Origin of the sequence: Arsukibacterium sp. (genome assembly GCF_033721375.1) — a bacterium.
Lineage (GTDB): Bacteria > Pseudomonadota > Gammaproteobacteria > Enterobacterales > Alteromonadaceae > Alishewanella.
This window is the reverse complement of sequence record NZ_JAWWAP010000005.1, coordinates 230,686-288,356: the sequence shown is the minus strand read 5'-3', so window position 1 is coordinate 288,356 and position 57,671 is coordinate 230,686. Positions and strand designations below refer to the sequence as shown.

The 57,671-nt window shown below is 48.1% G+C and carries 58 protein-coding genes (2 of these 58 only partly in view); 29 read left to right on the top strand and 29 right to left on the bottom strand.

Annotated features, from left to right (window positions below; genetic code table 11):
- The 6 genes from R3187_RS09875 to R3187_RS09850 all read left to right on the top strand — a co-directional run.
- Positions 1-3,172: the 3' portion of an RHS repeat-associated core domain-containing protein gene (locus R3187_RS09875; protein WP_318966702.1), read on the top strand. It extends 971 nt beyond the left edge of the window; only the last 3,172 of its 4,143 coding nucleotides appear in the window; its start codon lies off the left edge, out of view; it ends in the stop codon at positions 3,170-3,172.
- A complete protein-coding gene (locus R3187_RS09870) occupies positions 3,172-3,801 on the top strand; it encodes a hypothetical protein (protein WP_318966700.1) in 630 nt (209 codons plus the stop codon). The genes R3187_RS09875 and R3187_RS09870 overlap by 1 nt, the downstream gene beginning before the upstream one ends.
- 124 nt (positions 3,802-3,925) lie before the next feature.
- On the top strand, positions 3,926-4,246 hold the full coding sequence (locus R3187_RS09865; protein ID WP_318966698.1) for a hypothetical protein: 321 nt from the start codon (positions 3,926-3,928) through the stop codon (positions 4,244-4,246).
- Between the two features lie 101 nt (positions 4,247-4,347).
- Positions 4,348-4,731, top strand: a complete 384-nt coding sequence (locus R3187_RS09860) for a hypothetical protein (RefSeq protein WP_318966697.1) — start codon at positions 4,348-4,350, stop codon at positions 4,729-4,731.
- A gap of 10 nt (positions 4,732-4,741) precedes the next feature.
- Positions 4,742-5,347 carry a hypothetical protein gene (locus R3187_RS09855; protein WP_318966695.1) on the top strand — a complete coding sequence of 202 codons (606 nt, stop codon included), beginning with the start codon at positions 4,742-4,744 and terminating at the stop codon, positions 5,345-5,347.
- Positions 5,348-5,442: 95 nt separating this feature from the next.
- Positions 5,443-5,667, top strand: coding sequence for a hypothetical protein (locus R3187_RS09850; protein ID WP_318966694.1), 225 nt, complete (start codon positions 5,443-5,445; stop codon positions 5,665-5,667).
- A gap of 223 nt (positions 5,668-5,890) precedes the next feature.
- On the opposite strand, the gene R3187_RS09845 is transcribed toward R3187_RS09850, so the two are convergent.
- On the bottom strand, positions 5,891-6,856 hold the full coding sequence (locus R3187_RS09845; protein WP_318966692.1) for a transposase: 966 nt from the start codon (positions 6,854-6,856) through the stop codon (positions 5,891-5,893).
- 187 nt (positions 6,857-7,043) lie between these two features.
- On the opposite strand from R3187_RS09845, the gene R3187_RS09840 reads away from it, so the two are divergent.
- Complete coding sequence (locus R3187_RS09840) at positions 7,044-7,376, top strand: rhodanese-like domain-containing protein (protein ID WP_318966690.1); 333 nt, start codon at positions 7,044-7,046, stop codon at positions 7,374-7,376.
- 136 nt (positions 7,377-7,512) lie between these two features.
- On the opposite strand, the gene R3187_RS09835 is transcribed toward R3187_RS09840, so the two are convergent.
- Entirely contained in the window at positions 7,513-7,905 is a 393-nt protein-coding gene (locus R3187_RS09835) for an MAPEG family protein (protein WP_318966688.1), read from the bottom strand.
- 192 nt (positions 7,906-8,097) lie between these two features.
- Here R3187_RS09835 and R3187_RS09830 point away from each other — a divergent pair, with 192 nt between their 5' ends.
- Positions 8,098-9,432: a cyanophycinase gene (locus R3187_RS09830; RefSeq protein ID WP_318966686.1), complete on the top strand. Its 1,335-nt coding sequence runs from the start codon at positions 8,098-8,100 to the stop codon at positions 9,430-9,432.
- 10 nt (positions 9,433-9,442) lie between these two features.
- Here the strand turns inward: R3187_RS09830 and R3187_RS09825 are convergent, their stop codons facing one another.
- Positions 9,443-10,480 (bottom strand): patatin-like phospholipase family protein, encoded by a 1,038-nt coding sequence (locus R3187_RS09825; protein WP_318966684.1) that lies wholly within the window; start codon positions 10,478-10,480, stop codon positions 9,443-9,445.
- Positions 10,481-10,526: 46 nt separating this feature from the next.
- A complete protein-coding gene (locus R3187_RS09820) occupies positions 10,527-11,777 on the bottom strand; it encodes an anti-phage deoxyguanosine triphosphatase (RefSeq protein WP_318966682.1) in 1,251 nt (416 codons plus the stop codon).
- 135 nt (positions 11,778-11,912) lie between these two features.
- Between R3187_RS09820 and R3187_RS09815 the strand changes: the two genes are divergently transcribed.
- On the top strand, positions 11,913-12,260 hold the full coding sequence (locus tag R3187_RS09815) for a YebG family protein (protein WP_318966680.1): 348 nt from the start codon (positions 11,913-11,915) through the stop codon (positions 12,258-12,260).
- Positions 12,261-12,319: 59 nt separating this feature from the next.
- On the opposite strand, the gene R3187_RS09810 is transcribed toward R3187_RS09815, so the two are convergent.
- A complete protein-coding gene (locus R3187_RS09810) occupies positions 12,320-13,723 on the bottom strand; it encodes an alanine/glycine:cation symporter family protein (protein WP_318966679.1) in 1,404 nt (467 codons plus the stop codon).
- A gap of 181 nt (positions 13,724-13,904) precedes the next feature.
- Positions 13,905-15,119 (bottom strand): pyridoxal phosphate-dependent aminotransferase, encoded by a 1,215-nt coding sequence (locus R3187_RS09805; RefSeq protein WP_318966677.1) that lies wholly within the window; start codon positions 15,117-15,119, stop codon positions 13,905-13,907.
- A gap of 258 nt (positions 15,120-15,377) precedes the next feature.
- On the opposite strand from R3187_RS09805, the gene R3187_RS09800 reads away from it, so the two are divergent.
- Positions 15,378-16,238: a glucosaminidase domain-containing protein gene (locus tag R3187_RS09800; RefSeq protein WP_318966675.1), complete on the top strand. Its 861-nt coding sequence runs from the start codon at positions 15,378-15,380 to the stop codon at positions 16,236-16,238.
- 82 nt (positions 16,239-16,320) lie between these two features.
- Here R3187_RS09800 and ttcA read toward each other — a convergent pair whose 3' ends face one another.
- The 11 genes from ttcA to ccoN all read right to left on the bottom strand — a co-directional run bounded on the left by ttcA (position 16,321) and on the right by ccoN (position 26,296).
- A complete protein-coding gene (gene ttcA, locus R3187_RS09795) occupies positions 16,321-17,274 on the bottom strand; it encodes a tRNA 2-thiocytidine(32) synthetase TtcA (protein WP_318966673.1) in 954 nt (317 codons plus the stop codon).
- A gap of 70 nt (positions 17,275-17,344) precedes the next feature.
- Positions 17,345-18,277, bottom strand: a complete 933-nt coding sequence (uspE, locus tag R3187_RS09790; protein WP_318966671.1) for a universal stress protein UspE — start codon at positions 18,275-18,277, stop codon at positions 17,345-17,347.
- A 133-nt stretch (positions 18,278-18,410) separates the two neighbouring features.
- Positions 18,411-19,115: a fumarate/nitrate reduction transcriptional regulator Fnr gene (gene fnr, locus R3187_RS09785; RefSeq protein ID WP_318966669.1), complete on the bottom strand. Its 705-nt coding sequence runs from the start codon at positions 19,113-19,115 to the stop codon at positions 18,411-18,413.
- A gap of 40 nt (positions 19,116-19,155) precedes the next feature.
- On the bottom strand, positions 19,156-19,830 hold the full coding sequence (locus R3187_RS09780) for a sulfite exporter TauE/SafE family protein (protein ID WP_318966667.1): 675 nt from the start codon (positions 19,828-19,830) through the stop codon (positions 19,156-19,158).
- Positions 19,827-20,069, bottom strand: coding sequence for a cbb3-type cytochrome oxidase assembly protein CcoS (gene ccoS / locus R3187_RS09775; protein WP_318966665.1), 243 nt, complete (start codon positions 20,067-20,069; stop codon positions 19,827-19,829). Before ccoS ends, R3187_RS09780 begins: the two co-directional genes overlap by 4 nt.
- Positions 20,070-20,097: 28 nt before the next feature.
- Entirely contained in the window at positions 20,098-22,506 is a 2,409-nt protein-coding gene (locus R3187_RS09770; protein ID WP_318966663.1) for a heavy metal translocating P-type ATPase, read from the bottom strand.
- A 22-nt stretch (positions 22,507-22,528) separates the two neighbouring features.
- Complete coding sequence (locus R3187_RS09765) at positions 22,529-23,014, bottom strand: FixH family protein (RefSeq protein WP_318966661.1); 486 nt, start codon at positions 23,012-23,014, stop codon at positions 22,529-22,531.
- An 80-nt stretch (positions 23,015-23,094) separates the two neighbouring features.
- Positions 23,095-24,069: a cytochrome-c oxidase, cbb3-type subunit III gene (gene ccoP / locus R3187_RS09760; RefSeq protein WP_318966659.1), complete on the bottom strand. Its 975-nt coding sequence runs from the start codon at positions 24,067-24,069 to the stop codon at positions 23,095-23,097.
- A complete protein-coding gene (locus R3187_RS09755; RefSeq protein WP_318966657.1) occupies positions 24,062-24,244 on the bottom strand; it encodes a cbb3-type cytochrome c oxidase subunit 3 in 183 nt (60 codons plus the stop codon). The genes ccoP and R3187_RS09755 overlap by 8 nt, the downstream gene beginning before the upstream one ends.
- Positions 24,245-24,249: 5 nt before the next feature.
- Entirely contained in the window at positions 24,250-24,858 is a 609-nt protein-coding gene (gene ccoO, locus R3187_RS09750) for a cytochrome-c oxidase, cbb3-type subunit II (RefSeq protein ID WP_318966655.1), read from the bottom strand.
- A gap of 10 nt (positions 24,859-24,868) precedes the next feature.
- Positions 24,869-26,296 (bottom strand): cytochrome-c oxidase, cbb3-type subunit I, encoded by a 1,428-nt coding sequence (gene ccoN, locus R3187_RS09745; protein ID WP_318966654.1) that lies wholly within the window; start codon positions 26,294-26,296, stop codon positions 24,869-24,871.
- Positions 26,297-26,574: 278 nt separating this feature from the next.
- Here ccoN and R3187_RS09740 point away from each other — a divergent pair, with 278 nt between their 5' ends.
- Together R3187_RS09740 and R3187_RS09735 are read left to right on the top strand one after the other, a co-directional pair.
- The gene (locus R3187_RS09740) at positions 26,575-26,982 is read left to right on the top strand and encodes a hypothetical protein (RefSeq protein ID WP_318966652.1); all 408 of its coding nucleotides are present in this window, start codon (positions 26,575-26,577) and stop codon (positions 26,980-26,982) included.
- Positions 26,983-27,075: 93 nt separating this feature from the next.
- Positions 27,076-27,267 carry a hypothetical protein gene (locus tag R3187_RS09735; protein WP_318966651.1) on the top strand — a complete coding sequence of 64 codons (192 nt, stop codon included), beginning with the start codon at positions 27,076-27,078 and terminating at the stop codon, positions 27,265-27,267.
- Here the strand turns inward: R3187_RS09735 and R3187_RS09730 are convergent.
- Positions 27,264-28,133, bottom strand: coding sequence for a D-hexose-6-phosphate mutarotase (locus R3187_RS09730; protein WP_318966649.1), 870 nt, complete (start codon positions 28,131-28,133; stop codon positions 27,264-27,266). The genes R3187_RS09735 and R3187_RS09730 overlap by 4 nt on opposite strands.
- A 196-nt stretch (positions 28,134-28,329) precedes the next feature.
- Positions 28,330-29,334, bottom strand: a complete 1,005-nt coding sequence (gap, locus tag R3187_RS09725; RefSeq protein ID WP_318966648.1) for a type I glyceraldehyde-3-phosphate dehydrogenase — start codon at positions 29,332-29,334, stop codon at positions 28,330-28,332.
- 209 nt (positions 29,335-29,543) lie between these two features.
- Between gap and malQ the strand changes: the two genes are divergently transcribed.
- The 5 genes from malQ (at position 29,544) to purT (ending at position 38,889) form a co-directional block, all read left to right on the top strand.
- Positions 29,544-31,733, top strand: coding sequence for a 4-alpha-glucanotransferase (malQ, locus tag R3187_RS09720; protein ID WP_318966647.1), 2,190 nt, complete (start codon positions 29,544-29,546; stop codon positions 31,731-31,733).
- A gap of 58 nt (positions 31,734-31,791) precedes the next feature.
- Positions 31,792-33,981, top strand: coding sequence for a 1,4-alpha-glucan branching protein GlgB (gene glgB, locus R3187_RS09715; protein WP_318966646.1), 2,190 nt, complete (start codon positions 31,792-31,794; stop codon positions 33,979-33,981).
- A 2-nt stretch (positions 33,982-33,983) separates the two neighbouring features.
- Positions 33,984-36,065 carry a glycogen debranching protein GlgX gene (gene glgX / locus R3187_RS09710; protein WP_318966645.1) on the top strand — a complete coding sequence of 694 codons (2,082 nt, stop codon included), beginning with the start codon at positions 33,984-33,986 and terminating at the stop codon, positions 36,063-36,065.
- A gap of 83 nt (positions 36,066-36,148) precedes the next feature.
- A complete protein-coding gene (gene gndA / locus R3187_RS09705; RefSeq protein ID WP_318966644.1) occupies positions 36,149-37,678 on the top strand; it encodes an NADP-dependent phosphogluconate dehydrogenase in 1,530 nt (509 codons plus the stop codon).
- Entirely contained in the window at positions 37,675-38,889 is a 1,215-nt protein-coding gene (gene purT / locus R3187_RS09700; RefSeq protein ID WP_318966642.1) for a formate-dependent phosphoribosylglycinamide formyltransferase, read from the top strand. Before gndA ends, purT begins: the two co-directional genes overlap by 4 nt.
- A 106-nt stretch (positions 38,890-38,995) precedes the next feature.
- Here purT and R3187_RS09695 read toward each other — a convergent pair whose 3' ends face one another.
- Positions 38,996-39,793, bottom strand: coding sequence for a glycerophosphodiester phosphodiesterase (locus R3187_RS09695; RefSeq protein WP_318966641.1), 798 nt, complete (start codon positions 39,791-39,793; stop codon positions 38,996-38,998).
- Positions 39,794-39,989: 196 nt separating this feature from the next.
- On the opposite strand from R3187_RS09695, the gene R3187_RS09690 reads away from it, so the two are divergent.
- The 3 genes from R3187_RS09690 to R3187_RS09680 all read left to right on the top strand — a co-directional run bounded on the left by R3187_RS09690 (position 39,990) and on the right by R3187_RS09680 (position 41,900).
- Positions 39,990-40,301, top strand: a complete 312-nt coding sequence (locus tag R3187_RS09690; RefSeq protein WP_318966640.1) for a hypothetical protein — start codon at positions 39,990-39,992, stop codon at positions 40,299-40,301.
- Between the two features lie 299 nt (positions 40,302-40,600).
- Complete coding sequence (locus R3187_RS09685) at positions 40,601-41,269, top strand: LiaF domain-containing protein (RefSeq protein WP_318966638.1); 669 nt, start codon at positions 40,601-40,603, stop codon at positions 41,267-41,269.
- Between the two features lie 46 nt (positions 41,270-41,315).
- Positions 41,316-41,900 carry a DUF1287 domain-containing protein gene (locus R3187_RS09680; RefSeq protein ID WP_318966636.1) on the top strand — a complete coding sequence of 195 codons (585 nt, stop codon included), beginning with the start codon at positions 41,316-41,318 and terminating at the stop codon, positions 41,898-41,900.
- A 27-nt stretch (positions 41,901-41,927) separates the two neighbouring features.
- Here R3187_RS09680 and R3187_RS09675 read toward each other — a convergent pair whose 3' ends face one another.
- Entirely contained in the window at positions 41,928-42,347 is a 420-nt protein-coding gene (locus R3187_RS09675) for a hypothetical protein (protein WP_318966634.1), read from the bottom strand.
- A gap of 236 nt (positions 42,348-42,583) precedes the next feature.
- Between R3187_RS09675 and R3187_RS09670 the strand changes: the two genes are divergently transcribed.
- From R3187_RS09670 to R3187_RS09660, 3 genes are all read left to right on the top strand, one after another.
- Positions 42,584-42,886 (top strand): hypothetical protein, encoded by a 303-nt coding sequence (locus tag R3187_RS09670; protein WP_318966632.1) that lies wholly within the window; start codon positions 42,584-42,586, stop codon positions 42,884-42,886.
- Between the two features lie 109 nt (positions 42,887-42,995).
- A complete protein-coding gene (locus R3187_RS09665; RefSeq protein ID WP_318966630.1) occupies positions 42,996-43,517 on the top strand; it encodes a hypothetical protein in 522 nt (173 codons plus the stop codon).
- A gap of 111 nt (positions 43,518-43,628) precedes the next feature.
- The gene (locus tag R3187_RS09660) at positions 43,629-44,306 is read left to right on the top strand and encodes a hypothetical protein (protein WP_318966628.1); all 678 of its coding nucleotides are present in this window, start codon (positions 43,629-43,631) and stop codon (positions 44,304-44,306) included.
- An 8-nt stretch (positions 44,307-44,314) separates the two neighbouring features.
- Here R3187_RS09660 and R3187_RS09655 read toward each other — a convergent pair whose 3' ends face one another.
- From R3187_RS09655 to R3187_RS09635, 5 genes are all read right to left on the bottom strand, one after another.
- Positions 44,315-44,866 carry a YaeQ family protein gene (locus tag R3187_RS09655; RefSeq protein WP_318966626.1) on the bottom strand — a complete coding sequence of 184 codons (552 nt, stop codon included), beginning with the start codon at positions 44,864-44,866 and terminating at the stop codon, positions 44,315-44,317.
- A gap of 163 nt (positions 44,867-45,029) precedes the next feature.
- Positions 45,030-45,728 carry a LytTR family DNA-binding domain-containing protein gene (locus tag R3187_RS09650; RefSeq protein WP_318966624.1) on the bottom strand — a complete coding sequence of 233 codons (699 nt, stop codon included), beginning with the start codon at positions 45,726-45,728 and terminating at the stop codon, positions 45,030-45,032.
- Position 45,729: 1 nt separating this feature from the next.
- Positions 45,730-46,788 carry a sensor histidine kinase gene (locus R3187_RS09645; protein WP_318966622.1) on the bottom strand — a complete coding sequence of 353 codons (1,059 nt, stop codon included), beginning with the start codon at positions 46,786-46,788 and terminating at the stop codon, positions 45,730-45,732.
- Positions 46,785-47,807, bottom strand: coding sequence for a serine hydrolase domain-containing protein (locus R3187_RS09640; protein WP_318966620.1), 1,023 nt, complete (start codon positions 47,805-47,807; stop codon positions 46,785-46,787). Before R3187_RS09640 ends, R3187_RS09645 begins: the two co-directional genes overlap by 4 nt.
- Positions 47,808-47,815: 8 nt before the next feature.
- Positions 47,816-48,481 carry a hypothetical protein gene (locus tag R3187_RS09635; protein WP_318966617.1) on the bottom strand — a complete coding sequence of 222 codons (666 nt, stop codon included), beginning with the start codon at positions 48,479-48,481 and terminating at the stop codon, positions 47,816-47,818.
- Positions 48,482-48,663: 182 nt separating this feature from the next.
- Between R3187_RS09635 and msrB the strand changes: the two genes are divergently transcribed.
- Entirely contained in the window at positions 48,664-49,053 is a 390-nt protein-coding gene (gene msrB, locus R3187_RS09630) for a peptide-methionine (R)-S-oxide reductase MsrB (RefSeq protein WP_318966615.1), read from the top strand.
- A 134-nt stretch (positions 49,054-49,187) separates the two neighbouring features.
- The gene (locus tag R3187_RS09625; protein WP_318966613.1) at positions 49,188-50,642 is read left to right on the top strand and encodes a glyceraldehyde-3-phosphate dehydrogenase; all 1,455 of its coding nucleotides are present in this window, start codon (positions 49,188-49,190) and stop codon (positions 50,640-50,642) included.
- 170 nt (positions 50,643-50,812) lie between these two features.
- Here the strand turns inward: R3187_RS09625 and R3187_RS09620 are convergent, their stop codons facing one another.
- The 3 genes from R3187_RS09620 to ald form a co-directional block, all read right to left on the bottom strand.
- A complete protein-coding gene (locus tag R3187_RS09620; protein ID WP_213994945.1) occupies positions 50,813-51,022 on the bottom strand; it encodes a cold-shock protein in 210 nt (69 codons plus the stop codon).
- Between the two features lie 286 nt (positions 51,023-51,308).
- Positions 51,309-51,518 carry a cold-shock protein gene (locus tag R3187_RS09615; RefSeq protein WP_019674401.1) on the bottom strand — a complete coding sequence of 70 codons (210 nt, stop codon included), beginning with the start codon at positions 51,516-51,518 and terminating at the stop codon, positions 51,309-51,311.
- A 304-nt stretch (positions 51,519-51,822) separates the two neighbouring features.
- Positions 51,823-52,944 carry an alanine dehydrogenase gene (ald, locus tag R3187_RS09610; protein WP_318966609.1) on the bottom strand — a complete coding sequence of 374 codons (1,122 nt, stop codon included), beginning with the start codon at positions 52,942-52,944 and terminating at the stop codon, positions 51,823-51,825.
- A gap of 135 nt (positions 52,945-53,079) precedes the next feature.
- On the opposite strand from ald, the gene lrp reads away from it, so the two are divergent.
- The 4 genes from lrp to R3187_RS09590 all read left to right on the top strand — a co-directional run.
- Positions 53,080-53,568, top strand: coding sequence for a leucine-responsive transcriptional regulator Lrp (lrp, locus tag R3187_RS09605; protein ID WP_318966607.1), 489 nt, complete (start codon positions 53,080-53,082; stop codon positions 53,566-53,568).
- Positions 53,569-53,776: 208 nt separating this feature from the next.
- Entirely contained in the window at positions 53,777-56,248 is a 2,472-nt protein-coding gene (locus R3187_RS09600; protein ID WP_318966606.1) for a DNA translocase FtsK, read from the top strand.
- Entirely contained in the window at positions 56,249-56,920 is a 672-nt protein-coding gene (gene lolA, locus R3187_RS09595) for an outer membrane lipoprotein chaperone LolA (protein WP_318966605.1), read from the top strand.
- Positions 56,921-56,925: 5 nt separating this feature from the next.
- Positions 56,926-57,671, top strand: the 5' portion of a protein-coding gene (locus tag R3187_RS09590) for a replication-associated recombination protein A (protein WP_318966603.1). 637 nt of this gene lie beyond the right edge of the window; 746 of the gene's 1,383 nt are visible here — the first part of the coding sequence; it begins with the start codon at positions 56,926-56,928; its stop codon lies beyond the right edge, outside the window.

The window sequence follows — 57,671 nt, the reverse complement described above, 5'->3', positions numbered from 1 at the left end:
TTACACCGCTAAAAAAGGCATAGAGCTGCATTACGACAGTGCCGGTTTGTTATGCCGGATTGAAACAGTAAGCCTCAGTAACCCAACTGATAAGCGCGACAAGGCAGCGCAAATAACGCCAGTGGTGCTGGCGCAATATCGCTACAACATTGATCAGGAACTGATCAGTGCTACCAACAGTGGCGGTCAGACCGAGCAATATCAGTACAGCCAGCATTTATTGACAGTACGTCAGCGGGCCAGTGGTTTTTGTCATTATTTCAGCTGGCAGGGTAACGGCCCGGCCGCCCGTTGTATCCGCAACTGGGGCGACGATGGTATTTATGACTATCGTTTCAGTTACGATGACAAAACCCGCAGTGCCAGCAGTATCGACGGTAATGGCCATTGCTGGCAGTATTTTCACAATAAACGTAATTTGTTGCTGAAAAAAGTGGCACCCGATGGCGCAACCTGGCAGTACAGCTGGAATCAGCAGGGCAAAAAAATAGCGGAGACCAGGCCTGATGGCAGTACCAGCCGCTTTTACTACAATGAAAACGGCCAGCTGGTTACGCTGGAGCAAGCCGATGGCGCCATTACCCATTTCCAGTACAATGAGCTGGGCCAGCGTAATGTCATTATTGACGCTGAAGGCCGCCAATGGCGGCGGGAGTACAGCGCAGCCGGCTTACTGCTATCTGAACTAAGCCCTGACAGTGCAGTTACGCGTTATCAATATAATGGTAATAATCAGCTTGAGAGAGTATACCTGCCTGACGGCGGTATCCAGCGACTACGCTGGAGTGACGAAAATCAGTTACTGGCGGTAAAACACAACGACGCGCTGACCCGCTACAGTTATGACAGCCTGGGCCGGTTAAACGGCATGGTCGACGCCAGCGGTCTGGTAACAGAATACCACTACAACCCGGCGGGCAAACTGCTGAAACAACTGCAGTACCCGGCCGATAGCGAAAACCAGCCTGACGCGCCGCGGTTGGAGCAGCATTTCAGCTACGATGAAAGTGGCCGCCTGCTGAGTACCACTAACGCCAATGGCGACAAAAGTACGCGCCAGTACGGCGGCTTAAGTCAACCAACCCGCCTGCTGCAGGCCGATGGCAGTGCTTTTAACTACGAGTATGATAACGAGCGGAACCTGACGGCGATTATGCGCAGCGACGGTGCCCGTTACCAGCTGGACTATGATTCGCAGGAACGGCCAGTTCGACTGCAGGGCTTTGATGGCCGCCAGCAACATTTTCAGTATGATCTTAACGGTAAAGTCGCCAGCGTACGCGATGGCAGCAAGCGGCAGTTGAAAGTAAAACGTGACAAGTGTGGCCGTATTGTCGAGCAAACCGCATTGCACGGCCAGAACCTGGCCAGTAACCATTTTCATTACGATAAAATTGGCCGGGTATTGCGGGCCAGTAACGGCCAGCGCAAGCTTCGTTTCAGTTATCATTTAAATGGTCAGCCAACCGAAATATGGCAGGACAACAGTTGTGTTGCGCATCAGTACAATCCACAGGGCAAGTGCAGCAGCACGACTTTGCCAGATGGTACCCTTATCGATTATCGCTATAACGAGGAAGGGCAACTGACGCAGCTGGCCGTTAATCAGCAACCACTGCTTTGGCGCACCTTTGACAGTGCCGGGCGCGAAACAGCGCGCGAGTATCAAAGCGGCTTGATGCTGCAGCAGCAGTATGATGTTTATAACCGCTTAACAGCACAGCAGTGGCAGCGGGGCAGCCAGAGCCAGCGACGGCAGTACCGCTATACGGCGTTACATCAGCTGCAAAAAGTAACGGATAACCAGCTTGGCGATATCGAGTACCAGTACAATAAGCTGGATCAGTTAATCAGTAAGCAGCATAGCGCAGACTCCAGCCAGAACGAGAGCCATCAATGGGACAGTTTTGGCAATCCGCACGGCGACGGTATTGAGGTTAAACAGGACCGGTTACTGCGCTATCATGATAAACAGTATCAGTATGATGACAGCGGCAATCAGATACATGCTGCCTCTGGCCCCGCCAGCCAGCAGCGCGAGTTTAATGGCTTAAACCAGCTAACCAGCGTCAGCTGCAACGGCGCTATCAGCCGTTACGAGTACGACGCTTTTGGCCGGCGCAGTGCTAAAATCAGTGACGGTGAGCGCACCGAGTACTTCTGGGATGGCGATAAGCTTATCGGCGAAAGCCGGGCCGGTGAATACAGCTGGTACATTTACGAGCCAGGCAGCAACAAACCACTGCTGTTACTGAAAAATGGTGCAGTGTATTACTATCAGCTGGACCAGCTCGGCACCCCGCTATCCTTAACCGACAGTAATAACGACATAGTCTGGCAAGCCAGCTACTCAGTTTTCGGCAAAGCATTAGTAACGCGTAACGAAATTGATAACCCGTTACGCTTTCAGGGCCAGTATTTTGACAGCGAAAGCGGGCTGCACTATAACCATTTTCGCTACTACGACCCCGAAACCGGCCGCTTTATCAGCCAGGACCCAATCGGCCTGCTCGGCGGCATTAACCACTACCAATATGCGCCTAATCATGTGAACTGGGTTGATCCTTTAGGGTTGAGTTGTAAGGAAGCTAAGCCGCTTTACAAAACAAAGGATCTCTTGCCTGGGTATACAGGTGAAGATGATCCAAATAATTGCACGCGTTGGAATAAACCAGAAGTAGTTGAATACCTAAGTGGACAAAAAAAAGCCGAATTAGAACTTGATGTCGTTGGTGGATTTTTAGTCAAAAAAAGTACCGGTGAGTTATTTGATACTGGCGATACAAATACGTTTTGGGGTCAGGCTATATTCGCGATGGATGGCGGTGGTCGAATATTTGCTTCACTATATCAGGAGGCGGGTATTTTCCACCATTCATCTCTTGTTGGAGGGGAAGCTGTAGCAGCAGCTGGAACATTTGAAGTGAGTCATGGAGTATTGTTAGAGGTAAGTAATCAAACAGGCCATTATGAAACCTCTCAAGAACTCAATAATCAGTTTTTTGATGAGTTAGAGCAACGCGGTTTACCGCGTGATACTTTGGATAATGTGAAAAGGAAAGGTTATAACGAAGATGGCTTCCCGATGAAGGAGAAAAACCATTCGGATTTTAGAACAGCTCGAGAATGGAAACCAGGGCAAGAAATACCCGATGACTGGATGGATTTTTAATGAAAACTGAAGAGATACCTAATATTGTAAAACTGTTCCTTTATCCAATGCATGGAATAATTGAAAACAAAAACATCAGCTTTTTGACACCCAAAAGAGTTTCAGAAAGCAAAAAAAACTTATCGTTTCTTAAATCTCAATGTGAAGCAATAGTCTGGGTGTTGGAACATAAAAGCTTTGATTATAGTAGTTGGACAGCAAAATATTGTACGACTCAACAGGTAGTTGATTTTGCTGAAAGTAACGCCATTATTTTTTTGCATGAGGGTTTATTTAAACTTTGCGGAGTAAAATTTGACGAGAACTTATTATCTTCCGATTTATGCAGAGAAGATGTGCTGCGATTCTATGTCGATTATCCTTCAAGCATGCAAATTATTAAGCATCTATACAAAGACTACTTGAAGAAACCAGAAAGCAAGTACACTTTAAATGGATTAATCCCGCAATTAGCAGTTGTTGTGGAGGAAAATGTATTTGAGATACTAGCTGCTATACACTCAATTTCGCATTTCGAGGCGCGTGATTATGCGATTGCGCTGCAAGACTATGATAATCCTGAACGTGCAGAGGCATTTTTTATGGCTCTAAAACAAACCCTTAATGACATTGCATTGGGAAAAGAGTAGTAAACTTTATTGCTCCATATAGCAATAGGGGCAAGGTAAGGCAAACACTGGTTACTTTGGTACACTGTAGCGGTGAATTTAAAATCTTTGACCCAGAAACATGTAAGGTCTTCACTTTAAGCGAATGATGATTATATTGTTTTTTACAGTTTCAATGGTTTTGGAAAGCGCAACTGTGTCAGACATGAATGCCCCTACAGAAGTATTAGTGATTAAATCACCAAAGGCTGAAGTACTCGAGAAAGCATATGCGAGTTTTAAAGATAACGGCTTTGATATTGCAGGTTACGACGTGATCTTGTTGGAGAATGAACAGGTTTGGATAGTCGTCTATCAACCGTCCGATTATCCGGTCGGCCAAAGAGGTAGTGTGGATAAAAAAGGTTTTACTGTAGAGGTCGATAAAACTAATAACAATGTCATTAAATCTTATTACTCCCGATAGGCAGTGTCTGTGTCAATTGAATTGAGAGCAGCGTGTCAACACGTTTCAGGTTAATACACTTACGACGGTTGACCAGTTGTTGATGGCAGATGGTTAAAAGCATGATGTTTAGTGATGCACGTGGAGGAATCTATATTCATGGGAACAATGAAATTAATGTTCCTGATTACGACCCTAACCAGATTTTTTCTGCAGAAGAATCCGAAATTAAAACTAAACTGATCGATGCACTAGTTAACTGTTATCGTACTGGGGTACTGGTTAATATTCGTAGGCATATTGCTGTTTCTAAAGTATCAGATTACTCAGAGAAATGTATATTTGAATGGAATAATGAACAGGTCTCACTGGCGGAGGCTGAGATAATTGTTAAAACGACTAGTGCGGTGTACTTTTTTAAAACTTCCCTGATTTATAACGTTTTTAGACATAACTACAAGCCAGATAGCTGTCTGGTTACTATTCTCATAGATCAATTTGGATGATGGTAATTTCATGCATATGATTGCTAATGTGCCGCAGCCCGTGTTTGCATTTTTGTATTTAATGTGGGGGGGAGTAAAGCATAAATATATGACTTTTCTCACCCCTAAATATGCGGCTGAAGCGAAACAGGATCTTGCGGGGCTAAAGCGTGATTGTGAAGCCATAATTTGGATACTTAAAAACAAGGATGCCGACTATAGTGAAGCTGTTGCTCGTGCCTACACCAATCAGCACGTAATCAATTTTGCGGCAACTAAAGCTACCATTTTTTTGCATGAAGATATGTTTCAGTTAGCTGGGGTAACATTTGATGAACGGCTGATTCCTGAACATATAATAAAGGAGGAGGCTTTAAGGTTTTATGTTGATTACCCACCTCGAATGAGTCTTATCAGGTATTTTTACCGTGATTATGACGACATTGAGTCATTGCAACAAAAGGTTTGTAGTAGGTTTAAAAATGAGGTGTCCAATTTGCTGAATGTTGTTAATGCCATCTCACATTTTGATTCTGTTGATTACGCCATTGCTTTGCAAGATTACGGCAATCCGGAACAGGCAGAAAAGTTTTTCAGGATGTTAAAGCAAGCTTTAGTAAATATTGTTAAAAGCTAAGGCGATATTATATGAAAAGCGGTCTTATTAGGGCTCAGAAAATAACAGAAATAAGTGCATTGTCTTTATTGCTGTATCCCTTCCAGTTCGAAAGAGTGAGTGAAGATTTCTTGTGGACGGAAGATCATCACCAGAAGTTGTCGAAGTTATACGATATTAACAAGTTAAAAATTATTTTAGAGCAACTAGATCATTACTTTATGGTTAAGGACATCGATCTGTCGAATGTGCTGCCCTCAATGAATGCGAACGATAGCCAGAAAGAAATTCTGCTAAAACATATTCAAAAGGGCTTAAAGGAAATTACTGATTACGATTAAGGGTAAATTTAGGACAGGCACTACTTAGAAAATTATGCCAGTCGCCCTGCAAATTGATGTTGTTTTAAAGTTACAGTGCTAATTTGCTTAAGAAGACTGATGGAAAGCATTGAATGAGTAGAGTTCGAGCCAAATGAGACCGGTATGGTTTTTTTCAGGCATGACGGTTTCTGAATGCAAATTTATAGCCAGCAAGAATTAATAGTGAGAATTTATAAGATGGTCAGGCAGTGTCGCGGTGGGCTCGTCGGCTAAAGAAAGTGAAGTAGCGAGCTTCGAATTGAGTAGCGCGTTTAAGCCAGTCATGCTGGTTGAGACTAAGCCTCTGCAGGATGGGTGGCAGTAGTTCGGTGTGGACCACCGGTTTGCGGCGGCGGATAGTGCGAGCAGTAAAGTCCACCAATTCCAGATAATCAGATAAGTTAAACAATATACCGTGCTGCGCTTGCTCTACCAGCGCTCCTTCGAAAGACAGCAGCGGCTTGAGAGGATGCCTGAAGTGTTGCAGATTACCTAGCATGGTTTGTTCAGCAATAGCCGCTGTCAAATCGAATGTCGGCATCAGCCGCTCTTTGATACTGGTAAATTCTGAGCTTTCAGGTGTTTCGGTTATCTGTGCGCGTACCGGATTTAAGTCGACATAAGCCATGCAGGACAGCAGGGCCTCATTAGTTAGCAGTGCCTGAGATTTAAATCTTGCTTCCCAGAAATGCCCGGTGCAGCCGTCTTCCTTGTTGGCCTGGCGGGCAATGGGCTCGTTAAGACATTTCATAAACCAACTCAGGCTGGTCAGGCGCTGGCGGTAGATTTCAGCAGTACTATTTACGGAAGCCTGTTCAGCGGCACTAAGAGCGTTGCTTGATAAATAGCGCTGCACCAGCAGCGTCCCTTTGTGAATACTTGTCCAGCGCAACAGCACTTCTTGCACGCTCCAACCTGTTGCCTGCTTTGGTTGGAGTTTTACTACTATGTGTAAGTGGTTGGCCATAATTGCGTAAGCACAGATGTCGATAGCAAACAACGAGGCCAGCAGGCGAATGCGCTGTTCAATCCAGGCCCGGCGGTGTTCGTAATTTTCACCGGTATCGCTGTCAACACCACACAAAAAAGACCTGCGCACACAGCGAGACACTACATGGTAGTAAGGTGTGTCGTCGACGGCGATGAGGGCTTTACGGGGTCTGGGCATAACGCACCTTTATGACTGTTTAAATATACAGTATTTATGTTAGTTATCGATTGTTGAACTGTCAATATTATGATTGGGAAGCGCACATAGTTTTGTATAGGTGTGCCTGTCCACATTTGTTATGCGTTCTTAATTTGCCGAAACAAGCGGAACACTTACTTAACCTGCTGAAAACAGGAGGATGACGATGAAAACCCTTACTAAAGCTGATATTAAACGGCTGAATGAAATAGAAGAGGAAGATTTTGTGCTGATTAATGTGCTGTCCAAAGATGCCTTTAATAACAAGCATATCTGCGCCTCAATTAATATCCCTTTTCCAGAGAATGACAATTTTGTTGACGATGTGGCCGAGGTGGTTGGCGAGAATAAAGACCACAAGATCATTGTCTACTGCGCTAATAAAGAATGTGATGCTTCGCCTAATGCCGCAAAAGCGCTTGAAAAGGCCGGTTTTAACCATGTTTACGATTACGAAGGCGGTATGGAAGACTGGGAAAGCAAAAAACAAGCTGGTTAATCTGCCGTTATGTCGTCTGATAATTTTAAGCGATATAATTTAACGCAATAATACTGCTTGATAAGATAATCCGGTGACAGTTAAGCCAGGCTGGCACGCCTGGCTTTTTTCTGCCTGAATACTATTTCAAATAAACCTATCCTATAAGCGCCCGTCCGGCGATGCCAAACGCTGCTATTATTCCAATGGCCCATACGGTTGAGCGGGGCGTGGCATAGTCGAACCAGTAACAGATGTAATAAAGGATGCGGCTGGCGATAAATACCCAGCCCAGAATAACGGTGGTGCTGTCTACTGCATTTAGTGCTACCGCACTTAACACCGCACAGCCATAAATAATCAGTGCTTCAAAACTATTGTAGTGGGCGGCGTTGGCGCGCTGGCCAAAGCCTTTTAGCGCGGCTTGCTGCTCTCTTGGGTTGTTGTTGTCGTAGCCGCCGGCCTTTTGCATGGCAAAAGCCAGTGGTGCTTTGGCTAAAAACGGCAGCAGCATGGCAATAAACAGGGTAAATAACAGCGAACTTAGCATTGAAAAACCTCCGGGCAGTACTTTGCAGATTATCTGGCAAAAAATGTAAGTGTAGTCCCAGCTTACTGGTTAGTGAGTGACCTTACCAGTTTTAATCTGGTACTCTGTGCGATGGGCGACAATAATAATAACGGCCCGCGTAAACTGCAAAAAGCAAAAATACTAAAAAAGCACAAAGACGGAGTACATCCTGTGAAGCACCCATTTAAGAATATAGGTTTATCAATTTCAGTTTTAAGCTTAAGCCTGGTGCTTGGCTGTACTGAGGCGGTAATACCTGAGCCAGAGAAACTGGCAGATAAAGGCGCGCTGGTATTGGTTGGCGGTGCCCTGGCAGGTTCTAATGCAGCTGTTTATCAGCGCTTTATTGAACTGGCCGGGGGGGAGCTGCAGGCCAGGATAGCGGTAATTCCCGCCGCCAGTGGCCAGCCGGTAAAATACTTTAAGCAATTTCAGCAAGATATGCAGCGCTATGGTCTGGATGAAGATCAGATGACCTTGTTCCAGGTCGCCGTTAGCGATGATAAAAACACCAAAGATATCGATGAAAGTCAATGGCGACGTGGTGCGACCGATATTAAGCTGGCTGAACAGCTTAGCCAGTTTACTGCCGTCTGGTTTTTAGGAGGTGATCAGCTGAACATAACTGCTACCCTGGCACCGGATGGGCAGCACTCTGTATTGCTGGACGCGATATGGGCGTTGTATCAACGTGGCGGCGTAGTAGGGGGTACCAGTGCGGGTGCGGCGATGATGAGCGACGTAATGATTGCTGCCGGAGATTCCTGGGGCGCGCTGACTGCCGGTACCACTGACAGCTACAACGGCATGCAGGATCAGGAAAACGGGCCATTAATGCTGGCGAAGGGGCTGGGGTTTTTCCCGCACGCTATTATTGACCAGCATTTTGACCGCAAAGCGCGTTTTGGTCGGTTAATTGTCGCAGCCGAGCTGAATAAAGCTACCTTTCCAATGGGCTTTGGTATTGATGAAAACACTGCGCTGGTATACACCGCCCATAACAACAGTGCCCAGGTTATTGGTGCCGGTGCTGTGACGGCGATAGATGTCAGCAATGCCAGACGGCTTGAAAACCCTCATGGCTATCATATTGAAAATGTTCGGGTTAGCGTAATGCAGGGCGGTGATTACTACCATTTTGACACCGAACAGTTTGTTGCCAACCCGCTGAAATCGGCCACTGTTGGCCATGAGTATCTTAATCTGGCAAAACCGGTGGTGTCAGGTGTGTTCAGCCGCAACAGCAGACTAAAAGATCTACTGACCTTTGACCTGTTGGATAACAAAGGCGCGACTGAAGTCGTCAGTTACCTGCATCAGGGGCAAGGCAATGGCTTTACGTTGCGCTTTAGCCAGGATGAATACACTACCGGTTACTGGCAATATCTGGATGGTTTGCTCGATAGCGGCAGTGCTTTTGGCGTTAAACTGGATATTATTCCGACGGAGTTCAGTATAACGCCATTGCCCGCAGCGACAGCGACTGCGGCCGTTACAACAGAATAAGCTTGCTGCTCTATAACGGCTCCAGTTGATACTGGCCACTGGCAAACGCCACGGCCAGTTCGTGTGAGCGTTCCAGCACGACCTGCCAGTTAGCCAGACGCTCTGCATCAGGTAGTTTAAAATCATTTCTGTCCGGAATTTTTCCTTTAGGTAAGCTGGCAACCCAGCTGTCACTTGGGCACAGCAAAACCACATTATGTAAATGCGCTGACTGGGGCCTACGCCACTTCAATGCTTTATCAAACCAGCCCGGAGTAAGCCGGGGGTAAAAATGTGGGTACAGCACCAGGCCGTGATTACTGAATGGCAGGTCAAAATGATAGTCGGTAATACCGCCATCGAAATACAGGCCCGGGCCGGCTCCGGCAATGTCGGTTACCGGTGACAATACTAACGGTATAGAGCCACTTGCCATTACTGCCTGGCGCAAATTAGCCTGGCTTAATGGCACATGCTGGGTTGGCAGACCGGTATAGCGATGAAAAGGCGCAGGGCTGTGCTGTGGGAAAAACTGCACCCGTTGATAAAAGTGCTGCAAATTACGCCGGCTCAGTAGATTGGCGCCGGCGGCCAGCGTTAGTCCGGCTGCCTGCCATACTTTACGCTTGCTGCGGCTAAGCCCTTTGGCTTTGGCAACAATCAGGTTCAGTTTCATTACCGGATTGTTCAGCACCTCGGTTACCTGCTGTTCGCTTTGAAATACTTCGTCAATAATCGCCGCTGATATACGGGTCACTTCGGCAATATCCGCACCCGCCGGGTAGCATATGGTTGAATAAGCTTTGGCAAAGCGCTTTGACGCAGCAACCGGATCGGCCTGGGCGTAGCAGGCAAAACGCCAGGCTCCGGCTGAACTGCCAAGTAAATGCAGTGGCTTAGTGCGATTGGCAAAAAAATCGGCCAGCAGATACTGGTCCAGGCCAAACAGGCTGAACCATTTCGGGCCACCACTGGCGCCGACCACGACACTGATATCGTCAGCGCGCAGGCCATGTTGATTAATATGGGCCATGGCATCGGGGCCGGCCAGAACACGAAGGTTATTCAAAACTGCAGGGTTCTCCCATTGCTGCTGTTAACGGGTATAAGCTGTTTTATAAAGGGCCAAACAGGGTTTTATGCATTCGTTCGGCGTAGTCATCGGTCATGCCGGAAATATAATCACAAATTACCCGCATACCCTGGCCGTGTTCATTGGCATTGTGCCAGCGTTGCTGGGTATTAAGGGGTAACAGACGGCTCGGATCAGAGGCGAAAGCATCAAACAGCTGCAATAACATATTCTGGCAGCGAAACCGCGACTGCTGAATTAACGGCTGGCGAATAACACAGTTAAACACCAGTTGTTTCAGGCTGTGCAACAGGGCGGTTTCAGCGCCTGGCAGCCGGGCATTGTAACGAATTAACGGCTCTGTCGCCTCAGGCAACGCCTGATACAACTCTATTGAGGTGATCAGCCGGTTAACCAGCGCGCCAATCGCATCTTTTCGGATATGATGCTCACTGCTGAATAATTTGGCGCCCAGCTGTTGCATGTCATCACCGGTATAGTGCTGCCACTGGCTGAAGCTGACATTACCCAGCACGATGGCATCTTCCAGATCGTGGACACCGTAGGCAATATCGTCAGCCAGTTCCATGATGGAGGCATCCAGTGACTTGTAGCGCGATTTAATAAAAGGCGAGTGTGCCAGCGTGTCCACCTGCTGAAAGGCATCGCGGTCGGCGGTGCTTAAAGGCTGTAATATCCAGTCGAGAATATCAGCATCTGCCTGAAAGATAGCTTTGGCGGGTTTCCAGCGGTTTAAATTCAGGGGGTTATCGCTATTGCTTGCCGGGGATAACGCTGGCTGCAATACCGGGTATTTTAATAAACCCAGTAAGGTCCGTCTGGCTAAGTCCATGCCATGCCGCTGAGTGTAGGGCTCAAGTTTGGCCACAATCCGCAAGGTCTGGCCATTACCTTCAAAACCGCCATCGGCCAGCATTTTATAATTAAGGGCTGTTTCACCTCCGTGACCAAAAGGAGGGTGACCGATATCATGTGCCAGACACAATGCTTCCATCAGGCTGGCATCGGGTAGTATTGGTTTGATATCCCCGGCTGATTTTTTGATCAGCTGACTGACCAGGCCGGTGCCAATCTGGGCAGCTTCTAATGAATGGGTCAGCCGGGTACGGTAAAAATCATTCTGGCCAATTCCCAGGATCTGGGTTTTGGATTGAAGCCGGCGAAACGCCGCAGAGTGCAGAATGCGGGCCCGGTCGCGCTGCCAGGGTGAGCGTTGATCATTTGGCCGGTCATGGCTGTCTTCAGAGTGTCGCGCTGACCAAATTGCTAACATAACCTTCCTTAATCATGGTAAAACAGCTTAGCAAGAGCAGCTATAGTACGCGACTATTGATTTGAATTCGAGCACTCGACACCGGCTAAATTATACTGTATAAATGAACAGTTAAAATTAATCAGGGGCAGCAACATGGCAGTGGTAATTAAATATATTGTAGAGCGCAATGGAGTAGAGAAAATGACTTTTACCTCAAAAGCGGAGGCTGATGCCTATGACAAAATGCTGGATACCGCTGATGAGTTAGCCAGTTTTTTAACTGCCAGCAGCGTACTGGCAGACGAGGCACAAACTGAAACTCTGGCGTTATATCTGGCTCAGAATAAAGACGCGTTACTGGTGGCGTTAGGCGCAAAAAAGCCGGCTAAAGCGCCAGCAAAACCAGCTGCTAAAGCTGAAATGGCGAAAGCAGAGTCCAAACAAGAGCCTAAAGCAGAGCCTAAATCAGAACAAAAAGCTGACACTACTAAGGCCGCCTGACTGCGCAGAACATAGCAGCTTTAGCGGCAGCATAGTCATCATTATATAGCGCCAGCCAATCAGGGCTGGCGTTGGGGTGTCAGTTTCTGCCAGTAGGCTTTTAAGTCGGCTTTGACTTCCGGTAACAGCAGATACAGCGCCAGAATATTGGGCACGGCCATTAAAAAAATCATCGAGTCAATAAAGTCGAATACCGCCATGACGTTTGGTACAGCCCCGATTGAGACGATCAGACAAAACAGCACTTTATACAGCTGGCTTAGCCGTTTGTCGTGGCCGACCAGATAACGCCAGCCGGTTAAACCATAGTATGACCAGCTGATCACCGTTGAAAACCCAAACAGCAGCAGCGCCACCATTAATACCCATGGAAACCAGCTGACAACGGAGGCAAAAGCGCCTGACGTGATTTGAACGCCGTCCAGCCCCGGGGTCTGGTAAGCGCCGGTTAAAATGATCACCAGGGCAGTGATGGTGCAGATCACCACGGTATCAATAAAAGGTTCCAGTAAGCCGACAAAGCCCTGACTGACCGGATCTTTGGTCTTCGCCGCAGCATGGGCAATCGGGGATGAGCCAATACCGGCTTCATTTGAATAGGCAGCGCGTCTGAACCCCTGAATAAGCACCCCGATAAAACCACCGTAGCCGGCTTCAGGTGTAAATGCGCCCTGGACAATTAACCACAGCGCTGAGGGGATAGCGCTGAAGTGAGTAAACATAACCAGCAGTGATGCGGCCAGATAGATACCACACATTAACGGCACCAGCTTACTGGTTACCCGGGCTATACTTTTCAGCCCGCCGATAATCACAGCGCCCACCAGTAGCGCATAGATAGCACCAAACAACCAGGCATTATCGAAGCCTGTAACACTTTGTACCTGGACAAAGCCCTGATTAACATGAACAAAGCCTGCCGAACCGAAAATAACAAACACTGAAAACGCCATCGCCAGCACGGTACCGGTCAGCGGCAGATTAAACTTATCCAATGCGGCTTTAATATAATACATTGGGCCACCGGAGACGCTGCCATCAGGGTTAATCTGCCGGTATTTAACGGCCAGGGTGCATTCGACAAACTTGGTCGACATACCGAGTAAACCTGCGACGATCATCCAGAAAGTTGCCCCCGGGCCGCCTAAACTGATAGCAATCGCTACCCCGGCAATATTACCGGTACCCACGGTGCCTGATAACGCTGTACTCAGTGCCTGAAACGGACTGATCTCGCCACTGGCACCGCTGCTTCTGTTATTTTTAAGCAGACCAATAGCATGGCCAAAGCCGCGGACATTGATAAAGCCAAGATAACAGGTAAAGACCAAAGCACCACTTATTAGCCAGATTAATACCATAGGAATGGCAACGTCATTAATCTCAAAGGCGTAAAACACTACTGAGGCCAGTTGTGAGGTCAGGCTTTCAAATGCCTGTTGAAACGAAAAGTCGGTTGTCATTATTATATTCAGCAGTATGGATGGCTGTTTGATTATGCAAGCCTACTGTTAAATGCAAGCAGAAACAAGAAATTAAACACCGGCTTGCGGTGATTGACCAGCAGAATACGGTGTTTACTAAGCTGGCAGAATACAGCCAGGCGCGGTAGTTGAGAGCCACAACGCCTGTTGTCACTGAAGATTACTGACTATAGCCCGGCAAAAAACGACCAAGTTTACCCAGTGCAGCTGCCAGCTGCTCTTTGTGTGGCAGAAACACAATCCGGAAATGATCGGGCTCCGGCCAGTTAAAGGCCCGGCCATGCACCAGCAATACCTTGTGCTGGCGCAGAAAATCCAGCACAAATAACTGATCGTCTTTAATCCGGATTTTTTTGCGATCTATTTTCGGAAATAAATACATGGCGCCTTTAGGCCGCATACAACTTAAGCCATCTATATCACTGACTAACTTGTGAGCTAAATCCATTTGCTCATACAAGCGGCCGCCGGGTACCACCAGTTCGTTAATACTCTGATAGCCGCCCAGTGCCGTTTGTACTGCATGCTGACATGGCACATTGGCACATAACCGCATCGAGGCCAGCACATTTAAACCTTCAATATAATGGCGGGCCAGGTTTTTGGCACCGGAAATAAACAACCAGCCCACCCGGAAACCCGCTATCCGGTAATTTTTTGATAAGCCGCCAAATGTCAGCATAATAAGATCGTCAGCCAGCGATGCGGTACTGATATGCTCGGTGCCGTCATACAGTACTTTGTCATATATTTCATCGCTTAAAACCACCAGCCGGTGTTCGCGGGCTATTTTCAACAGCTCCAGTAAAAAAGCCTGATCATAGACTGCACCGGTGGGGTTATTTGGATTAATCAGCACGATAGCTTTGGTTTTAGTACTGATTTTTTGTTTAATATCGGCAAGATCCGGATACCAGTCCTGTTGCTCATCACAGCGATAATGTACCGCTCTGCCGCCGGCCAGGTTTACCGCTGCGGTCCACAACGGGTAGTCAGGTGATGGGATAAGCACTTCATCGTCATTGTTCAGCAGCGCCTGCAGCGACATTAAGATAAGCTCTGAGACCCCGTTACCAATATAGACATCATCGGCATCGGCGCCTCTGATCCCACGTTGCTGGTAGTATTGCGCTACGGCAACTCTCGCCGGGTAAATACCTTGTGAATCAGAGTAGCCCTGGGCCGTTGGCAGATTATGAATAACATGTTTAAGTATTTCATCCGGTGCTTCAAAGCCAAACGGTGCCGGATTACCGATATTCAGCTTAAGTATCAGATGGCCTTCTTCCTCCATTCTTCTGGCTTCCTGTGCCACAGGACCACGAATGTCATAACAGACTCCATCAAGCTTGGTCGAACGTTCAATTGGTTTCATAGCCAGAACCGGTTTGCCCCCTAAAATAATATCCATCCAGATAGCTAAAACATCAGAGTGTAGTTGTCACATAACCGCGGCTGATTTGCAATGCAGTGACCACAATTGTTGACAAAATTTCGGAAAAAAATAAGACAAAATATTTTTTAGTTCATTCTGAGCCAAGCAAAGGCTAAAATACCAAATGATTTCATGAGACAGTAACTGACTTGGCTGACTGAAGCTGGTTGCGATACTGCAGAATATAGTGGTGAATTTTTGATTAAAAGAAGTGTGATAATTGCAAGCTGGTGTGTCGTAACGTTTGCTGCATTAAGTCCTTTTGTCGGTTTGCAGCCGGTACCACAGCCCGATTCACTCGATGAATGGCAACGCCCGGGCAGAATAGCCGCCCTGAGCCAGGCCGATCAACAAAAAGTACTTGAGCGACTGGCCTATACCGAGCCAGCAGTGCCGTTTAAGCCTTTGCCTGACTTTAATGCTATTACTGAAACCAATGCTAAAAAGCGGGCCTTTTTTAATTATTTACGCCCGCACGTGCAGCGCGAAAACAGCAGATTGCGTAATTTGCGCCAGCAATTACTGGTGCTGGCTGAAAAAAAACAAAAGAACCAACGGCTCAATATCAACGAATACGCTTTTTTATACAGTTTATATGATGAATTCCGGATGGACGTTGCTGAGTCAGATCCGCAAATGTTGCAGGAGCTACTGAAAAGGGTTGATATTTTGCCAGTCAGTCTGGTGTTAATGCAGGCGGCGAATGAATCTGCCTGGGGTACCAGCCGATTTGCCGTTGAAGGCTTTAATTTCTTTGGCCAGTGGTGTTTTCGTGAGGGCTGTGGTCTGGTGCCACTGAGTCGGGGGGAAGATCAAAGCCATGAAGTGGCAAAGTTTGACAGCCCGGCGCAAAGTATCCGCAGTTATTTTTATAATCTGAATACGTTTCATACCTACGAGTCGCTGCGGGAAATCCGGGCGAAGTTGCGCTCAGAGCGCAAGCCGGTCCGTGGTGAGGCTCTGGCTGCAGGGTTAGGCCGCTATTCAGAGCGCGGTGATGAGTATATTGCTGAAATCAGCAACATGATCCGGTTTAACCGCCGTTTTCTGGAGGATTAGGCTGGCCAGGGCAGCCAGCCGTTTAAGCTGCTGCCCGCCCATATATTGAAGCCGGCATATTATTAACGCTAGTACGATGCAGTTAGCTTAACTGCACTATGTTAAGACCGCTTTGCAGACTCAGTGGCCCGGATTCAGAAGTTATGTCGTCAGAGTCTTCCGCGCTGGCAAGGCCAACCGGAATAGCTGGTACTGGCAAATGATCAAAGGCGGTATCGCCTTCAACTCCAACAGCACTGTCTTTAGCAATGCCGGCAAAATCAAATAAACTGTTATCTGCTAAATGGGATGGCACGACATTTTGCATCGCCTGAAACATGGTTTCAATTCTGCCGGGAAAGCGTTTATCCCAGTCCTGCAGCATCTCTTTTATCACCTGACGTTGCAGGCCATCCTGAGAGCCACATAAATTACAGGGAATGATCGGAAACTGGCGGGCCTGTGCATATTTTTCAATATCTTTCTCTTTGCAATAGGCCAGTGGCCGGATCACGATATGCTCGCCGTTATCGCTAATCAGCTTGGGTGGCATCGATTTCATTTTGCCACCGTAAAACATATTTAAAAACAGCGTTTCCAGCATATCATCGCGGTGATGACCCAGCGCAATTTTAGTGGCTCCCAGCTCTTTTGCTGTCCGGTATAAAATGCCCCGGCGCAGCCGCGAGCATAATGAACAGGTTGTTTTACCTTCAGGGATTTTTTCCTTGACGATGGCATAGGTATCTTCGGTAACGATCTGATAATCGACGCCAATGCCGTCAAGGTAATTTGGTAACACCTCAGCCGGAAAACCTGGCTGTTTCTGATCCAGGTTAACCGCCACAATACTGAAGCTGATAGGCGCAGACTGCTGCAGATTTAGCAGAATATCCAGCATGGTATAGGAGTCTTTACCACCTGATAAGCAGACCATAATTTTATCGCCTTCGCTTATCATGCCAAAGTCGCTGATAGCCTGACCCACGCCGCGGCGTAGCCGCTTGTGCAGTTTGTTTAAATTGTATTGAGCTTTTGCTTGTGCGGCGTGCGACATAACTTCAGTAACCCTGCAGAAAAATGGCGCACATTATAACCAAGTGTGCGCCAATACCATAGGGCGGATTTTAGTGTTTTGCTAACGGACTGACAAAGTTGGCCGGTTTTAATGCTAAAACGTCACAATCAAGCTGATCAATCAAGTGTTCTGCGGTATTACCAATAATTGCTGCAGAAAATCCGGTACGGCCAATGGTGCCGATGACCACCATTTCTGCATCCAGCTCTGTTGCCAGTGCCGGTATGATATCTTCCGGCATCCCTTCCAGCACATGAGTCTCCTGTTCGGCCATATCAAACTGACGCGCCAGCTCGGCCACGGCATTTTCATGGTGCCGGCGCATTGCTGTGTTATATTGCTGCGGATTAAATTCCGGGATTTCGATAGCAATATTCACCGGCGTGCCGGGAAACGCATTAACCAGATGAACTTTACCTTGCAGCACTTTTGCCATGGCTTTGGCGTTACTGATCACCCGCTGATTCAGCGACTGATGATGATCCTGCTCACTACCGGCATTAACCGCGGCAATAATATTGCCATTGTCTGGCCACGCGTGCTCTTTAACCAGCAGCACGGCACAGGGGCATTTGCGTAAGATATGCCAGTCAGTCGGGGTGAAAATCATCGATTTCAATACGTCATGATTGTGGGTACCTTTAATCACCAGATCGAAGTTTTGTTCTATCACTTCGTGCACGATTGCTTCAAATGGCCGGTTGTGCCATACCACTTTTAAATTGATATCAATGCCCTGGTTTCTGGCATCGTTAATCAGTTCTCCTACCCACAGTTCGCGGTCATGAATAACGGCCTGACGCATTGACTCCCGCTCGTCACCTGACAACATCGTGGTCATTTCATAGGAAAAGTCATACACCGATAAAAACGCGGTAAGTTTACAAGGCTGTTTACGGGCCAGTTCTAACCCCCGGTTCAGGGCTTTTTGCTGGTTATCGGTTGGGTCAAGCACAACTAACACATTACTGAAAACGGTCATTACACGCTCCTTGTTTAGATAAGGACTGGCCATGCTCAAGTTGAGAGGCTGGCAGTAGCTGTTTGTCGCTACTGAAAAGTGTAGTCAATAAAACCGCACTGCGGGTAACTTCATATTGTGCTAAATCAAAAAGCTAACAATTACCGGCCAACTGCTGCATCGCCGCTGGATTGTTGATGGTAATCAGTTTGCCATCAACGCTGATTAACTGTTCTTTATGTAATTTACTCAGCAGACGACTGATGGTTTCGACAGTTAACCCCAGATAGTTGCCAATATCGCTGCGGGTCATCGATAAACGAAAGGCTTTGGCAGAAAAGCCCCGGTTGCCAAAACGTTGGGCCAGATGGTTTAAAAAGGTTGCTAACTTTTGTTCGGCCGTTTTCCGGTTTAACAACAACAGCATTTGCTGATCGGCCTGGATATCCTGGCTCATCAGACGCATCAGTTGCTGTCGCAACTTTGGTAATTGATCCAGCAGGATTTCAAGATTGGGGTAGGGTATTTCACATACCATGCCGGTTTCCAGCGCCTCTGCATAGCTGTTATGCATTTCGGTACCAATAGCATCAAAGCCAATAACATCACCGGGTAAGTGAAAGCCAGTGATTTGCTGTTCACCTTGTTCGGTCAGCGTAAAGGTTTTGAATGAGCCTGAACGAATTGCAAACAGCGCCTTGAGTGGTTTATTACTTTCAAACAGCATGTCGCCTTTGTGCAGCGGTCTTTTGCGCTGAATAATATCATCTAACCGGCTAAGTTCCTGTTCACTCAAAGAAAAGGGCAAACATAACTGGCTGAAACCACAATCCTGACAATTAATTGCTGAACGTTGCATAATCTGGTTTCCTGATTGTCCCCGAAATAACTGCTACAGCTTAAAAAACTAGTCTTTTTAAAGCAAGATATATTGTATAAATACCATAGATAGCTAATATTCCGGCCGCGCTATAACGCACACCCGGCCGGTTTTTAAATTTACTCAGACTACTGGCCAGGCTGCCAAATGTCAGCAGGGCGGGCAGGGTGCCTAAACCAAAAAACAACATGATTAACGCGCCCTGACTGGCACTGCCGCTGGCCAGGCTCCAACCCAGCGTAGAGTATACCAGACCACAGGGCAGCCAGCCCCAGCACAGGCCGTACAGATAAGCTTTAGGCAAACTGTCAAGCGGCATTAGCTGCTGACTCACCGGCCGGATCAGTGCCCATAAATACTGACCCGCGCGCTCAAGGACGGTAAGAGCGAACCATAATCTTGCAATATACAACGCCATCAGCAGTAACAATAGCCCGGCTAGTAACCTGAGCCAAATCAATGATACGCCAGCCAGTGCCATTGCCTGCATGCCAAAATACCCGACCAGTGCGCCCAGCAAGGCATAGGTGGTTAAGCGGCCAAGGCTTAACAGCAACTGCATTGCCAGTTTCCAGCCAATACTGCGCTGTGGCATTGCCAGTTGCAGTGCTGCGACAATGCCGCCACACATGACAATACAATGGCTACTGCCCAAAAAACCAATTAATAGCGCGGCCAGTATATCGCTGGTCATTGGCCGGACTTATCCTGCCGATGCTCAGCTTGCTCAGCTTGCTCAGCTTGCTCAGCAGGTTCCTGTTTTGCGGTTTCAGCGCTTGTTTTCGCCTGCGCCTGTTGCTCGTCAAACAAAATACTGAAACCTTCTTTGTCCAGATCTTCAAACTGTTTACTGCGTACCGCCCAGAAAAAAATAGCCAGTCCCAGCATAACGAACAAAATGGCTATAGGGATCAGAACGTAAATGATGCTCATGTGATAACAGACTCATATTTTAAAAGATTCATTTTTTCAGTAATCTGAGTGAATTAGAAACTACCAGCAGTGAGCTGAAAGACATCCCCAGCACGGCAATATAGGGTGATACCAGGCCTGCTACCGCCAGCGGAATGATGAACAGATTATAACCCACTGCCCAGCCCAGATTTTGCCGGATCACCCGGGCAGCCTGCTTACCGGCAGTCAGTAAGCTTGCCAGCAAACTGATATCAGGTTGTAACAGTACCACATCAGCCTGATTTTTGGACAAATCAGTGCCTGAGTCAACCGCGATAGAAATATGGGCGGCGTTAAAGCCCGGGCTGTCATTAATGCCATCGCCCACCATTAACACCTTGTGACCGGCATTAACCAGCGAGTTAATGGCTGTTACTTTATCCGCCGGGCTGCAGCCCTGCTGCATAAAATCTAATTTAAGTTCAGTCGCCAGTTGCGCCGCCTGGCCTGAATTATCTCCACTTAGCATGCCAACCTGATACCCCTGCTGCTGCAAATCAGCTACCAGTTTTGCGGCGCCGGGGCGCAAGTTATCGGCCAGCGTGATGGCTGCCAGTAATTGCTGATCCAGGGTGACAAAAACATTTGCCTTCGTTGTTACACGCGCGTCGTGCTCATTAATCTGACAAAAAGCCGCACTGCCGACTTTAAGCTGCCGGCCTTGCCAGCTACCACTAATTCCCTGGCCGACGCTAATCGTAATTTTGTTTATGGGCAGGCTTTGCTGCAAACAGGCTTTAAAGGCACCGGCAATCGGATGCTCTGAATGCTGTTCCAGGTTGGCAACAAGATTCAGTAAAGCCGTGTCGTTCAGATCATTGCCTGGCACTGCCTGATAGCGTTGTATATTAACAATACTGAAGCGACCTTCAGTCAGAGTGCCGGTTTTATCAAAAATGATATGACTGAGTACTGGCAGCGTTTCCAGCGCCTGCGCGTTTTTAACCAGAATACCCAGCCGGTTTAACCGGGACAGGGCGCAGGTTATCGCAGTCGGTGTGGCCAGGCTTAACGCGCAGGGACATGTCGCCACTAATACTGACAAGGTAATCCAGAATGCCCGGTCAGCATCCAGCCAGAAATACCATAGCGCAAAAGTGCCGGCGGCAATCAGCAACAGTCGCTCGACAAAATACCGGGCCAGCTGATCGGTTTTTTCTACCAGCCGCGGTTTGCTGTGTAAGGTTTGTTGCTGCAGTTGAATAATCTGGCCTAAGCGCGAGTGCGCCAGAGCACTGCTGACATTTATCGTCAGCAGGCCATCGTGGTTAATACTACCGGCCAGCACAGTATCGCCCTGCTGGCGACTGATGGCTGTGTACTCGCCGGTTAGCATCGACTCGTCAACCGTACTGCTACCTGCCAGCACCACACCATCTGCAGGCAGCGTTTCACCCGGTTTAACCAGAATAATATCACCGGCATTCAGACGCCGGGCCGAGACAGCCAGTTGCTGATCTCCTTGCAATAAAGTCGCCGACACCGGCATGATTTTCAGCAAGTTACTGGTAGCATCCCGCGCCTGGGCCCGGGCCCGGTATTCAAAAAACTTGCCCAGTTGCAGCAAGAAGGTGAACATACAGACCGATTCAAAATACACTTCGCCGGTTTGCATAATAGTGGCATAGGCTGAGGCGAAAAACGTGTAGTAAATTGCCAGACTGACCGGCACGTCCATGTTCAGTTGCCGGGCTTTAATGCTGCGCCAGGCACTGCTGACAAAAGGCAGCGCTGCATAGAGCACGACCGGCAACGTCAGCAGCATGCTGATCCAGCGAAGATAGCCATGATGTGCTTGTTCAATGCCGCTGTATTCGCCAAAATACAAGGCAAAAGCCAGCATCATTACCTGCATCGTCATAATACCCGACACCGCCAGACGTTTTAAAAAGCGGTTTAGTTCAGCTTTAAACTGCGTTTCCTGCTGATCGGCCACAAAGGGACTGGCCTGATAACCCAGCTGATTAATCAGCAGCAAAATTTCACTAAGGGGAAGTTGCTCAGGCTGCCAGTTAAGTAAGGCCCGCTGAGTGGAAGAGTTAATATTGATCTTATTAACTGCGGCTTGCTTATTCAGGTGTTTTTCGATCAGCCAGGCGCAGGCAGCACAACTCATGCCACTGATGGCCAGCTCAAGTTCAACGCCATCTTGTTGCGGCTGACTTATCTCGGCCAGTACCTCGGCACTGTCATATTGTTGTAAACTGGCACGCAGTTCGCCCGGGACTAATTCTGCTTTGGCAGCGGCTTCGGTGCGGAATTTATAGTAGTCATCTAACCCGCTGTCGATAATAGTCTGTGCCACAGCCTGGCAGCCGGCACAGCAAAACAGCGCCGGTTCGCCATTGATAGTTAACTGAAAACGCTGACCGGTAGCAACCGGTTCAAGACAATGAAAACAGCTTAATGTTGTCAACCAGGCCTCTGCTTCTCTTCAATTAATAACCGAGCTTAATTTCCTGGGTAACAGGCAGCTCGAAGGTGGCTCTTAGTTTCCACTCATTGCTGTTGTCACTGACATTCAGCCGCCATTTGCCGGTTGGGGTCAGGGGCAGGGTAGCGACATAGAGTAATTCACCGCTGCGCTGTGCATCGACTGCAAAATCCTGAGCGGCCAGCGTCGGGTGATAAAAATCCAGATGGATACTGTCGTCCAGCACCGCATTTTCTGTAAAACGCACTACAGCCCGATTGCCGGCAATCAGCACTGTCGCATTTAAATTACGTAGCGCCGCTTCCCGGTACTTCGCCAACTGCAAATTGATACTTTTTCCGGCTTTATAGTAATCATCTATAACCAGATCAGGCTGTTGCTGATTCATCAATACCACGGCATATATTGCCCGTAATGCGGTCAGCACCGGGATGGCAATCAGGATCCACGGCCAGACTTGCTTATACCAGGGTTTTGAATCCAGCTGCATTACTACCTCTCGTTTGATAAGACTAAGCCCCATTACGGGGCTTTGTCGGTATTAGCCTGATTATTCCGGTAAGCTGCTGCTTAACGCTGATCTTCCGGGTTAGATAACCGGTAAATGTAGGCCGTCAGAATATGCACCTTGTCTTCACCCAGGGTATCTTTAAACGCTGGCATTACGCCATAGCGGCCTTTTACCAGAGTTTCTTCGATAGCCGCGGCCGAGCCGCCATACAACCAGATGTTGTCTGTCAGATTAGGAGCACCAAACGGCAGGTTATGAGCAACACTGCCTTTACCATCAGGGCCGTGACACGCTGCGCACAGTGCAAATTTTGCTTTACCGGCAGTCGCTTCCCGTTCGTTAACAGCGCGGCCGGATAAACTCAGCACGTATGCGGTCATTTCCTTGATACCTTGCTCACCTAACGCTTCCTGCCAGCCCGGCATTGCAGCTCTGCGACCATATAACAAGGTTTCTTTGATCTTGTCTGGGCTACCACCATATAACCAGTCATTGTCGGTCAGGTTAGGGTAGCCACGCTGGCCACGGGCATCTGAACCATGACATAACGCGCAGTTTTGTAAAAACAGGCGCTGACCAATTTTCAGTGCATCCGGATCATAAGCCAGATCCAACACGTCACGCTTGGCAAATTGCTGAAATACCGGGCCATAGGTTTCAAGGGCCGATTCAATTTCAACATCCAGCTGGACATAACGGCCGTCGGCTTTAGCCTGCGCCACCGCGGCACGCGACTCTTCCAGACTTTTTATACCCTGATTTGAGCTGGTCCAGTTTAAAAAACCTGGCCAGTTACCCAATCCAGGATAAGCGGCAAGATAAAATACTGACCAGATCAGCGTGCCATAAAACATATAAGTCCACCACTTTGGCAGTGGGTTGTTGACTTCTTTCAGACCATCTACTTCGTGATCAGTAGTTTCGTCTTCCGGCACACCAACATAGTTAGTTAAATTCCAGCGCAGTAAAATAAAGCAGCCAATCAGCACCGGTAAAGTTAAAACGATGATCCAAGCACTCCAGAAGCTACTCATGATCTGACTCCCGTTTGGTTTTTTGTTCTTTAGATTCAGGTTCGTCGTCAAATACCAGATTGGCAGCTTCGTCAAAATCTTTCTTACGTTTTTTACCGTAAGCCCAGATAACTAACGCAACAAAGCCAACGAACAGAATGACGGTTAATACACTATGAACTGTTGCAAATCCCATAATCATTACTTCAACGCTGTGCCCAATGATTGCAGATAGGCAATCAGGGCTTCCATTTCAGTTTTTCCTTGTACTGCTTCAGCAGCGCCGGCAATGTCTTCATCAGTGTAAGGCACGCCAAAACTCCGGAAAATCTCAAGTTTACGGCCAGTCTCTTTACCGTCCAGCACAGTGCTATCCAGCCAGGGGAAACCAGGCATGTTAGATTGCGGGACTACTGAACGCGGGTCCATCAAATGGGCATAATGCCAGTCATCGCTATAGCGCTGGCCTACACGAGCCAAATCAGGGCCTGTGCGTTTGGAGCCCCATAAGAAAGGATGCTCCCAGACACTTTCACCGGCCACTGAGTAATGACCATAGCGTTCCACTTCGGCCCGGAATGGTCTTATCATCTGGCTGTGGCAATTATTGCAGCCTTCGCGGATATAAATATCACGGCCTTCCAGCTGCAGTGCAGTATAGGGTTTCAAGCCATCAATCGGTTGATTGGTTTCATCCATAAACATTAGCGGGGTAATTTGTACCAGGGTACCGAAACTAATCGCAATAACGGTAAAAATACCCAGCAAACCAACGCTTTTCTCTACTTTCTCGTGATGATTCTTCGACATGACCTGCCCCTTATGCCGTTACTGGCACAGTGTGTGCCACTTCATCTTTACTACGGACAGTTTTGTACACGTTGTATGCCATCAGCAGCATACCGGTGATTACAAAGACCCCACCAATAAAGCGCATCAGATAAAATGGCATCGATGCTTCCAGGCTTTGTACAAAGCTGTAGGTCAGGGTGCCGTCAGTGTTAACAGCACGCCACATCATGCCCTGCATAATACCCGAGATCCACATCGCCACGATGTACAATACGACACCTATGGTGTGCAACCAGAAGTGAGTATTAATCAGTTTGGTGCTGTACATGCCCACTTTGTTATAAACCACCGGGATAAGGTGATACATAGCACCGATAGAAATCATCGCTACCCAGCCAAGCGCGCCAGAGTGAACATGACCAATGGTCCAGTCGGTGTAGTGCGACAGCGCGTTAACCGATTTGATTGCCATCATCGGCCCTTCAAAGGTCGACATGCCGTAAAAAGACAACGACACAATTAAGAAGCGCAGAATAGGGTCGGTTTTCAGTTTATGCCAGGCACCTGATAACGTCATAATACCGTTGATCATGCCGCCCCAGCTGGGTACAAACAATACGACAGACATCACCATTCCCAGCGACTGGGTCCAGTCAGGCAGGGCGGTGTAGTGCAGGTGATGCGGGCCAGCCCAGATGTAAAGGGCAATCAGGGCCCAGAAGTGTACAATCGACAACCGGTAAGAATACACCGGCCGGCCAGCCTGCTTCGGCACAAAGTAGTACATCATGCCGAGGAAACCTGCTGTTAGCAGAAAACCAACCGCATTATGGCCGTACCACCACTGCACCATGGCATCAACTGCCCCGGCATAAATCGAGTAGGATTTAAATAAATTAAGCGGGATCACCATACTGTTAACAATGTGTAAAGCCGCTACCGTGATAATAAAACCACCATAAAACCAGTTTGCAACATAAATATGACTGGTTTTACGCTTAACCAGGGTACCGAAGAACACAATGGCAAAAGACACCCAGACAATAGTAATCAGCACGTCTATTGGCCATTCCAGCTCAGCGTATTCTTTGCTCTGGGTCATACCCATCGGCAGAGTAATAGCTGCCGCGACAATAACGGCTTGCCAGCCCCAGAATGTAAACATAGCCAGTTTTTCTGCAAACAGCCGGGTTTGACAGGTTCGCTGCACCACATAGTAACAGGTTGCAAACAAGGCACTGGTGCCGAACGCAAAGATAACGGCGTTAGTGTGAAGTGGCCGTAAACGACTGTACGTCAGCCACGGAATATCAAAGTTTAATGCCGGCCAGTAAAGCTGGGCTGCGATTAATACGCCCACCCCCATGCCAACAATACCCCATAAGACGGTAGTGATGGCAAAGAGGCGGACAACGCTATAGTTGTATTCAACATTTAACGATTTGGTCTGGCTCATGTTGAGATCCGCTGCAGTTATGCTGGTTACTAAAATCCACCTTGTGGTGGCCCTATTGTTATAAAGTGGACAACTAACACCATGTTAACTTTGCAGTTGCAGCCACTGAATTTTGGGCGAAATGATACGATTTTTGACTTTTAAAAGATAGGTAAACTCACCCATTTTATGACGTAGAACAAAGTCCCTGTGCAATAAGTAGCCAATTGTAGTCACTATTTAGCCCTTTTGCAGAAAAGCCGGTAAACTGGCGCTTTTAGAACAAAGCAAAGTTGCCGATGCCAAACGTTATTTCTTTGTGTTTATGCCTTCTTTTATTAGCCGCTTGTCAGCCCAAACAAGCAGACAACAGTGTCAGAGTGTTGCAACAACAAGCAGAGCTGCTGCTGAGCTTAAGTCCGGCATCCGCGCCGGTAGAAACGCCGTTACGGCTGAGTCTGGTCAGTGAGCAGCCAATCGAGCTGATTAGTGCCGAGCTTACCGGCGTCAGTATGTATATGGGCATAATCCCTTTACCTTTTCAAAAGGTTAGTACGGTAGGCAAGGATGATGCAGAGCAATGGCAGGCAGAATTTTTGCTGGGTGCCTGTGCTGATCCGGCAATGTTATGGCAACTGAACTTGACGGTACAGTTCGCAGATGGCAGAAAACTTATATTAAAAGAGCAGTTTAATTCAAGCTGGTAAATAGGTGATTTTAAAGCTTGTCAGCTGGCTAAAATTTGTTCAGTATAGGCGGGCGAAACAGACAGAGACTAACATTAATCTGGGGTTAACAGTATGACCAGTGATTTTGTCCGTAATATCCATCTAGCAACCGCTCAGCAACTTAGAGACCAGGGCGCTGATCTGACAGTAATTTTAGAGCATTTTGACAGCGTCTTTCTACCTCAGGACGAACTGCCGGAACTGCTTGACCAGTTAGGCTACCCGCAGCAGGATTTAAAGCAGTTTTTACACCGCCAGCTTTAAGCCGGCATCAGGGTTTGGCTTAACGCTAAATCTGTTGCCCCGGTCAGCTGCAGTCTGGCTGTCTCGACACAGACAAATTCGGTAAAGCCGTGATCTGCCATATCGGGCAAATCACGGCTTTTTTGTTGGCCGGGATTCCAGATAACACTGGCATCATGACCACGCTGTTCAATAGTTAACGCCTGTTTTGTACTTATAAGCTGCAACTGCCTGCCGGTTTTATGATAAATACGATCCGTTTCCGTGCTAAAGCCTGTTTCATTAGCCTCAGTAATCTGGGAGGCATCACTGACTTTATCAAAATAGTGCTGACTCAACCCGGTTACTCTGGTTTGCTGTAGATTATCAATCCGAAAATAGCTGTGCAGTGCTGCCTGCTGATAAAGCGGGCTATCGCAACTCAGCTGCATTGTCAGTTCACTGCGACTAAGCAGTAATGTCAGGACAAGGTTCACCGGCTTTGGCCGGGTATGTTCTGGCCATATCGCTGCGGGAAGATCATTAACTGTGATGCTCAGGCTAAGGCTGGTGTTGTTTGCCGTAACCAGCCTGTCTGTACACTGCCATAGCCGGTTGCGAACCAGACCATGGTTAGGCAGGGTATGTTGCCGCGGCTTTATTTTGTCGGTGGCCGGACCAAACCACGGCCAGCAAACCGGTACGCCACCGCGAATTGCTGCACCGTTATGCCACTGCGCTTTATCGGATAACCACAATACTTCATTACCAGCAGTCGGCTGATAGGACAATACCTGGCCACCATATAATGAGACCACCGCACTGGCTTGACCGCACTGCAGTTTCAGACAGGGCAAATCGCCAAGCTGGCCAAAACCAGTAATCGTAGTGATGTTTTGTTGTGGCATAAAAGTCCCTCAAATGCAGATATACTTGCCGATAGCATAGCGGAGTAGGTGTTCTTTCGAAACAGCGGCATGGATGCCGCGCAGGCTGAAACAGCACAGGGAAGTGCTGTTGAAGGCGGTGCAGAAAGAATTTCCTGCTCTGCTATCTTAAGCAGAGCAGCAATAGAGCTTGCTGTAATACTCGCACATTAGGGTATTACTTCATCAGCTCAACCACGTTATCCAGCATCCGGTTACTAAAGCCCCATTCATTGTCATACCACGACATTACTTTTACTAAACGGCCATTAACCCGGGTTTCGGTAGCATCAAAAACGGACGACATCGGGTTGTGATTAAAATCAACTGACACTAATGGCAAATCGTTGACCGCTAACACCTGGTTCATCGGGCTTTTTGCTGCCGCAGCGCGGATAATATCATTCACTTCTTCAATGCTGGTTTCACGGCCGGCAATAAAGGTTAAATCAACCAGCGATACGTTTAAGGTTGGAACTCTTACGGCCAAGCCATCAAATTTGCCTTTCAGCTCTGGTACCACCAGACCCACTGCTGCTGCAGCGCCGGTTTTGGTTGGAATCATCGACATTGCGGCGGCGCGGGCCCGGCGGACATCGGTATGATAAACATCACTTAGCCGTTGATCATTGGTGTAAGCATGGATCGTAGTCATTAAGCCAGACTCTATACCCAGCGCATCTGACAAAGGTTTGGCAATGGGGGCCAGACAGTTGGTGGTGCAGGATGCATTTGAAATGATGGTCATCTCTGGTGTGATCACCTGGTGGTTCACACCGTATACTACGGTGGCATCGACATCTTTGCCCGGGGCAGAGATAATGACCTTTTTGGCTCCGGCAGTTAAATGAGCGCCGGCAGTTTTGCGATCAGTAAATAAGCCGGTACACTCTAATACAACGTCTACCTTTAAATCGGCCCACGGCAAGTCGGCCGGATTACGGATGCTCAGGGTTTTAATCTGGTCGTCATTAACATAAATGGCTTCGTCGTCGTGAGACACGCTGGCAGCGAAAATACCATGAGCTGTGTCATACTTCAGTAAGTGAGCGTTAATAGCTGCGTCGCCTAAATCGTTGATGGCAACAATGTTGATATCGTAGTTTTTATTGCTTTCATATAAAGCGCGTAACACATTGCGGCCGATACGACCAAAGCCATTAATTGCAACCCGAATAGACATAGCAACTCCAGAGTAAATTTAACAAAATAAGGCTGAAAACGTATTCAGCAAATAATATGTAGTAAAATTACATTAATACTGGCATTTTTCAAGTTTAAAACCGCAATAAATTGCTTTTATGTAATTTAATAACGTAAATTGATTGGCTAGCTATGTGGTTTATTGTAGTGAAATATAGCCAAGTTACTGTTTTTAATAAGGAATAAATAATGGATGCCGCTCTGCTGGCCGAACTGGTTGCTTTTTCCGGAATTGAAACCGAATTTAATGATGCCTGGGGTAACCACACCACGGTAGCCAGCGCTGATCAGTTGGCACTGTTGGCCGCTCAGGGTTTTAATATAGCAGACGCTGCCGCAGCCAGGGCTGAGCTGAGTGAACGGCAACTGGATTTCTGGCAACAAATTCTGGCGCCGGTGTCAGTGCAACTGCAGGCTGAGCCGTTAACGTTTGAACTGCAGGTACCGTTGGCGCTGGCCAACAGTCGTTTTGATTTCACGCTGCAAACCGAGCAGGGTACCAGCTATCAGTTCAGTGCCGAGCCAATCGACGGTGAACTGGTACAGGTTGCGGTTATTGATGATGAAGAGTACCAACAGTATCAGCATAGTCTGGATTATCCGCTTAGCACGGGTTATCACACCCTGACATTGACCTGCAGTGAAACCGGCTTTAGTTTTGAACAGCGGTTAATTATCAGTCCCGGAAAATGCTATCAGCCCGAGCAGTTTAAGCAGCAAAAACAGTGGGGCGTATCTGTCCAACTGTATGGCCTGCGCTCAGCTCGCAACTGGGGGATCGGTGATTTTAGCGATTTAAGTACCCTGGTGGCCTATCTTGCTGCCCACGGTGCTGATTTTGTTGGCTTAAACCCGATCCATGCCCTGTATCCGGCAATGCCGGAAAGTGCCAGCCCATACAGCCCGTCATCGCGACGCTGGCTGAATATTATCTATATTGATGTCTGCGCCATGCCGGGCTATCAGCAGTGCAGTAACACCCAGCGTCTGGTCAATGCCCCGGCATTCGCTGCCTCGGTTGACGCACAGCGCAGCCGTGACTGGGTTGATTACAGCGGCGTGCTGCAGCTGAAGTTGCCGGTGATGCACAGTTTATACCAATGGTTTGTGCAGCACTGTGGTGATGAAGCGCATTTAGCGGCTGAATTTACTGAGTTTAAGCGCGAGGGCGGTGCCAGTTTGCAGCAACTGGCCTTGTACGACGCTTTGCATGCCTTTTTAATTAAGCAAGACAGCAATTACTGGGGCTGGCCAAACTGGCCAGAGCAATATCGCGACCCGCAAAGTGACGCAGTACAGCAGTTTGCCGAAGATCACCAGCAGCAACTGGATTTTTACTGTTACCTGCAATTTATTGCCCAGCAACAGCTTAAAGCCGTACAGCAACAAGCAAAGACGGCAGGTATGTTGTTGGGTTTATACCGTGATTTAGCGGTAGGAGTGAGTGAAGCATCGACTGAAATCTGGGGCAATGGCGACTTATACTGCCGGGATGCCAGTGTCGGCGCACCGCCTGATCCACTGGGCCCGGCCGGCCAGAACTGGGGCCTGCCACCGATGCAGCCGTATCAGCTGTTCAGCCAGGCTTACCAGCCGATGATTGATTTATTTCGCAGTAATATGCAGGATGCCGGAGCGTTGCGTATCGACCATGTGATGGCCTTACTGCGGTTATGGTGGGTGCCAAAAACCGCTGCAAATGCCGGCGGCGGTGCTTATGTTTACTACCCCATTATGGATTTACTGGGCATTCTGGCGTTGGAAAGTCAACGCCAGCAGGCGGTTATTATTGGTGAAGACTTAGGCACGGTGCCGGACGGCATTCGCGAGCTGTTAGCAGACTACGGCATCTATTCGTACCGGGTGTTCTTTTTTGAGACTGCACCGGATGGCGGCTACATTTCACCGGCCCATTATCCGCAGCAGGCGATGGCCACATTAAGTACCCATGACTTACCGACCTTAATAGGCTTCTGGCATTGTGAAGATCTTAAACTTGGCAAGCAATTAGGGCTATATCAGGACGAGCAGCAGCTGCAGGGGCTCTATCAGCAGCGGCATGCCAACAAGCAGCAAATTCTGGATTCCCTGCACGGTCATGGCATGTTGCCGGCTGATTATCCGCGCTCGGTAGATAACCTGGGGATGGATCGTACCCTCAATTATGCACTGCAGCGTCATCTGGCTGCTGGCAGCAGTCAGTTGCTATGCCTGCAACTGGAAGACTGGCTGGAAATGACCCAGCCGGTCAACGTGCCCGGAACCAGCGATGAATATCCAAACTGGCGGCGTAAATTAAGCCGTGAGCTGGAGCAGTGGACCAGTGAGCCCCATATTCAGCAGCTACTGACAGAACTAACAAAGGCGCGGGCCGGTTAACGATGCAAGCGGCAATATAATTACGGATAAACGGATAAACGGATAAAAGGAAAATACTATGACATTAGCGCAACTACACCAGGCGAATTGTGCCCATCCTTTTGCTGTGCTGGGGTGGCAGGCCAACAGCTACAGTGCCAAAGGCACCGGTTTGCTGTTACGGGCTTATTTGCCACATGCGCTGACGGTTGACGCTTTTGAATTAAAAACAGCTAAGCCTCTGGGCCAGTTAACAGCGCATCCTGACTACCCTGGGGTGTTTGAGCTGGTGTTGTCCCGGAAACGTAAAGCCAGTGCTTATTATTTGCAGGTGACCGACGTGCACAGTACATACCGCTGCATTGACCCTTATCAGTTCCGCGAGCAGGCTTTTTATGCAGTACACCATGTTAACAGCCAGCCAGAGAATCTGTATCGCCAGCTTGGCGCTCAGATCATCAGCCTTGAGCCGGATGGCAAGCCGTTAACCGCTACCCGGTTTGCCGTATATGCCCCGGCGGCCAGCAGCGTCAGTGTGGTCGGCGACATGAATGGCTGGGACGGACGTTGCCATCCGATGGAGCGCACAGACTGCGGTCATTGGGTGCTGGTGTTGCCAGAAGTCACGAGCGGGCTGCGCTATAAATTTGAAATCAAAGACAAAGACGGCCAACTGTTACCGCATAAAGCCGACCCGATGGCGTTTTATGCGGAACAATACCCGTCCCATGCCTCGCTAATCTACGATCACAATAGTTATCAGTGGCAGGATAAAAACTGGCGCGAACGACCGGCAGTAAACCCGTATCAGAGTGCCATCAGTATTTATGAGCTGCATATCGGCAGCTGGCGGCGCAAAGATGATAACCAGCCGCTTAATTATGCCGAGCTGGCAGAGCAGTTAATTCCTTATGTTCAGGACATGGGTTACAGCCATATAGAACTGCTGCCGGTAATGGAGCATCCGTTTGATGGGTCCTGGGGCTATCAGCCGCTGGGCTTATTTGCGCCTACCTCGCGCTTCGGCAACCCGGATCAGTTCAAAGCTTTTGTAGATGCCTGCCATCAGGCCGGTATCGGCGTTATTCTGGACTGGGTGCCGGCGCATTTCCCGGAGGACGGCCATGGTTTAGCCCGCTTTGATGGCAGTCACTTATATGAATATGCCGATCCGCGCCGCGGCTGGCACCCGGACTGGAATTCCTGTATCTACGATTATGGTAAAGATTATGTCCGGCAGTTTCTGGTGGCCAGCGCCTTATACTGGCTGGAGCACTTTCATATTGACGGTATCCGGGTTGATGCGGTTGCCTCGATGTTGTACTGGGATTACTCGCGAAATGAAGGCGAATGGGTCCCCAATATTGATGGCGGCAACCATAATTACGAAGCGATCAGCTTGTTTAAATGGCTGAACAATGAAGTTTACGGCAAATTTCCGCAGGCAATGACCATTGCCGAAGAGTCAACGTCATTTCCTCAGGTATCGCGGCCGGTCGATAGCGGCGGTCTGGGTTTTGGCTTTAAATGGAATATGGGCTGGATGAATGACAGCCTGCGTTATATCAGTAAAGATCCATCTTACCGCAAGTACCATCATAGTGATTTAACCTTTTCGATGGTGTACGCCTACAATGAAAACTTTATTCTGCCGTTATCACACGATGAAGTGGTGCATGGTAAAGGCAGCTTAATTAATAAAATGCCGGGTGATGAATGGCAGCAGGCCGCTAATTTACGGGCTTATATTGCCTTTATGTTTGCTCATCCGGGTAAAAAACTGAATTTTATGGGTAATGAGCTGGGCCAGAGCCGGGAGTGGAGCCACACTCAAAGCCTGGACTGGCATTTACTGGCATATCCGAAACATCAGGGTATCCAGCAACTTTATCGTGACTTAAACCACAGTTATCAGCGCTGCAAGCCGCTGCATGAGCTGGATTATCAGCAACAGGGCTTCAGCTGGCTTGATCATAACGACGCTGAACACAGTACCTTAAGTTTTATCCGCCGCGACAGTGCAGGTAATGCTATTTATATTGTGGCCAATTTTACCCCGGTACCGCGTGACAACTTTATGCTGGGGGTAGAGCAAACCGGTGACTATGAGGTGATTGTTAATACTGACAGTGAATATTACTGGGGTGGCAATTACGCTGTTGGTAGCAATTTAGCCGCAGAGCAGCCGGGCGGTCACGGTAAAGAGCAGGCTATCCGCTTAAATCTGCCACCTTTGGCCTGTCTGTATATCCGGAAAAAGGATAATTGAAAATGGCTGAATGCAGCGCCGCACTGACAACAACGCATGGCAACAGTTATCCGCTGGGGCCCAGCAAAGTAGCAGACAACTGCTGGAATTTTGCGGTTTTTGCGCCCGACGCTACCGGTATGACGCTCTGCTTGTATCAGCCTGATACCGAAGAAGAACTGGCCGAGCTCGCTTTTACAGGCCGTACCGGCAGTATCTGGCATCTGCAGGTCAGTGATATCAGTGATGGTACGCTTTATGCGTTAAAAGCCGATGGTCCGGCTAATAGTGTCGCCGGTTTACGGTTTGATAAAGATCGGGTGCTAATCGACCCCTATGCCCGGAAACTTAACCGCGCTCAGGTCTGGCAAACTGAGCCATACCACCAGAAAAGCCATCTGGCTCTGGCAAAAGGGGTACTGGATCCGGCTGCCTTTAGCTGGCATGAGACGGCGTTTGACTGGCAAAAAAGCACTAAGCCGGCGATCGCCCGCGAAAAAACCGTTATTTATGAAGCCCATGTTAAGGGCCTGACCATGCTGCATCCCGACGTGCCGGACGCGCTGCGGGGTACTTATCTGGGCTTATGTCATGCCAGTATTATTAATCATTTACAGCAACTTGGTATTACCACTGTACAATTGCTGCCGGTGGCTGCTTTTATGGCTGAGCCAAGGTTAACGGGGCTTGGCCTGACCAATTACTGGGGCTATAACCCGGTGAATTTTTTTGCGCCGGACCCCCGTTATCAGCTCGAAGATGCCGTTGCTGAATTTAAACAGATGGTGCGCACTTTGCATCAGCATGGTATTGAAGTCATTCTGGATGTGGTGTTTAACCATAGCGCTGAAGCGGGCGATGATGGTCCGCTGCTCAGTTTTCGTGGCCTTGCTGACCGCCATTATTATTTGTTTCACAGCCACGCCGATATGGTTGATTATCATAATTACTGCAATTTTACCGGTTGTGGAAATACCCTTAATATCGCCAACCCGGCAACCCAAAAACTGGTAATGGATGCACTGCGTTATTGGTTAACTGAGATGCAGGTTGATGGTTTTCGCTTTGATTTAGCGGTGACCCTGGGCCGCGAGCATAAACGTTTTAACCCTTATGCCAGTTTTTTTCAGATCATTGCTCAGGATCCGGTGATATCTCAGGCAAAGCTGATTGCTGAACCCTGGGATATCGGGCCTTTTGGCTATCACCTGGGGCAGTTTCCGGCTAACTGGTCTGAACTTAATGATAAATGCCGTGATACCTTCCGCGCTTTCTGGCGAGGCGATAAAGGCGTGTTAGCCGACTTTGCCACCCGGTTGCTCGGTTCGCGCGACATTTTCCAGAAGCACCATAAACCAGCCAGTTGCAGCGTAAATTTTCTGACCTATCACGATGGGTTTACTTTAGAAGATGTGGTCAGCTACAACGATAAACATAACTGGCAGAACGCTGAGCAGAACCGGGATGGCCACAGCCATAATTTAAGCACTAACCACGGCGTGGAAGGGCCGACCAACGACCCACAGGTTATTGCCCGCCGTTACCAGCATAAACGCAACCTGGCAGCGACCTTGCTGTTAAGCCAGGGCATGATCCACTGGCTGGGCGGTGATGAGCTGAGCCACAATCAGGGTGGCAACAATAATGCCTATTGTCAGGATAATCCGATAAGCTGGCTGAACTGGCAACTTGATGGCCAACAGCAAAAGTTTCTGCAGTTTGTCAGACAAATGCTGACACTTCGCAAACAATTCAGTTGTTTGCAGCAAATATCGCTGCAGGACGATCATTATCAGCTGCATGGCGACAAACATAAGGTATGCTGGTTTTTAGCCGATGGAACTGAAAAACAGCAACACGACTGGCATGATCCGGAACGGGCAATTTGTATATTCCGGATCACAAATCGTCATACCGGCAAGGCGCTGTTGTTTGTATTTAATGGTGCCGGCCAGTCAGTGCCGTTGACCTTGCCGGAACAAAAAGCAGGCGAGGGCTGGCAATGCCTGTTTGACACTGCCCATAACGATGGCCTGGCGTGCAACAGCAAAAGTATCGAAACACAGTATTTACAAGCGGCACATAGCATCTCTGTCTGGCAGTAGGTTTATCGGCAGTTTTACCGTATAATGCGCGCCATTTTCCGAGCCTGTTGTTGGCTTAGCAATACTAAGTAAAGGATCGTCAGATGACTGATACAGCGCCACTTTGTGACATCGGTTTTGTCGGAGCCGGGGTAATGGGCAAAAACCTCATTTTAAACCTTGCTGACAATGGCTACCGGGTAGCGGCCTTTGATTTAGACCATCAGAAACTGGAAGCTGTATTAGCGCAGGACAAAGCCGAGCGGGGCGACAAGCCTGCAAGGGTTATTGGCTGCAGCTCATACACCGAATTGCTATCGCGCTTATCTGCGCCGCATTTAATTGTGTTATCGGTGCCGGCCGGTAAGCCCGTTGACGATATTTGCCATAAGCTGATCGACGCTGGTATTCAGGCCGACGATATTATTGTTGATACCGGTAACAGCCTGTGGACGGACACGGTTGCCCGGGAAAAGCAGTACGAAGGTAAGTTTATTTTCTTCTCTACCGCCGTGTCGGGCGGAGAAGTCGGTGCTCGTTTTGGCCCGTCACTGATGCCAAGTGGCGATCCTTATGCCTGGACCCGGATAAAACCCTTGTGGCAGGCCATTGCCGCTAAAGTCGATCCGGCTACCGGTAAACCAATAGAGCGCTTCGAACCCGGCAATCCGGTGACCGAAGGCGAGCCCTGTGCGACTTATATCGGTCCCAGCGGCTCTGGCCACTATGTAAAAATGGTGCATAACGGTATTGAATACGCCGATATGCAGCTGATTTGTGAAGCCTATCAGGTAATGCGCGATATTCTGGGCATGACGTCAGCCGCTATTGCTGAGGTCTTTAAGCAGTGGAATGACGGTCCGCTTAACAGCTATTTAATTGGTATCAGTGCCGAAGTCCTGGCCACCAAAGACTCTGAAACCGGTTTACCGCTGGTTGACGTTATTATGGATAAAGCCGGCCAGAAAGGCACAGGTTTGTGGACGGCAGTCAGCAGCCTGCAACTGGGCAGCCCGTCACCAACCATTGCCGAAGCAGTTTATGCCCGGTCATTGTCAGCGCTGAAGCACGAGCGGGTTAAAGCCGCTACCGTGTTAGCCGGCCCGGCGCAGAATATTATTTCTGCCGAGCAGAAAGCTGAGATTATTCAGGCGCTGCATGATGCGCTGTACTGCGCCAAAATATGTGTTTACGCGCAGGGTTTTCATTTAATGAAAACAGCCGCTGATGAGCATGGCTGGCAGCTGAATTTTGCTGAAATAGCCAAAATCTGGCGGGCGGGCTGTATTATTCGCGCAGTGTTCCTGCAGTCAATTACCGATGCTTTTGATCGCAATGATGAGCTGGAAAACCTGCTGCTTGACCCGTTTTTTGCTAAACAAATTTCGGTTTATCAGCAAAACTGGCGTAAGGCGGTGGCCAATGCCACGCTGGCCGGTATCCCGGTAGCGGCATTAAGCTCAGCCCTGAGTTATTATGACTCTTACCGTACCGCGGTTTTACCGGCTAATTTACTGCAGGGGCAGCGTGATTACTTTGGGGCTCACACCTTTGAGCGCACCGATAAAGCCAAAGGTAAAATGTTCCATGTCGACTGGAGCAACCCGAACCGGCCTATGGTGAAAATAAAATGAGCACAGCTAACAGCAAATCACAAAATATTGAACAGATAGGCACCCCGGGCACCGCCAGCAGCACTAAGGTGTTGCTGTTAGGCGCTGGCGAGCTGGGTAAAGAGTTGTGCATCGAGTTAAAGCGCTATGGCTGTGAAGTGATAGCCGTCGACCGTTACCCGAATGCCCCGGCAATGCAGGTGGCTGATAAAGCGGTAGTCATGTCGATGCTGGATAACGCCGCGCTGCGCCAGCTGGTAATTAGCGAAAAGCCGGCCTTTATCGTCCCTGAGCTGGAAGCTATTGCGACCTCGGTATTAATTGAACTGGAAGACTGCGGCTTTAATGTGGTACCGAGCGCCAAAGCCGTTAACCTGACGATGAACCGGGAAGGTATTCGCCGCTTAGCGGCTGAAGAGCTGCAACTTGCTACCTCGCCATTTCAGTTTGCCAGTGATAAAGCCAGCTTTATTGCTGCCATCAACGCCATTGGTTACCCCTGTGTGGTTAAACCGATAATGTCATCCAGTGGTAAAGGTCAGAGTGTACTGCGCAGTGAGTCTGATATTGACGCTGCCTGGTTGTATGCGCAGGAAGGTGGCCGTGCCGGTAAGGGCAGGGTAATAGTCGAAGGTTTTATCGACTTTGACTATGAAATTACCTTGCTAACGATAAATTCGCTGACCGGGATTCAATATTGTGCGCCCATTGGTCATCGCCAGGAAAAAGGTGATTACCGGGAAAGCTGGCAACCCCAAGCGATGAGCGACAGTGCGCTGGCTGAAGCCAAACGCTACGCCAAAGCGGTGGTCGAAGCCTTAGGTGGCCGTGGATTATTCGGGGTAGAGCTGTTTATTAAAGGCGATAAGGTGTATTTCTCTGAAGTATCACCACGGCCGCATGATACAGGCATGGTTACCCTGATTTCCCAGCAGTTAAGTGAATTTGCGCTGCATGCCCGCGCTATCCTGGGCTTACCCATTCCCTATATAAAGCAATACGGCCCGGCGGCCTCGGCAGTATTGTTAGTGCCCGGCCACAGCGCCGATATTCAGTACCAGGGCCTGGCAGAGGCGCTAAGCGAGCCGGACACCGAGCTGCGTATTTTTGGCAAGCCGGAAGTACAGGGCGAGCGGCGAATGGGCGTCGCCCTGGCGCTGAGCGACACGGTTGAAGCGGCAACAGAAAAAGCGCTGAATGTTATCAGCCAGCTAAAAGTAACACTGAGCTAATATTCTGATACTAATATTCAGTTACAAATATTCAGATACAAATATTAAGAGTTAAGTTACTGGCATCTGAAAACCACCTTCGGGTGGTTTTTTTACTCAGGTTAATTTATTTTTCCTGATTGATAATGCGTTTGTCCAGCAGCAGGGGCTGATCGCTAAATACCCAGTCGATGCCGCGATACGCTTCGCGATTAACAATAGCAGGATGGTTAACCTGACCGGTGCCAATGCTTTTACCGGCCGCTTTCAGCTGGTCTATTACTGTTTGGTTAAGCAAGGCAAAAGAGCCTGCGACAGCACCGTGCCCCAGCGCCAGGTTCTGGCGGATAATATCTTTGGTGTTGGTTGTTGCCACATCCATCAATGCTGAAGCTGGCAACTGGCGAAAGCCTTCAAGATAATCCGGCACCAGGCTAAGCAGATGATAATCTACTGCCGGCTCAAGTGAGCCAAGCGTTTTCTGAAGTTGGCTTTGCAACGGCGGGCGCTGCCGCCACGACTCTTTCAGTTCAATCATCAGATGCAAACGCTTACCGTAACGCTCTGTTACTTCCTGCAGGTGCGGTATTTGCGGCAGCTCACGCCTTAACTTTGCAAAAGAAGTGCTGGCAATGTCAATATCGGGCCTTTGATACAAGCGGCCGCAAGCCGGATCATGATGCACCACCGGCTCACCGTCTTTTGTCAGTCTGACATCAAGTTCGATACCCCAGATATTGTGCTTCAGGCAACGGTCAAACGCAGCCAGGGTATTCTCCGGCGCCGGACTATTGCGCCCCACGATATAAGCACCACGATGGGCTACCAGTTTTAACCGGGCAGGGTCGGCTGGAATACGGCAGGCCGGGCTGAGTCGCCACAGCTGGTTAGCCAGATTGTTCAGATGATTAGTCCAGTCGGGCACTGTATTTATCCTGTTTGGGGGTGGCAAAATAGTAGCAGTTTGCACTGTTATGTCGAAACAAATTGTTCACTTTACGCCGCAGATCCACTAGCATCAAGCGCGGTTTAGTAGCAATTGACTGGATTACCGCACGTAAAAGGGCAATTGCTTAAAATGTCGGGCTCAAAAAAATATATAAGTTCGCAAGGAAGAATTAATGAAGTACTCCAGATGGTTAAAAGCTCAGTATCCGCACTTAGCAAACGAACATGACGTTATAGTTCAAAATTACATAAAACAAGCGAAAGACGATACCAAAAAAGTGCGGTTGATAATTAGCTTGCTGTTCTTTGTTTTCGTGGGGTTGCTAGGGTATGCCATTGGTTATCTGCTTGGCCGCTATAGCGACTTCGATGCTAATGCACGTTTCGCTGTAATTTTACTGAACGCCGCCATCTTGATTTTTCTGTTAAACAAGGTTGAGCAGCGTTTGATAAAAAGGCGCTTAGTAAAGCTTCTGGCAAGTTAGCTGCAATAAGTTTTACAGAGGTAGCCTTATTTAAGCTTGGTGTGGTTGTAACTTTAGGTTCCAGTTCAATGAACCGGGTTTGATACGGGCTGAGTAAATCGGTTGGTCGAGCTGCTTGAACTGCAGCAAAAGAAGGACTGAATAGCTTGCTCTTTGCTGCTGGCTTGATTCAAGTTTGGCGCCAATTACGTCCGGCTTCAAGGTAATCTATTTACATTTTGATACCAAAAACTGACATCAGTGACCGCAAACTATGCTAACTTTTCAGCAATAAAAATTAGCAGAAAAGGAATTTGGTGATGGCGATTGATACCACTGGTGTGAAAATTGAAGACAGGCCCTTTGATCAGGTGCGGCAGGAGGCCATTGATCAGCTGATTATGAATTACAGCCACGGTATTATTTCCGCTGAAGCCTTTGAGCGGCGGCTGGATGTTGCGTCTGATGCCAAGACTCATCAGGAACTGGTAGATGTAGTAGCTGATTTAACGTTGCAGCCTGATGATACCTATCAGCAACAGCGAGAAAAAAGTTTCTCGCCCCGCTATCAGGCCGGCAATGATACCCGTAACGAGAAGATTCTTTGTCTACTCTCATCCAATGAACATAGTGGCCAGTGGCTGGTACCGGCCGAAATTCGGGTTATCAATGTGCTTGGCTCAATAGAGCTGGACTTCTCAGAAGCTATTTTTCAGCACCAGCATATTGTTATCCGGGTCAACAATTGGGTTGGCAGCCTGAATATCCTGGTGCCAGAGCAAGTTAATGTCGTATCAAATATGTTTAATATTGTTGGTAGTACTAAAAACCGTGCCAGATCAATTGGCGGACAGCAGGCACCACACATTACTATTGAAGGCTACTCTGTTCTCGGATCACTGGACGTTAATCTTAAACGAACCATGAAAGAAAAATTCAGTGCTTTTGCTGACCAGTTTCGCGCTATGTTTGGTTTAAATAAGCCGTAAGGTTCCTTTTAAAAGCATTAAAGTAAATGTTAGCTATGGAGGATAAATGCGAGCTCTGCTGATTTTTTTATTCAGTGTGATAAGTGGCGCACTTATGGCCGAGCCCGCAGGAATGCAGTTGCAACTTGCGCACGCAGCATTGCAGCGCACCGAGCATCAGGTGCGTTATGATGGTGCATATCGGCGTATTGGCTATCCGGGCGGTGATGTACCGGCAGATATTGGCGTGTGCACTGATGTGGTTATTCGAAGCTATCGCAGCCTGGGTGTCGACTTGCAACAGTTGGTACACGAAGATATGCGCAGTAATTTCAGCAGTTATCCGTCAAAGCGGATCTGGGGCCTGAGTCGACCTGATAGCAATATCGACCATCGGCGGGTTCCCAATTTACAGGTGTTTTTCCGCCGCCATGGCACTGAGCTGGCTGTAACTCAGCAGGCTGCAGATTATAAGCCCGGCGCTATTGTCAGCTGGATGTTGCCGGGCAATTTGCCGCATATCGGAATTGTTAGTGATAAGCGAGTACCAGGCACTGATCGGCTGATGATCGTGCATAACATTGGCGCCGGACCAAAACTGGAAGATATGTTGTTTTCCTATCCGATAACCGGCCACTTCTACTTTTATTAGCAAAGCATTGGTTGTCTGAGTGACAAATTACTGAGTTTCAGCCCGTTTTTTAGCATTGCGCAAATAACGGATTAGCCGGGCTTCTTCATCGTTTATGGGGTCATTGCCTATATAAGTCGCTTCTTGCTGGCTGGATTGTTGCTTCGCTATGCTTTCTTGTAAAAACAATAATTCTGCTTCAGAAAGTGGCTCCCACAGGCCATTCCTGTCGGAGGCCAGTTCACATTTCCTCGGCAGCGACTCTAAGATTAAAATAGCACCAAGCGAGTAAAATTTGTTGTCGTAGACACAACCTAAAATTTTGCCTCTGTCCACTACCAGCTGCCATGGAAAATTTTTGTCACTGACACTTATACCGCGGTCCAGCATATTGGCTTGCTCTTTTGCCGCAGGCGTTGTTATAAATGCCATGCATACTACAATCAGGCTAAGCCGTACCAATGTCATCTGCAGTTCCTTCGTGTTTACAACCCGTAAATATTCCTGTTTGTTAACCTAAACAACATTTTTATCTAAATCAACTACAAAATAGTAAACCGTCAGCAATCATGCTTTGTGACATTATCAGGCTTCTTCTGGAAATAATCAGTTCTCTCAATTCACATTATCTATTAGCATTGGCCTTAACCCAGAGGCGGTGAATTAAATTACAGTTGATTTGCCGGTAATCGTAAGGTGAGCTGATGACATTACCTAATAAAACCCAGTTAATAATTGCTGCTGTTCTGGTCGTGACAGGGTGGCTGACGATTGTTAATTTTCCGGATTATGCCAGCTCAGGCTGGTACTTAATTATTCTTGCGATAACCTTTTTTATATTTCCCGGGCCGCAGTTTTTCAGCCGGTCCCGGCGCTCTGAGCAGCAGCAACAGCATTTTCGTGAAAAGGTCATCGCGGCCAGTAATAAACCGTTAGCATGGTGGGCATCGCCATTACCCTGGCTTCTGCTGCTACTAATTATTTTTCTGTTTTCTTCGTTCTATTAGCAAAAACAAAATTATCAATTGCATAGTGCCGCTAATCCATCTATAACTTAATATGCGTATTTCGATAGTAAGAGGTACGAGCAGTAGAGAGTGTAATGGAGGACGCAGTGTGAGTATTTTTTTAAAGCCATATGTGTGGTTAGTTGTTGGCGTGTTGTCGCTGTCGTTTCAGGTTACTGCGGTAACAGTGCAGTTTAATTCCGATCGGAATGCGGCCTGCTGGCAGGTTATCGAACAAAGAAAACCCGGATTTTGTCGGTTGTACTTTCAGTTTATTGGAACCAAACCTGATAGCGTGTACGCTGATCAGGCATCGTTGAGCAACTCGATGAGTGAATATCCGGTTAAACGCAGTAGTTACCCCACCTCATTCCAACAGCTGGAATATGCATTACAGTTTTTTCAGTACAGTGCGCAACGATTTAAAATTCGTAATAATCTGGTTTTTATCCGCTCTGACGATGGTTCTGTGCAGCTGAATATGGGTATTCTTACCTCTGCCAGTGGTGGCTACAGCTATTTATTAGCCGAGAACGAGAGCCAGATTAGACAGTTGGTTGCCGATTTACAAAAAACTGACCCGCAATCAACTCGCTATCAGCGAAGTATTGAGCAACTTTTTCAAAATTAATCTGGACACGGATAATTCAGGGTTAGTTCATTGCCCGGGAAGTATGGTGATGTTCTGATTTTGACCCTTTGTTGCCAGCCTGTTGTTAGCGCGGCCCGGAATGGAACAGGAATGGATACTATGACAACCTTGCTGGCAAAATTGCCAGCGCATACCCTACCTGAATATTATATCTGGCTATATATCGTTACAAACCTGTTATGGTTTGCCTTATTTTGTTTTGGTAAACAGGCAGCAAGTAATCGTTATCATCGGCTTGAGCACTCGTTAAACCTCGAACTTGAGCGCCGTCGAAAAGTATATGAACTTAAAATTTGTCAGTATGAAGACTATTGCCATGAACTAGAGGCATTTCATCTCAGACATCAGAATGACTATCAGAATGTGTTCCTGCCACTTTTTACCGAATTTAACAATCGTTATCAGGCCGCTGAAGCGGCGGAAGACACAGCTGCAGCGTCTTTGGCGACCTTATGGTTTTCCGGAGAAATTCAGCAGGTTAGCAGCGTGAATGATACCGAACTAAAAGCGCTTGATAAACAGACGGCGGCATTGACGCTCAGTGCAGCCGATGATGTGGTAGAAATATTGACGGATATTCAACAGCGTTATCAAAAGTTGCTGTTGGTAACCAGCGAGCAAATGAACAAACTGGTGACAATAACCCTCAGTAAGGATTATGAAGCCATAAAAGATATTGCGGCAGAGCTGCAACAAGCCGGCAGCGAATTACAGGAAAAAACACAGCTGTTGATGCAGGCCATTCGCCGCGATTTGCTGAATTTTTGACAGTTTTATCAAAAATATAAGTTTCTGAATAGGGGTGAATGTTGGGTTTGGTGCCGCAACGCAATATCAAGTACCTGGGTACCATCTGTCAGACTGAGTTTATCCTGCTCCCGCCAGACACTAAGTTGCATATGAGGTTTAAGCATCACTATCAGCCTGGCTAAATCGGCAGAGCTGAACTGATAACAGTCGGCATTGGCATCTGCGGGCAGATTGCTGGTTTTACTGGCCTGCTGCTCCGTTAAAAACAATACAACCTGATCTGCCTGATGCAATGCCCGGCGCAGGCTCTTGTCTGTAAGTGGGTCAACGACGCCCCACAGAGTAAAATGTTGCTGCTGGTCCTGCAGGTAGAGATCAGGCATTTTACCAATGCCAGGACGCTGGTTAAGGGTAGGGCTTAATTCATATAAGGTCAGGTACGCCAACAATCGTCTGGCAAAATGCTCTGCAGATTCCTGTTGAAAAGGCGCAATATAATGTGTCTGCTGCCGGAACCATTTATGTATTTCGCAGTTATAGTTTAATTCCAGCTTGACTACTTTTGCACTCATCAACATTTTTTTACCCATTGCGGGCCCGCTGCAGCGTTGCCAGCCTTGTTTAGCTAAATATTAGTCGAGACATTTTATTCAGGTGCGACTTAAGATGGTAAGTATTAAGCAATATCCGTGCCTGCAGATCCAGAAAGTATGAGCGGGGTGCTGGTTTATTGGCCTTAGCTTACAAACTCCAGTGCTGACGAAAAGCGCTGGCCTGACGACGCGAAATTTCAACTTGTTTATTGTGTTGTAACTGTACGTCAAAACCGCCGGCAATTGATGGTGTTATCTCATTGATATAATGCGTATTAATAATCCAGCTACGGTTTGCCCGGAAAAAGCTTTCAGCTGGCAGACGTTGAGCAATAGCGCTGATACTCCGGTAAGTAGCTGGTGTGGCATTTGCCAGATGTACCCGGGTGTAATTGCCCATAGCTTCAAAGCAAATGACATCCGCTAAGGTTACAAAAAAACAGTTGTCACCGTCTTTGATAAAAAATTGCTGATGTAACGCCAGTTTTTGCTCATTTTGACTAACCGGCTGTAACTTATCTAATGCAGCTTGCAAGCGCGGTAAAGTAACGGGTTTGAGCAAATAATCCAGTGCGTTAAATTCAAACGACTTAACAGCGTAATGGTCATAGGCAGTAACAAAAATAACCTGTGGCAGGTAGTCCAGTTGTTCCAGCAGTTTAAAGCCGTCCCCGCCTGGCATATTAATGTCCAGCAAAACAACGTCTGGTTTTAATGTCTCTATTTGCTGCTTTGCCTGGCGGATATTGGCTGCCTCACCAACCAGACTGGCACCACTGATATGGCTTAATTGTTCGGTTAATTCCAGCCTGGCCAGCCGGCTGTCATCGACAACAACTATCTTCATATTAGTACTCCAGTGGCAAACGGATGTGAGTTTTCACTTTATTATGTTCGCTTTGCAGTGTTAAGCCCGCCTCCCGGCAATCGGGATAGAGCAACGTCAGTCTTTGCCTGATGTTGTGTAAGCCCACCCCCGGCCGTTTAACGTTAGGAGCGAGCTTACCATCATTGCAGATGGTGATATCCAGCATAGTATCGCTGCAAGACACCGTTACGTCGATACTACCACCGGCAACTTCGGTACTGATCCCATGTTTAATGGCATTTTCAACGCAAAGCTGCAGCAGTAATTTGGGAACCAGTGCTTGCTGGCAGTTATCTGTTGCAGTCACGCTGTAGTGCAAGCGATCTTCAAACTGAATTGAGCACAAGGCGATATATTCACGGACAATGGCCAGTTCGGCGTTAACGGTTACCCTGGCGTTATCGTCCTTACTCAGACTGTAACGCAGCATATCAGCCAGCCTGGCAAGCATGTCTCTGGCCCGAGCAGGATCTTCCAGAATTAACGCTCTGATATTATTGATTGCATTAAATAAAAAGTGCGGGTTAAGCTGGTTTATCAAAGCATCAAGCTTGCTTGATTTTAACAGTTCACTGGTCTGGCGAAGTTGTCTGACTTTGCTGATGCTGAAATAAAGGGCAGACCAGAATAGCAACGCCATCAGCATATTGAAAAAATTACCGGTAAATACCACTCTGACTACAAACCAGCGTTGTGCGGCCGGTATCGGATTGGTAACACCTAAATGGGCCAGGCATAACGCCGCGGCTACCAACAGTAAGGCTGCTGTCGCAGCACCCAGCAGGCTACCAAGTGTCAGGTAACATACCTGTTGCCAGATGACTCTGCGCCGAAAATATTTTTTATAGCCCAGCCGGATAAAATGTGAACCAACAGCGCTGCTCCCCACCAGTACCAGCGCATAGATTAATTCAACTGGTGTGAACGTTACCTGCATCCATGCGGCGGCACTGATTAGTGTATAGAGCGCCAGCCAGCCGCTAAGCTGGCATATCAGATACAGATGTCGATGCAAAAGTGTCAGCGCGCTGCGACTCATGGTAATGGTTGCTCTTTATCTGTAACACTCGCTTGCTGGCGAAGTTGTTGTAATAGCATCATGCCACCCGGGGTGACCGGAATAGTTGAATTACTAAGGATCACAATACCTACCTGTTCAGTTGGTGCAAACCCAACAAATGAATTAAAACCACCGGTCTGACCATTGTGCCAGACCAGCCCCTGAGGATGCAGCATCCAGCCAAAGCCGATAGTGGGGTCAGAGGTGGGAGGTGTGACAGACAAACGCATTGCAGCGGCCATTGCTGGTGTGGCATTGAACTTGTCAGACTTATTTGCGGTTGCCTGCAGGTAATTTTCTACCAGTAAGGCCATGTCTTCAACCGTTGATAATACGGCACCGGCGCCGGCCAGCGCCTGAAAATGCCAGTTCGCTGCAGCTGTGCCATCGATCTGATAGCCCTGAGCCCGGCGGTGATACCTGCCATGAGTTATAGCAACGGTACTTGCTGCCATGCCGAGCGGATTAAATATTTGCTGTTGCATAAGGGCAGCAAAACTGCTGTCTTGCTGCTTGCTAAGTAACTCTGCCAATAGCCCAAAGCCAAAATTTGAATATTCAAACTGCTGCTCACCGGGATGCACCTGCTGCAACGCGCTCATCAGATCGGCATGGCTGTAGTTTGCATAAGGATCGGTTAAATCAGCCAGTGGCAAATTAGCCGGCAAACGCGGTAAGCCGCTGGAGTGAGTCAGTAAGTGGGCGAGACTATACTGATGCTGCTGGTAATCAGCATGGTCCAGCAGGGATGCCACAGAAGTGTTCAGTGTTAGTTGTTGCTTGGTCACGGCCATTGCCGCAAGCAAACCGACTAGAGGTTTGGTTACAGAGCCAATTTCAAATAAGGTTGATTTACTGACAGCCTCGCTTTTCTGGTAATCAGCAAAACCATGCAAGTAAAAGCGGGTGTTGCCGGCGCTGATAATAGCGACTGCAGCGCCGGCATCGTTAAATTCCGCCTCTAACCATTGCTCAATATTAGTAACAGTGGGCCTCAACTGGCTATTCAGGTCGGCTTTTTTTTTAAAACCAACGGCATCGCAGAGCCCTGCACAAAGGTTCCCTGCCAGCTGCCATCCTGCCATGTCGCGCTGTAGCTGGCATTAATAATAGCTGAGCTGAAGGTCATTTCTGCTGGCGTGATATTAAATTTGTCTACCGGAATACCAAAGCTTTGCTGTTTCGGGCTGTCGAGTGTCACATGATAACCATCGCCGGCTACTGCTATGTTTAAAACCAGCGGCAGGCGGGCACTGTTATTGATAATTAGATCACCATACCAGCTACCTTCATTTTCCAGCATTTCCAGCTGTGCCTCATTCAGTTTTGTTAAGTTAAGGGTAAGGGTTTTACCCTGGGTAAACTCTCCCTGCAATTGTCCGTCTACCAGGGTACCGCTAAAACTGGCATTGAGCTTATCATCCTGAAACTGCACCCTGTTACCATCGATATTAAACTGACTGGGACTGTAATCAAACATGCCTTGATTAGGGCTGTCCAGGGTTAGGCTGTAGCCCTTTTCTGAATGGGTAATATTAATACCAATAGTCAGCGCCGCCTGCGGTGCCATCTGCAATTTACCGCGCCATTTGCCTGTTAACTGTTCTGCGTCTGCTGGCGATGCAAATATTATCATGAGTAACAAAGTGAACCATACGAGTGGCTTGTGCATAATCATCTCCTTTGCAGTGTTGTTGATACCAGCTAAGTGTAACGGCGGAAAATAGCAAGTAGTGGCTTTTATGTCTAACGGCGTTTTTTATATATTAAAGGTAAAATGCCAAAATAACGCTAAGCTGTAATGGCTGAAGCACGGCATCACAGCAACAACATTGTCCTCAATTGGAAGGTATTATGAAGTTAACTGAGCAGCAATGGCAACAACGTTTAACTGAGGAACAGTATCGGGTTACCCGGCTTAAAGGTACCGAATACCCATTTACCGGTCAGTTACTTCACCACACGGCAGACGGCACTTATCACTGTATTTGCTGTGGTGCGGTGTTATTTTCATCTGACACCAAGTTTGATGCCGGCTGCGGCTGGCCCAGCTTTTACCAGGCATTGGAGGGCAGGGTAAAATATCACACCGATACCAGTCACGGTATGCAGCGTACTGAAATCCTTTGTAGCAACTGTGACGCGCATCTGGGGCATGTGTTTGACGATGGCCCGGCGCCAACCGGGCAGCGCTATTGTGTAAACTCGGTAAGTTTACGCTTTCAGCATGAGACAAAAGCCTGAAATTAACCTGTTGTGGTTGTGGTAAGGTTTCAATATCTATTACAATGTGCCGCCTTTAATAAACAAGCTGTACCCTACAAAAAAACAGCACAAGGCTCCGATTAATTCATCTTCTTGAAGTAAAAGGCCGACACATGACCCTATCACACGCAGAGCAGTACCAGAAAAGCTGGCAGGAACGCCAGGAATATGCCGAAAATATGCAGCCTATCATTGGCCGGCTATACCGCAACAAAGGAATAGAAGTGGTGGTGTATGGCCGCCCGCTGGTAAACGCTACCACCATCGACATTATCAAAGCCCATAAAACCGTAGAACGGTTTGAAGGTGAAAAACTGCGGTTGCGCGAATGTTTTCCGGTATTGGAAGCGATCAGCAAAATGAATCTGGCACCGGGCCGGGTTGACATCGGCAAACTGGCTTATGGTTTTTTATTTAAAAACTCAGGTGCTGGCTTAAATCTGGAGCAGTATCTAGCACGTGAGTTAAGCGATATTCTGGACCGTGAAGATAAAGTTCAGGCAACCGATGTTGTGCTGTATGGTTTTGGTCGGATAGGTCGTTTACTGGCGCGGCTGATGCTGGAGCGGTCAGGCCCCAGCAGCAAATTGCGCTTGAAAGCTATCGTTGTGCGTGGTGGTAAAAAAGGGGATTTAGAGAAGCGGGCCAGTTTGCTGCGCCGTGACTCTATTCATGGCCCCTTTAATGGCAGCATTACTGTAGATGAAGAAAACCAGGGTATTAAAGCCAATGGTACTTTTATCAAGGTGATTTACGCCAGCTCGCCTGAAGAAGTTGATTACACAGCCTATGGCATCAATAATGCGCTGGTGGTCGACAATACCGGGATCTGGAAAGATGATAAAGAACTGGCGATCCACTTCAGGAGTAAAGGCACTGCACGGGTACTGCTAACCGCACCGGCAAAAGGGGAAGTACCCAATATTGTTTATGGTGTTAATCAGGACATGATCCTGCCGGAGCATAAGTTCGTGTCGGCAGCAAGCTGCACCACTAATGCTATTACCCCGGTATTAAAAGCCCTGAACGATGAATTCGGAATTCGTAACGGCCATGTTGAAACGGTGCATTCTTACACCAATGATCAGAATCTGATTGATAACTTCCATAAAGCCGAACGCCGGGGCAGAGCAGCGCCATTGAATATGGTTATTACCTCTACCGGTGCTGCCAGTGCAGTGGCTAAAGCGTTGCCGGAGCTGAAAGGTAAACTGACCGGCAATGCTATCCGGGTACCGACACCTAATGTTTCGATGGCGATTTTGTCGTTAAACCTGAATAAAGAAACCAGCCGTGAAGAGCTGAATGCCTTTTTACAGCGTACGTCCCTGTTCTCAGAGCTGCAGGACCAAATCGATTACACCAGTTCTACAGAAATTGTGTCGTCTGATTTAGTGGGTTCACGCTATGCCGGTGTCGTCGATTCGCAAGCGACTATCGTAGATGGCGATCGCTGCGTGCTGTATGTCTGGTATGATAACGAATTTGGTTACAGTACTCAGGTGATCAGGGTTATGAATGATATGGCTGGCATAAAATACCCAACCTTGCCGGTTGCTAAAGAATAGCCTTTGCTTTTCTGCTAGTAAAAAGCCGCTTTACGCGGCTTTTTACTTTTTTGGTACCTTAAAACGATTTACTTTAAAACTACCTACTTAAAATTGTCTTTCTTTAAACTGAAGCAATAAAAAACGGCCGTTAAAACGGCCGTTTTTTTGAAACTGAAGCTGCTTTGCTATTACAGCAGAGTTACGTTAGCAGCTTGCGGGCCTTTCTGGCCTTGTTCAATTTCGAAAGCAACGCGCTGGCCTTCGTTTAAGGTTTTGTAACCTTCAGTCTGGATTGCACGGAAGTGAACGAACGCGTCAGCGCCGCCGTTATCCTGAGTAATGAAACCGAAACCTTTATCTGCATTGAACCACTTTACTACACCAGTTACTTTAGCCATGAATGACTCCTAAAAATTTAAATATTAAAAATTACGCTTGATGCGCTATTAGCCTGACTGTTACTTATGTGGCCAAACGTGCGTGAATCTTCAGGGACATGACTTACTATGAAGCTGTGTAGCGAAGTGTTCAAAAACATGTTGTTACATAGGTCTGATCTACAGGCCGGGAGATATAATATCAGGTCTGCTTTGAATGTATAGTTTTTATTCTTTCAATAATAAAATTAATTAAATAAAAAAAACCGGCTGATAGCCGGTTTTTTTAACTGAACGAACTAAGCTATTAAAGCACAGTTACGTTAGCAGCTTGAGGGCCTTTCTGGCCTTGTTCGATTTCGAACGTTACGCGTTGACCTTCGTCTAAGGTTTTGTAACCTTCAGTCATGATTGCGCGGAAATGAACGAACGCGTCAGCGCCGCCGTTATCCTGAGTGATGAAACCGAAACCTTTATCTGCGTTGAACCACTTTACTACACCAGTTACTTTAGCCATGAATGACTCCTAAAAATTTTAATGGAACTAAATTACGCTTAATGCGCTGTTAGCCTGACTGTTAAATTTACTTATGCGGCCAAACGTGCGTGAATCTTCAGGGACATGACTTACTATGAAGCTGTGTAGCGAAGTTTTCAAAAACATGTTGTTACATAGGTCTGCTTTACAGGCCGGTGTGCACTTTAACAGGTCTGGGCTGAATGTATAGCTTTATTATTGATTTATTCAATTTAATTGAAAGAAAAAGCAAAAAACCGGCCTGAAGCCGGTTTTTTGCTGGTTTAGCACGGGTGCTGTCAGCTTATTTGCTGCCTATTGCCTGCTCTGGAGCAACGTAGGCAAAGCCCAGGGCTTCAGCGACACTCTGGTTAGTCACTTTGCCGTGATACACGTTTAAGCCGGCCAGTAAGTGTTTATCTTCAGTCAGGGCCTGTTTGTAGCCTTTATTGGCCAGACGAATAATAAAGGGCAGCGTTGCGTTGTTCAGGGCAAAGGTAGAGGTGCGCGGCACAGCGCCTGGCATGTTTGCGACACAATAGTGAACAACATCATCAACAATGTAGGTTGGATCGGCATGGGTGGTGGCACGCGAGGTTTCGACACAGCCGCCCTGGTCAATTGCAACATCTACAATCGCTGAGCCGGGTTTCATCCGTTTAATGTGCTCGGCAGTAATCAGCTTTGGTGCTGCTGCGCCTGGCACCAGTACACCACCGATAACCAGATCAGCTGCCAGCACTTCCTGCTCTAACGCTGCTGCAGTTGAATAAATTGCTTTTACAGCACCGTTAAACTGCGCATTTATCCGCCGTAGGACATCAACGTTGCGATCCAGTACCGAAACATCGGCACCCATACCAACTGCCATCTGTGCGGCGTTAGTACCTACCATGCCGCCGCCGATAACCACAACTTTAGCCGGTGCCACACCGGGTACGCCACCTAACAATACACCCCGGCCGCCACAGGACTTTTCCAGTGCCCGCGCACCGGCCTGAATTGACATCCGGCCAGCCACTTCAGACATTGGCGCCAGCAATGGCAGGCCGCCTTTACTGTCTGTTACCGTTTCATAAGCAATACAGACGGCTTTGGATTTAATTAAGTCTTCTGTTTGTGGTAAGTCCGGAGCCAGATGCAGATAAGTGAACAGGATCTGACCTTCACGCAGCATTGCCCGCTCAACAGCTTGCGGCTCTTTTACTTTGACAATCATTTCCGCTTTTTCAAACACTTCAGCAGCAGTGGCTAATACCACAGCGCCGGTTTCCGTGTAGTCTTCGTCCGTAAAACCAATGCCAATGCCGGCGTTGTGTTCAACATAAACACTGTGGCCATGGCCGATTAATTCGCGCACGCTTGCTGGTGTCATGCCGACACGGTACTCGTGATTTTTAATTTCTTTTGGGATGCCGATTATCATAATATTCCGCCCTGTAGGTAAGAGGTAAAATTTGTGCGCAGTATACAGAGTAAAATGCAGAATTAATGCTTGTTTTAAGCAGCTGCCTTAGTGCAAAATCCTGTTTAAATTTTAAAATAGGTGGTTTTCACTGCGATGTACTCTTTAAGCAAAAGTATCAAGAAGTTAGACCGGATTGATCGAAAAATACTGACGGAACTGCAACACGATGGCCGCCTGGCCAATGTTGAACTAGCCAGGCGGGTAGGGTTAAGCCCGACACCTTGTCTGGAGCGGGTGCGTAAGCTTGAAGCCGAAGGTTATATTATAGGCTATACCGCCCAGGTTGACCCCCATAAGGTCGGCGCAGCATTGCTGGTGTTTGTGGAAATTACCTTAAGTAAAACGTCGCCCGAAGACTTTGATGAATTCAGTAAAGCGGTTCAGAAACTGGCTGAAATTCAGGAGTGTCATCTGGTGTCGGGGAGCTTTGATTTTCTGCTTAAAACCCGGGTTGCTAATATGGCGGCTTATCGGGAACTGTTAGGGGAAACACTGCTCAGATTACCCAGCGTGCGGGAAAGCCGGACCTATGTGGTGATGGAAGAAGTGAAACAAAGTAGTTTTGTTGCTATGAACCTGTAACTGGCAACTGCTGCATTGGCCAGCAACATGATAACAGATACAGCAGGGGTTAATCTTAGCTGGGATAACGTTGACAGACTTGGTTGGCTGCGAGGTCTGATAATGAAATAACCGGTGCGGCAGTTCAAGGCGCTGATGCACTTTTTTGCTGGCTCTGGTATGGTATTAAGGTCTGCGCAGACAGCATAAAAATAATGAGGCCCTTCATTTGCAAAGCAAACAATTATTTCAGTTAAATGGCGTACAGCGCTTGCTCGAAGTAGGATTGATCCTGTTCTGGGCATTGGCACTGTTTTTACTGCTGGCTTTATTTTCGTTTGACCCGGCCGATCCAAGCTGGTCGCAAACCGGCTACCAAACAAATGTCAATAATTACGCCGGACCCATCGGCGCTCAGGTAGCCGATATGCTGCTGTTTAGTTTTGGCTGGGTGTCTTATCTGGTGCCATTTCTGATTGCGGTATTTGGTTACTTATTGTTTAAACGTTACCACGATGTATTTGCGCTGGATTATCTTATTCTGGGGCTGCGGCTGATTGGCCTGGTGTTAACGCTGATTAGTGCCACTGCGATCAGCAGCATGAACTTTAATGATATTTATTATTTCTCATCCGGCGGGGCCGTTGGGGACGTCACCATCAGCGTGCTGCTTCCTTATTTCAATTTTATTGGAACCAGTCTGCTACTGTTGGCGGGTTTTGCGACCGGCCTTACGCTGATGACCGGTATTTCCTGGTTAACCGTAGCCGATTATCTCGGTATTGCCTGCTTTCGGGCAGGACAAGCTCTGGCGACCTTGCCCGGCTGGCTGGGAGAGCGCTTTGGCAGTGCTCCACCTGAGGATAGTGATAACGCGGATGAACCAGCAACACTGACACTGAGTCAGCCTCAGAAACAGTTGACACAACAACGTGCTGAGCCGGCTCTTTATAATGAACCGAAAATAACGGAACCGCTGCCGATAAAACCGCTGAATCCGCAAACGGAAGCAAAATCATATTACAGTATGGATCAGCTGGCAGATGAACAGCTGTCATTCAGTGCTGTCGATGAGCCATTAAATCGGGAACACATTTCAAAAACGCTGGCGCAGCTTGAACCGCAGGAACAAATGGACCCGTTAATGCAGTTTCCTGAAGATGAAGAAGATGCCGATGACAGTGAGGAAGTGCAGCATACTATGGAAGAGCTGCCGTCACTGGCACTGCTCGATCGCCCCGATAAAGCTCAGAATCCGATTGACCCGGCAGATTTAGAACGGGTATCCAGACTGGTTGAAGCCAAGTTACTTGATTTTAACGTTGAAGCCCGGGTAGTCGGTGTTCATCCCGGCCCCGTTGTGACCCGCTTTGAACTGGATTTGGCGCCCGGGGTTAAGGTCAGCAAAATTACCGGCCTGGCGAAAGACTTAGCTCGGTCACTGTCGGCAATAAGTGTGCGGGTAGTGGAAGTGATCCCTGGTAAGTCCTTTATCGGTCTGGAGTTGCCGAATCAGCACAGGGAAATTGTCCGCTTATCAGAAGTGATTGGCGATGAGGTATTTACCGAGTCGAAATCGGCATTAACCATGGTGCTCGGCAAAGACATAGCCGGTAAATCTGTGGTGGCAGATTTAGCAAAAATGCCGCATTTACTGGTCGCTGGTACTACCGGTTCCGGTAAGTCAGTTGGCGTTAATGTAATGATCTGTAGTCTGCTGTACAAATCGACTCCGGATGACGTGCGGTTTTTAATGATTGACCCGAAAATGCTCGAGTTATCAATTTATGAAGGAATACCGCATCTGCTGACTGAAGTGGTTACCGACATGAAAGATGCCGCCAATGGTCTGCGCTGGTGTGTTGGCGAGATGGAACGGCGGTATAAACTGATGTCAGCGTTGGGAGTACGGAATTTAAAAGGCTATAACGCTAAGGTTAAAGAGGCCATAGCGGCTGGCGAGCCGTTGAAAGACCCATTGTGGAAGCCATCCGACGATATGCGCACTGAAGTGCCGTTATTGGAAAAACTACCGGCAATCGTCGTGGTAATTGATGAATTTGCCGACATGATGATGATAGTTGGCAAAAAGGTAGAAGAGCTGATTGCCCGGATTGCCCAGAAAGCCAGGGCGGCAGGCATTCACCTGATACTTGCGACACAGCGTCCATCGGTTGATGTAATTACCGGCTTGATTAAAGCTAATATTCCGACCCGGATTGCGTTTCAGGTGTCATCCAAAATTGACTCCAGAACCATACTCGATCAGCAGGGCGCTGAGAGCCTGCTGGGCCAGGGCGATATGCTATATTTGCCCCCCGGCTCAGGAGTGCCAAACCGGGTGCATGGGGCTTTTGTTGATGACCATGAAGTTCATGCAGTAGTAGCCGACTGGAAAAAACGCGGTAAACCTAATTATATTTCGGAAATTTTAAGTGGTGAAACCAGTGAGGAAAGCCTGCTACCGGGTGAAACACTGGAAGGCGATGATGGCGAAGCTGATCCGTTATACGATCAGGCAGTCGCTCATGTTATTGAAAGTCGCAGAGCATCTGTTTCCGGCGTCCAGCGCAAGTTCCGGATAGGGTATAACCGGGCGGCAAGGCTGGTAGAGCAAATGGAAATGAGTGGGGTGGTCAGTGGTCCTGGCCATAATGGTAACCGTGAAGTCATGGTGCCGGCACAACCTAAAGGGTATTAAATGAAGAAACTGGCGTTAATTGCATTGTTGTTCAGTAATCTCACTCTGGCGCAACAAGCTGCCCCGGTCGAGTTTGCGCCGCATTTAAAACAGCTGCAGCAGCAACGGCTGAGTGCCGCGGATGGCAGCGCAGAGTTGCTGGCAGAACTGGCCAGAATAGACAGTTTTTCTGCCCGTTATCAGCAACAGGTATTCGATGCTCAGCAACAGCTGTTGCAGCAGGGCCAGGGCAGATTACTGCTGAAAAAGGTAGCGCAGTTCAGGTTTGAAGGTGAAGAACCCGAGCCGGTATTACTGGTTAGTGATGGCGTAAACCTGTGGTTTTACAACGAATTGCTGGAACAGGTTAGTATTTATGATGCAAAGGCACAGGTAGGGCAAACCGCATTTGCCTTACTGACCACAACAGATCCTGAACTTTGGCAACAGTATCAGGTTATCGCGCAGCAAGGCATGTTTATTATCCATCCGCTGGATAGCAATAACCCGGTGCAACAACTGATGCTGGCCTTTGATGAGCATGGGATCAGTGAAATGACGGTGATTGATATTAACCAGCAACAAAGTGTCTTTCGCTTTACTGATGCCCGGTTAAACCCAAAGATTGCTGATAGCCAGTTTCAGTTTACGGTTCCGCCAGGCGTTGATATTGATGATCAACGTCAACAATAAAAGTTATGGCTAATTTACCGTTAGATTTCAGTGATGATATCAGACCGCTGGCTGCCCGGCTGCGGCCTCTCACCCTTGCTGATTATGTTGGCCAGCAACATTTAATCGGCCCGGGCACGGCGCTTAATCAGGCGATAGTGGCCGGTAAAGTATTCTCGCTTATTTTATGGGGCCCGCCCGGCACTGGTAAAACAACGCTGGCAGAGCTGATAGCACGGCATGCTGATGCCAAATTACAGAAACTGTCAGCGGTGACCAGCGGTGTTAAGGATATTCGTCAGGCAATAGCGGACGCGCAACAGCGCCAGCAGCAGTATCAGCAGCGTACCTTATTGTTCGTCGATGAAGTGCATCGCTTTAATAAAGCGCAGCAGGATGCCTTTTTACCTTACATTGAAGATGGCACCATTATTTTTATTGGTGCCACCACGGAAAATCCGGCATTTGCGCTTAATAACGCTATTTTATCCCGCGCCAGGGTTTGCGTGCTGAAAAATCTGACTGACGACGATTTACGTCAGGTATTGCAGCGGGCGCTGACAGATACTGAGCTTGGCCTTGGTGCCATGCAGCTGACAATAACAGCCGATGCCGAACAGTTATTGCTGCAATTGGCCAATGGTGATGCCCGCAAACTGCTTAATATTATTGAGCAGGCCGCTGAGCTTAGTCAGGCAGATTCTGGCACAGATACTGGCACAGATACTGGTACTGATACTGGCATAGGCCGGCAACTTACAGCGGCAATAAT

Excerpts from the sequence above, each read along its gene's own strand:
- R3187_RS09870 (WP_318966700.1), top strand. The coding sequence starts at position 3,172 with ATGAAAACTGAAGAGATACCTAATATTGTAAAACTGTTCCTTTATCCA.
- R3187_RS09865 (WP_318966698.1), top strand. The coding sequence starts at position 3,926 with ATGATGATTATATTGTTTTTTACAGTTTCAATGGTTTTGGAAAGCGCA.
- R3187_RS09860 (WP_318966697.1), top strand. The coding sequence starts at position 4,348 with ATGATGTTTAGTGATGCACGTGGAGGAATCTATATTCATGGGAACAAT.
- R3187_RS09855 (WP_318966695.1), top strand. The coding sequence starts at position 4,742 with ATGCATATGATTGCTAATGTGCCGCAGCCCGTGTTTGCATTTTTGTAT.
- R3187_RS09845 (WP_318966692.1), bottom strand. The coding sequence starts at position 6,856 with ATGCCCAGACCCCGTAAAGCCCTCATCGCCGTCGACGACACACCTTAC.
- R3187_RS09840 (WP_318966690.1), top strand. The coding sequence starts at position 7,044 with ATGAAAACCCTTACTAAAGCTGATATTAAACGGCTGAATGAAATAGAA.
- R3187_RS09835 (WP_318966688.1), bottom strand. The coding sequence starts at position 7,905 with ATGCTAAGTTCGCTGTTATTTACCCTGTTTATTGCCATGCTGCTGCCG.
- R3187_RS09820 (WP_318966682.1), bottom strand. The coding sequence starts at position 11,777 with ATGTTAGCAATTTGGTCAGCGCGACACTCTGAAGACAGCCATGACCGG.
- R3187_RS09815 (WP_318966680.1), top strand. The coding sequence starts at position 11,913 with ATGGCAGTGGTAATTAAATATATTGTAGAGCGCAATGGAGTAGAGAAA.
- R3187_RS09810 (WP_318966679.1), bottom strand. The coding sequence starts at position 13,723 with ATGACAACCGACTTTTCGTTTCAACAGGCATTTGAAAGCCTGACCTCA.
- R3187_RS09805 (WP_318966677.1), bottom strand. The coding sequence starts at position 15,119 with ATGAAACCAATTGAACGTTCGACCAAGCTTGATGGAGTCTGTTATGAC.
- ttcA (WP_318966673.1), bottom strand. The coding sequence starts at position 17,274 with ATGTCGCACGCCGCACAAGCAAAAGCTCAATACAATTTAAACAAACTG.
- uspE (WP_318966671.1), bottom strand. The coding sequence starts at position 18,277 with ATGACCGTTTTCAGTAATGTGTTAGTTGTGCTTGACCCAACCGATAAC.
- fnr (WP_318966669.1), bottom strand. The coding sequence starts at position 19,115 with ATGCAACGTTCAGCAATTAATTGTCAGGATTGTGGTTTCAGCCAGTTA.
- R3187_RS09780 (WP_318966667.1), bottom strand. The coding sequence starts at position 19,830 with ATGACCAGCGATATACTGGCCGCGCTATTAATTGGTTTTTTGGGCAGT.
- ccoS (WP_318966665.1), bottom strand. The coding sequence starts at position 20,069 with ATGAGCATCATTTACGTTCTGATCCCTATAGCCATTTTGTTCGTTATG.
- R3187_RS09765 (WP_318966661.1), bottom strand. The coding sequence starts at position 23,014 with ATGCAGCTGGATTCAAAACCCTGGTATAAGCAAGTCTGGCCGTGGATC.
- ccoP (WP_318966659.1), bottom strand. The coding sequence starts at position 24,069 with ATGAGTAGCTTCTGGAGTGCTTGGATCATCGTTTTAACTTTACCGGTG.
- R3187_RS09755 (WP_318966657.1), bottom strand. The coding sequence starts at position 24,244 with ATGGGATTTGCAACAGTTCATAGTGTATTAACCGTCATTCTGTTCGTT.
- ccoO (WP_318966655.1), bottom strand. The coding sequence starts at position 24,858 with ATGTCGAAGAATCATCACGAGAAAGTAGAGAAAAGCGTTGGTTTGCTG.
- ccoN (WP_318966654.1), bottom strand. The coding sequence starts at position 26,296 with ATGAGCCAGACCAAATCGTTAAATGTTGAATACAACTATAGCGTTGTC.
- R3187_RS09740 (WP_318966652.1), top strand. The coding sequence starts at position 26,575 with ATGCCAAACGTTATTTCTTTGTGTTTATGCCTTCTTTTATTAGCCGCT.
- R3187_RS09735 (WP_318966651.1), top strand. The coding sequence starts at position 27,076 with ATGACCAGTGATTTTGTCCGTAATATCCATCTAGCAACCGCTCAGCAA.
- R3187_RS09730 (WP_318966649.1), bottom strand. The coding sequence starts at position 28,133 with ATGCCACAACAAAACATCACTACGATTACTGGTTTTGGCCAGCTTGGC.
- gap (WP_318966648.1), bottom strand. The coding sequence starts at position 29,334 with ATGTCTATTCGGGTTGCAATTAATGGCTTTGGTCGTATCGGCCGCAAT.
- malQ (WP_318966647.1), top strand. The coding sequence starts at position 29,544 with ATGGATGCCGCTCTGCTGGCCGAACTGGTTGCTTTTTCCGGAATTGAA.
- glgB (WP_318966646.1), top strand. The coding sequence starts at position 31,792 with ATGACATTAGCGCAACTACACCAGGCGAATTGTGCCCATCCTTTTGCT.
- glgX (WP_318966645.1), top strand. The coding sequence starts at position 33,984 with ATGGCTGAATGCAGCGCCGCACTGACAACAACGCATGGCAACAGTTAT.
- gndA (WP_318966644.1), top strand. The coding sequence starts at position 36,149 with ATGACTGATACAGCGCCACTTTGTGACATCGGTTTTGTCGGAGCCGGG.
- purT (WP_318966642.1), top strand. The coding sequence starts at position 37,675 with ATGAGCACAGCTAACAGCAAATCACAAAATATTGAACAGATAGGCACC.
- R3187_RS09690 (WP_318966640.1), top strand. The coding sequence starts at position 39,990 with ATGAAGTACTCCAGATGGTTAAAAGCTCAGTATCCGCACTTAGCAAAC.
- R3187_RS09685 (WP_318966638.1), top strand. The coding sequence starts at position 40,601 with ATGGCGATTGATACCACTGGTGTGAAAATTGAAGACAGGCCCTTTGAT.
- R3187_RS09680 (WP_318966636.1), top strand. The coding sequence starts at position 41,316 with ATGCGAGCTCTGCTGATTTTTTTATTCAGTGTGATAAGTGGCGCACTT.
- R3187_RS09675 (WP_318966634.1), bottom strand. The coding sequence starts at position 42,347 with ATGACATTGGTACGGCTTAGCCTGATTGTAGTATGCATGGCATTTATA.
- R3187_RS09670 (WP_318966632.1), top strand. The coding sequence starts at position 42,584 with ATGACATTACCTAATAAAACCCAGTTAATAATTGCTGCTGTTCTGGTC.
- R3187_RS09660 (WP_318966628.1), top strand. The coding sequence starts at position 43,629 with ATGGATACTATGACAACCTTGCTGGCAAAATTGCCAGCGCATACCCTA.
- R3187_RS09655 (WP_318966626.1), bottom strand. The coding sequence starts at position 44,866 with ATGTTGATGAGTGCAAAAGTAGTCAAGCTGGAATTAAACTATAACTGC.
- R3187_RS09650 (WP_318966624.1), bottom strand. The coding sequence starts at position 45,728 with ATGAAGATAGTTGTTGTCGATGACAGCCGGCTGGCCAGGCTGGAATTA.
- R3187_RS09645 (WP_318966622.1), bottom strand. The coding sequence starts at position 46,788 with ATGAGTCGCAGCGCGCTGACACTTTTGCATCGACATCTGTATCTGATA.
- R3187_RS09635 (WP_318966617.1), bottom strand. The coding sequence starts at position 48,481 with ATGCACAAGCCACTCGTATGGTTCACTTTGTTACTCATGATAATATTT.
- msrB (WP_318966615.1), top strand. The coding sequence starts at position 48,664 with ATGAAGTTAACTGAGCAGCAATGGCAACAACGTTTAACTGAGGAACAG.
- R3187_RS09625 (WP_318966613.1), top strand. The coding sequence starts at position 49,188 with ATGACCCTATCACACGCAGAGCAGTACCAGAAAAGCTGGCAGGAACGC.
- R3187_RS09620 (WP_213994945.1), bottom strand. The coding sequence starts at position 51,022 with ATGGCTAAAGTAACTGGTGTAGTAAAGTGGTTCAATGCAGATAAAGGT.
- R3187_RS09615 (WP_019674401.1), bottom strand. The coding sequence starts at position 51,518 with ATGGCTAAAGTAACTGGTGTAGTAAAGTGGTTCAACGCAGATAAAGGT.
- ald (WP_318966609.1), bottom strand. The coding sequence starts at position 52,944 with ATGATAATCGGCATCCCAAAAGAAATTAAAAATCACGAGTACCGTGTC.
- lrp (WP_318966607.1), top strand. The coding sequence starts at position 53,080 with ATGTACTCTTTAAGCAAAAGTATCAAGAAGTTAGACCGGATTGATCGA.
- lolA (WP_318966605.1), top strand. The coding sequence starts at position 56,249 with ATGAAGAAACTGGCGTTAATTGCATTGTTGTTCAGTAATCTCACTCTG.